48 protein-coding genes and 2 pseudogenes (1 of these 50 running past the window's edge) are annotated in these 57,671 nt (G+C 39.9%); 39 read left to right on the forward strand and 11 right to left on the reverse strand.

From position 1 onward, the window contains the following. Together AWJ19_RS34900 and AWJ19_RS24140 are read left to right on the forward strand one after the other, a co-directional pair. Window positions 1-210, forward strand: a pseudogene (locus AWJ19_RS34900) (transposase); the annotation flags it as partial. A 1,376-nt stretch (window positions 211-1,586) separates the two neighbouring features. Continuing rightward, window positions 1,587-2,507, forward strand: a complete 921-nt coding sequence (locus AWJ19_RS24140) for a hypothetical protein (protein ID WP_068727728.1) — start codon at window positions 1,587-1,589, stop codon at window positions 2,505-2,507. A gap of 128 nt (window positions 2,508-2,635) precedes the next feature. Here the strand turns inward: AWJ19_RS24140 and AWJ19_RS24145 are convergent, their stop codons facing one another. After that, complete coding sequence (locus AWJ19_RS24145; protein ID WP_068727730.1) at window positions 2,636-3,988, reverse strand: stalk domain-containing protein; 1,353 nt, start codon at window positions 3,986-3,988, stop codon at window positions 2,636-2,638. A 794-nt stretch (window positions 3,989-4,782) separates the two neighbouring features. Here AWJ19_RS24145 and AWJ19_RS24150 point away from each other — a divergent pair. From AWJ19_RS24150 to AWJ19_RS24295, 26 genes are all read left to right on the forward strand, one after another. After that, window positions 4,783-5,340, forward strand: coding sequence for a hypothetical protein (locus AWJ19_RS24150; RefSeq protein ID WP_068727732.1), 558 nt, complete (start codon window positions 4,783-4,785; stop codon window positions 5,338-5,340). A 1,215-nt stretch (window positions 5,341-6,555) separates the two neighbouring features. Beyond that, entirely contained in the window at window positions 6,556-7,467 is a 912-nt protein-coding gene (locus AWJ19_RS24160; RefSeq protein ID WP_068727736.1) for a tyrosine-type recombinase/integrase, read from the forward strand. A gap of 237 nt (window positions 7,468-7,704) precedes the next feature. Continuing rightward, complete coding sequence (locus AWJ19_RS24165) at window positions 7,705-8,604, forward strand: hypothetical protein (RefSeq protein ID WP_068727738.1); 900 nt, start codon at window positions 7,705-7,707, stop codon at window positions 8,602-8,604. Window positions 8,605-10,443: 1,839 nt separating this feature from the next. Next, window positions 10,444-10,728, forward strand: coding sequence for an MGMT family protein (locus AWJ19_RS24180; protein WP_068727744.1), 285 nt, complete (start codon window positions 10,444-10,446; stop codon window positions 10,726-10,728). 54 nt (window positions 10,729-10,782) lie between these two features. Continuing rightward, window positions 10,783-11,517 (forward strand): metallophosphoesterase, encoded by a 735-nt coding sequence (locus tag AWJ19_RS24185; RefSeq protein WP_068727747.1) that lies wholly within the window; start codon window positions 10,783-10,785, stop codon window positions 11,515-11,517. 711 nt (window positions 11,518-12,228) lie between these two features. Then, window positions 12,229-13,218 carry a hypothetical protein gene (locus AWJ19_RS24195; RefSeq protein WP_068727751.1) on the forward strand — a complete coding sequence of 330 codons (990 nt, stop codon included), beginning with the start codon at window positions 12,229-12,231 and terminating at the stop codon, window positions 13,216-13,218. Between the two features lie 146 nt (window positions 13,219-13,364). Continuing rightward, the gene (locus tag AWJ19_RS24200) at window positions 13,365-13,835 is read left to right on the forward strand and encodes a hypothetical protein (protein ID WP_068727753.1); all 471 of its coding nucleotides are present in this window, start codon (window positions 13,365-13,367) and stop codon (window positions 13,833-13,835) included. 40 nt (window positions 13,836-13,875) lie between these two features. After that, entirely contained in the window at window positions 13,876-14,142 is a 267-nt protein-coding gene (locus AWJ19_RS24205) for a hypothetical protein (RefSeq protein WP_068727755.1), read from the forward strand. Between the two features lie 60 nt (window positions 14,143-14,202). Further along, window positions 14,203-14,424 (forward strand): hypothetical protein, encoded by a 222-nt coding sequence (locus AWJ19_RS24210; protein ID WP_068727757.1) that lies wholly within the window; start codon window positions 14,203-14,205, stop codon window positions 14,422-14,424. 354 nt (window positions 14,425-14,778) lie between these two features. Beyond that, on the forward strand, window positions 14,779-15,696 hold the full coding sequence (locus AWJ19_RS24215; RefSeq protein WP_068727759.1) for a hypothetical protein: 918 nt from the start codon (window positions 14,779-14,781) through the stop codon (window positions 15,694-15,696). Between the two features lie 203 nt (window positions 15,697-15,899). Then, window positions 15,900-16,841, forward strand: a complete 942-nt coding sequence (locus AWJ19_RS24220; protein ID WP_068727761.1) for a hypothetical protein — start codon at window positions 15,900-15,902, stop codon at window positions 16,839-16,841. Window positions 16,842-16,856: 15 nt separating this feature from the next. Then, window positions 16,857-17,213 (forward strand): hypothetical protein, encoded by a 357-nt coding sequence (locus AWJ19_RS24225; protein WP_068727763.1) that lies wholly within the window; start codon window positions 16,857-16,859, stop codon window positions 17,211-17,213. A 1,205-nt stretch (window positions 17,214-18,418) separates the two neighbouring features. Further along, the gene (locus tag AWJ19_RS24235) at window positions 18,419-21,124 is read left to right on the forward strand and encodes a helicase-related protein (protein WP_068727767.1); all 2,706 of its coding nucleotides are present in this window, start codon (window positions 18,419-18,421) and stop codon (window positions 21,122-21,124) included. A 217-nt stretch (window positions 21,125-21,341) separates the two neighbouring features. Then, complete coding sequence (locus tag AWJ19_RS24240; RefSeq protein ID WP_068727769.1) at window positions 21,342-21,893, forward strand: hypothetical protein; 552 nt, start codon at window positions 21,342-21,344, stop codon at window positions 21,891-21,893. Window positions 21,894-22,065: 172 nt separating this feature from the next. Continuing rightward, window positions 22,066-22,950: an ATP-binding protein gene (locus AWJ19_RS24245; RefSeq protein WP_068727771.1), complete on the forward strand. Its 885-nt coding sequence runs from the start codon at window positions 22,066-22,068 to the stop codon at window positions 22,948-22,950. Window positions 22,951-23,060: 110 nt separating this feature from the next. Further along, entirely contained in the window at window positions 23,061-23,618 is a 558-nt protein-coding gene (locus tag AWJ19_RS24250; RefSeq protein WP_068727773.1) for a hypothetical protein, read from the forward strand. Between the two features lie 122 nt (window positions 23,619-23,740). After that, on the forward strand, window positions 23,741-24,154 hold the full coding sequence (locus tag AWJ19_RS24255) for a hypothetical protein (protein WP_068727775.1): 414 nt from the start codon (window positions 23,741-23,743) through the stop codon (window positions 24,152-24,154). Window positions 24,155-24,566: 412 nt separating this feature from the next. Further along, window positions 24,567-24,731 carry a hypothetical protein gene (locus AWJ19_RS35985; protein ID WP_198536630.1) on the forward strand — a complete coding sequence of 55 codons (165 nt, stop codon included), beginning with the start codon at window positions 24,567-24,569 and terminating at the stop codon, window positions 24,729-24,731. A gap of 282 nt (window positions 24,732-25,013) precedes the next feature. Continuing rightward, on the forward strand, window positions 25,014-26,738 hold the full coding sequence (locus AWJ19_RS24260) for a stalk domain-containing protein (protein ID WP_068727777.1): 1,725 nt from the start codon (window positions 25,014-25,016) through the stop codon (window positions 26,736-26,738). 441 nt (window positions 26,739-27,179) lie between these two features. Next, window positions 27,180-28,496, forward strand: a complete 1,317-nt coding sequence (locus tag AWJ19_RS24265) for a hypothetical protein (protein ID WP_198536631.1) — start codon at window positions 27,180-27,182, stop codon at window positions 28,494-28,496. 68 nt (window positions 28,497-28,564) lie between these two features. After that, window positions 28,565-28,849 (forward strand): hypothetical protein, encoded by a 285-nt coding sequence (locus AWJ19_RS24270; RefSeq protein WP_068727779.1) that lies wholly within the window; start codon window positions 28,565-28,567, stop codon window positions 28,847-28,849. Window positions 28,850-29,361: 512 nt separating this feature from the next. After that, window positions 29,362-30,150, forward strand: coding sequence for a virulence-related protein (locus tag AWJ19_RS24275; RefSeq protein WP_068727782.1), 789 nt, complete (start codon window positions 29,362-29,364; stop codon window positions 30,148-30,150). Between the two features lie 351 nt (window positions 30,151-30,501). Further along, window positions 30,502-30,831: a hypothetical protein gene (locus tag AWJ19_RS24280; RefSeq protein WP_068727784.1), complete on the forward strand. Its 330-nt coding sequence runs from the start codon at window positions 30,502-30,504 to the stop codon at window positions 30,829-30,831. Window positions 30,832-30,855: 24 nt separating this feature from the next. Further along, a complete protein-coding gene (locus tag AWJ19_RS24285; RefSeq protein WP_068727786.1) occupies window positions 30,856-31,434 on the forward strand; it encodes a hypothetical protein in 579 nt (192 codons plus the stop codon). A 45-nt stretch (window positions 31,435-31,479) separates the two neighbouring features. Then, window positions 31,480-32,085 carry a hypothetical protein gene (locus AWJ19_RS24290; protein WP_068727787.1) on the forward strand — a complete coding sequence of 202 codons (606 nt, stop codon included), beginning with the start codon at window positions 31,480-31,482 and terminating at the stop codon, window positions 32,083-32,085. 65 nt (window positions 32,086-32,150) lie between these two features. Further along, on the forward strand, window positions 32,151-32,876 hold the full coding sequence (locus AWJ19_RS24295) for a hypothetical protein (RefSeq protein ID WP_128083682.1): 726 nt from the start codon (window positions 32,151-32,153) through the stop codon (window positions 32,874-32,876). Window positions 32,877-32,917: 41 nt separating this feature from the next. Here the strand turns inward: AWJ19_RS24295 and AWJ19_RS24300 are convergent, their stop codons facing one another. Together AWJ19_RS24300 and AWJ19_RS24305 are read right to left on the reverse strand one after the other, a co-directional pair. Next, window positions 32,918-33,610, reverse strand: coding sequence for a helix-turn-helix transcriptional regulator (locus AWJ19_RS24300; protein WP_068727791.1), 693 nt, complete (start codon window positions 33,608-33,610; stop codon window positions 32,918-32,920). A gap of 163 nt (window positions 33,611-33,773) precedes the next feature. Next, a complete protein-coding gene (locus AWJ19_RS24305; protein ID WP_068727794.1) occupies window positions 33,774-33,977 on the reverse strand; it encodes a helix-turn-helix transcriptional regulator in 204 nt (67 codons plus the stop codon). A 177-nt stretch (window positions 33,978-34,154) separates the two neighbouring features. On the opposite strand from AWJ19_RS24305, the gene AWJ19_RS24310 reads away from it, so the two are divergent. The 7 genes from AWJ19_RS24310 to AWJ19_RS24340 all read left to right on the forward strand — a co-directional run bounded on the left by AWJ19_RS24310 (window position 34,155) and on the right by AWJ19_RS24340 (window position 44,834). Beyond that, window positions 34,155-35,171: a WG repeat-containing protein gene (locus tag AWJ19_RS24310; RefSeq protein ID WP_128083683.1), complete on the forward strand. Its 1,017-nt coding sequence runs from the start codon at window positions 34,155-34,157 to the stop codon at window positions 35,169-35,171. Window positions 35,172-35,194: 23 nt separating this feature from the next. Then, window positions 35,195-37,087: a WG repeat-containing protein gene (locus tag AWJ19_RS24315; RefSeq protein WP_068727798.1), complete on the forward strand. Its 1,893-nt coding sequence runs from the start codon at window positions 35,195-35,197 to the stop codon at window positions 37,085-37,087. A 239-nt stretch (window positions 37,088-37,326) separates the two neighbouring features. Next, window positions 37,327-40,080: a type I restriction endonuclease subunit R gene (locus AWJ19_RS24320; protein ID WP_068727800.1), complete on the forward strand. Its 2,754-nt coding sequence runs from the start codon at window positions 37,327-37,329 to the stop codon at window positions 40,078-40,080. Between the two features lie 110 nt (window positions 40,081-40,190). Then, window positions 40,191-40,799: a hypothetical protein gene (locus AWJ19_RS24325; protein ID WP_068727802.1), complete on the forward strand. Its 609-nt coding sequence runs from the start codon at window positions 40,191-40,193 to the stop codon at window positions 40,797-40,799. Beyond that, a complete protein-coding gene (locus AWJ19_RS24330) occupies window positions 40,796-42,352 on the forward strand; it encodes a type I restriction-modification system subunit M (RefSeq protein WP_068727804.1) in 1,557 nt (518 codons plus the stop codon). The genes AWJ19_RS24325 and AWJ19_RS24330 overlap by 4 nt, the downstream gene beginning before the upstream one ends. A gap of 81 nt (window positions 42,353-42,433) precedes the next feature. After that, window positions 42,434-43,594, forward strand: coding sequence for a restriction endonuclease subunit S (locus AWJ19_RS24335; protein WP_241781868.1), 1,161 nt, complete (start codon window positions 42,434-42,436; stop codon window positions 43,592-43,594). 502 nt (window positions 43,595-44,096) lie between these two features. Then, on the forward strand, window positions 44,097-44,834 hold the full coding sequence (locus AWJ19_RS24340; protein ID WP_068727809.1) for a hypothetical protein: 738 nt from the start codon (window positions 44,097-44,099) through the stop codon (window positions 44,832-44,834). A gap of 22 nt (window positions 44,835-44,856) precedes the next feature. Here the strand turns inward: AWJ19_RS24340 and AWJ19_RS24345 are convergent, their stop codons facing one another. Further along, window positions 44,857-46,059 carry a hypothetical protein gene (locus AWJ19_RS24345; RefSeq protein ID WP_068727811.1) on the reverse strand — a complete coding sequence of 401 codons (1,203 nt, stop codon included), beginning with the start codon at window positions 46,057-46,059 and terminating at the stop codon, window positions 44,857-44,859. Window positions 46,060-46,408: 349 nt separating this feature from the next. Between AWJ19_RS24345 and AWJ19_RS24350 the strand changes: the two genes are divergently transcribed. From AWJ19_RS24350 to AWJ19_RS24360, 3 genes are read left to right on the forward strand one after another with little or no spacing between them, the layout of a single operon-like run. After that, window positions 46,409-46,711: a hypothetical protein gene (locus AWJ19_RS24350; RefSeq protein ID WP_128083684.1), complete on the forward strand. Its 303-nt coding sequence runs from the start codon at window positions 46,409-46,411 to the stop codon at window positions 46,709-46,711. Further along, a complete protein-coding gene (locus AWJ19_RS24355) occupies window positions 46,708-47,292 on the forward strand; it encodes a recombinase family protein (protein WP_068727815.1) in 585 nt (194 codons plus the stop codon). The genes AWJ19_RS24350 and AWJ19_RS24355 overlap by 4 nt, the downstream gene beginning before the upstream one ends. Before the next feature lie 9 nt (window positions 47,293-47,301). Then, complete coding sequence (locus AWJ19_RS24360; protein ID WP_277815837.1) at window positions 47,302-48,234, forward strand: recombinase family protein; 933 nt, start codon at window positions 47,302-47,304, stop codon at window positions 48,232-48,234. A gap of 254 nt (window positions 48,235-48,488) precedes the next feature. On the opposite strand, the gene AWJ19_RS24365 is transcribed toward AWJ19_RS24360, so the two are convergent. The 7 genes and pseudogenes from AWJ19_RS24365 to AWJ19_RS24390 all read right to left on the reverse strand — a co-directional run bounded on the left by AWJ19_RS24365 (window position 48,489) and on the right by AWJ19_RS24390 (window position 56,652). Continuing rightward, window positions 48,489-49,559, reverse strand: coding sequence for an acyltransferase family protein (locus AWJ19_RS24365; RefSeq protein ID WP_068727819.1), 1,071 nt, complete (start codon window positions 49,557-49,559; stop codon window positions 48,489-48,491). 97 nt (window positions 49,560-49,656) lie between these two features. Next, entirely contained in the window at window positions 49,657-50,208 is a 552-nt protein-coding gene (locus tag AWJ19_RS24370; protein WP_128083685.1) for a GNAT family N-acetyltransferase, read from the reverse strand. After that, window positions 50,201-50,653 (reverse strand): helix-turn-helix domain-containing protein, encoded by a 453-nt coding sequence (locus AWJ19_RS24375; protein ID WP_068727823.1) that lies wholly within the window; start codon window positions 50,651-50,653, stop codon window positions 50,201-50,203. The genes AWJ19_RS24370 and AWJ19_RS24375 overlap by 8 nt, the downstream gene beginning before the upstream one ends. 389 nt (window positions 50,654-51,042) lie before the next feature. Further along, on the reverse strand, window positions 51,043-52,101 hold the full coding sequence (locus tag AWJ19_RS24380) for a hypothetical protein (RefSeq protein WP_068727825.1): 1,059 nt from the start codon (window positions 52,099-52,101) through the stop codon (window positions 51,043-51,045). After that, a complete protein-coding gene (locus tag AWJ19_RS24385) occupies window positions 52,102-53,511 on the reverse strand; it encodes an HSP90 family protein (RefSeq protein WP_241781867.1) in 1,410 nt (469 codons plus the stop codon). A gap of 83 nt (window positions 53,512-53,594) precedes the next feature. Next, window positions 53,595-53,939 (reverse strand): annotated as a pseudogene (locus AWJ19_RS36855) (ATP-binding protein); the annotation flags it as partial. A 529-nt stretch (window positions 53,940-54,468) separates the two neighbouring features. Next, the gene (locus AWJ19_RS24390) at window positions 54,469-56,652 is read right to left on the reverse strand and encodes an S-layer homology domain-containing protein (protein WP_068727827.1); all 2,184 of its coding nucleotides are present in this window, start codon (window positions 56,650-56,652) and stop codon (window positions 54,469-54,471) included. 787 nt (window positions 56,653-57,439) lie between these two features. Between AWJ19_RS24390 and AWJ19_RS24395 the strand changes: the two genes are divergently transcribed. Continuing rightward, on the forward strand, window positions 57,440-57,671 hold the 5' end (the start) of the coding sequence (locus AWJ19_RS24395; RefSeq protein ID WP_068727828.1) for a hypothetical protein. The gene runs 1,058 nt beyond the window's last position; the window shows 232 of its 1,290 coding nt (coding positions 1-232); its start codon is at window positions 57,440-57,442; its stop codon lies beyond the right edge, outside the window.

A 57,671-nucleotide genomic window follows, 5' to 3' on the forward strand; every position in this document is an offset into this window, starting at 1 on the left:
ATGTGGATTGGGGAGAATGAGTCCTCCAAGTTCTGGCTGAGTGTGCTGAATGAACTGAAGAATCGCGGGGTTCAGGACATTCTCATTATCTGCGTGGATAACCTGTCCGGATTCTCTCAAGCGATTGCCGCCTGCTATCCTCAAACGGAAATCCAGAAGTGTATTATTCACCAAATCCGCAGCTCCACACGGTACGTGTCTTACAAGGATACACCGACAGCAACACCAGCACCGATAGCAATATCGACACCAACACCAATGGTAACTTCAGAGCATGTGATCCTAACTCCTGAACCGACACAGGCCTCGATTATAATTCCAATTCCCTTTACACCAGAACCAACACCTAACCCGACAACGAGTATTAAGCCGACCTTTAGACCTGTAATTCCAACATCTCAGCCGCTAGACATACCAATAAAGGTATCTATTACTGCCATACCTCAGTCAACACTAATTCCGACATCTTCATGGGCTCCTGTGGTAACACCAGTAATTTCTCCAGAGGAGGCAACAGAGTCTCCGATACCCAAATTAAAAACGTTAACAGAAAAACTTGACGTTAAGCCCTACGATGCTGAAGTTAATGGAACAGTATTCGGTTATGTAATGGATAGACAGGGAAAGCCTTTAGTTGGAGTTCAGGTCGAATTACATTCAATTCCAAGGATCACCTATACTGATGCAGACGGAAAATACAGTTTTGAAAACGCAGAATTGGGTAAGCATAACTTAGTTCTTTTCAATCCATTGACCGGAGATGAAACTAATATTGAAGTTATAGTTTATGGGGAACAGCCTGATAAAGCTAATACTAAGAAAGAATCAATACAAGACAAGCACGAAGTATCTAAGGCAGTTGAAATAAATGAAAAGGTCAAAGAACAGAGGGTTGATTTCATCATTGAAACACTAAAAAAGAAAGAGGATCAAACAGTTCCGAGTCCAACTCCAATACCTCCATCTCATCCTAAACATGAGGAGCCTAGGATAGTAGCACCGAAGAAAAATATACCTACTACGCCGGTTATAGTATTGGTCCCATTCGTTATTTTGTTGGGGTATCTAAGACGAAAAAACGTTGTAGTTTATAATGAAGAAGGTTTGAGGATAAAAAAGATTCGGATAAAGCCTAAGAATGAAACTTTTATTGTTTTGACGGGTCTTGAAGCACACGAGTTTAAGATCTTATTCAAGAATCCAGGGAAGTTCAGAGCGGTTGACTTAATCATCATATTTGGTGAAATATATTCTCCGGCAGTAAGACTTATCGATGATGCAAATCACATTATTTTTAATCCAGAAGAGTAAAGAATAAGGCAAAAGCACTTCGCTAATCGTGAGGTGCTTTTTATTTCGGTTTATGGGATGTCTAGATTTACTGCATTTTAATAAAAATTTGAGAGCTATGCTTTTAGGGGCGGTAGTTTCTTCTATTCAAAAGAACAAGTGTTAGGAATTTGTACCTTATGAAGATGCAGACTAGCCTTCGTTGATGAAATAAGTTAGTACTATTAACTTTTCAATTTCAGGAGTGCATTTTAGACCTGTTTTATATTATGTAAGGAGAGGAAGGCGATGCTTGAATGAGTGCAATGATTAATAAAATGAACGATCAAAAGAGAAGTGAACCTAGTTCAAAAGATTCTCTGAATGATGACATTTCCTTTACTCTATTTGACATTAGTGAGGCTGATCTAGGCTTGGGAGTAGCAATATCACCTGATAATTATGAAGTGCTACAACCGGATGAGCCGACCTCCCCTTGCATCCAATTGCCCGTACCAGAAGATGAAGCGAAAATTGATCAACATAACTTCTCAAATGAGGGAGAAGAGACGGGACTTCCCATTAATCCACTCAATTCATCAGAACCACAAGAATCAACTGGATTAAGGATATATACTGCTGATGATAATGAGACACCAGCTAATACAATCAACTTCGAGCAAATATTAGAGCAGAGTAAAAGTCGCTTTGAAGAGTTCAAATCCGGTCTGGAAAATTTCAGAATCCTCGATACATATATGGACCCATCGAAAAAAATTCCCGATCAATCTAATAGAGGTTCTCTCACTATAGAGGCTGATGTGTCAGATGGTGCATTATTAATTAACGATTTTGAACAATTAGAGGAAATGTACAGAGAACAAACTACTCCTGTCAAGGAGCTAGTCGTTGAAGTTGACAAGACAACGGCTACAGACAGGGCTGGTAAAGCAATTAGCTGGATAGCAGAAACATTCGTTGTATCTCCAACACGATGGATAAGTAGACAATTTCACAATGGTATTAAGGAGCTCTTTAGTTTCTTAGGAGGGGTAATCAAAGTCGTGCTCGTTGCTACGTTCTTGACAACAGTACTTTCTGTTTTCTATGTGCATCGTGTTGATCCTAGTCTGGAAGTAAGTGAGATACCGTTACAAACCTACACTGTTATAAAACAAGTCGTAATTAATTTGTACAGTGATTTAATTAATACTCGGAAAAATATTATGAAAAGGTAATAGCCCATTACAATAGAAGGAACTCGATTAATTTATTTAATAAATATTTTCATGGGTATTTTAATGACTATGTCGAACCTAATAAGTGAAAAAGAGCCGAACGCCTTAACGTTCGACCCTGAATTTAATTACTGCTGATCAATGGATGCAATAAAGTTCTTAGCATCCCAACCAACCTTCGCACCTAGAGCTTCTGATGCGAATCTGAGAGGAACATATGTCGAACCCGCAGGAGTGACATAAGGGGCTTTGCTTAAGTTGATCGCTATTGTCTTTCCGTTAACCTCTACAAGCGCTTTTGTAAGACCAACCCAAAGCTGGATTTTCGTAGTTCCCTTGGTTATTACGATCTCACTGCCCTTTAAATCTTTGGTTGGTACTGGACTCCACTTGATGGTTGCTCCCATGGCTTCGAATACCCCTCTCAGAGGGATGAAGGTGCTGTTTGAGAGAACCTGAGCTTTAGGTGATAACTCTACGTACTTACCATCGATACGAACCCCTACATCCTTGACACTGAACTTCCGAGGGGCTTGGTCGTTGACCACAGGTGGCTTGGGTGCGACTGCACCAGTTGTGGTGAATGACCATGTCTTGTCGCCAGCTGTTATAGTGTAGGTCTCACCTTTAACTAGCGGACTCTTGGGAATGATCATCCAGTATTGATAACCGTACTCTCGTGTTTGAGCAGTATACGGAGACATCTTCACAATTACAGGTAACGAAACACCCTTACTGTTTTTTAAAGTAGCTGAGAGAGTTGATGGTGAGCTTGCTACCTTGTAGGAAATGATATAACCTGAGGTGCTTAAACCAGTCCCCTCCAGAGGATTCGGGTTTTCAAAACCGTCAAAAGTTAAAGGTACATCTTTCTGGCCATTGTAAGGATATACTGATGTTAGAGTAGTAGACCCCTCAATAGCGTAATTATGTACGACTATGCTCCCTGCTTGACCAAAACCTATTTGAGTCAGGTTAGGGTCTAAGAGTGCGTCCCTGTGATAAGGTGCATCTATTAAGGAGTCAACACCCTCTTCAAGAGTGTTTGCCGAAAAAGTAATACCTTCATCGACATAAGTGTACTTGAAACTATCGCCACCTCCTGCATTTGCTATTCGTGTAATGAAGCTCTCACCAGTGAAGCCCTTTTTTGAGGACACCTCTGAATGCCCATCCGATGACCCATTTACACCAAGGTAACTGGCATGGTTTGAAGCTGCTTTTGTTAAGAAAGGGTTTAAAGTTACAGTGGGAAGACCAGCCTTTGTTCGAATGTCATTCAAGTAGTTCAGAGCATTAACATTTGCCTGATTATACTCATAACCCCCTACATTGACCGCTACTTGCGTGAATGCAGTTGGAGATGTAGCGACCGCTTGAGCAAGCGTTGTCTTACCCCCTACGATTACCGTTAACGCCATAATCACAGCCGATGCCTTGACTGCGAAACGTCTACTCTTTAACACTCTATTATTCCGCATGATACCCCTCCGTCTTTTGTTTTGATGCCCAGAATAATCGCCTATGTATACCCGAATAATTCCGATAAACTAATCACTTGCTATATAAAGAGCCGTATCAATTCTACCTATATTAGTAATTAGATTCAATATATTAAATGGTTGACCAGAAACCAAACATTATGGTTAAAGGAAACAGGTCGTATTTTGAGAATATTTACATACGTTTGCTTTAGCGATGTGCAAGAAAAAAAAGATAGTCGTGGAAGTACTTAGTTTTTACTGGAAATGAACCTGCCAATCATTGAATACGACGAGTTATGTGCAGTTGGCTCAACGACATAATGAGGGAGTCACAATATTACCAAAATGAAAGATGAAAAATCACTTTTGATTTCTGATGTATTAAAGGTTTTGTATGGTAAAGATGTGCCTCTAACCGTTAAATAACTATTTTTTGCTCAAGAATACCGAGAAGGTCGGCTTTAGAAGAGTATTAAGGTAATCTTCAACGGAGCCCCTCAAAGAAGTATCCTCCATAATGAAGAAGCTAGTTGATAATGTTGTTCGATGTTTTCAACCAGTTCATAAATGGTTGTAACATGGAGTTAACAGATTTTTAGCCCGAGGAGTACATCCCGAAACTTGATCTGTCTTTCCCGCTATGTAGACTTCAAATACCTTATCCCTAAAGCGACATAAGTAATTTCATGTACCTCAGCATTTGTCAATCCAGACGGAGATGTAAGGGTAATTAGGGAGATTGAATTAGAGATGATTTATAGTATATGAAATATAAATTGGAGGGATATAGAATGAATATTGATTGGTTTAAACCTGCGGTGGGCACTCAAGTAGATACTTCGTTCAGGGTTATTGAGATTAGTAGCGCCATGTCTGAACAGCACAAAGAAATTGGTTATCATAACATTCCTTATTCGGATGAATTCATGTGTTCTTTTCTTGGGTGGCCCGGTACTTGGATTGTTAAGAAAGTAGATGTTAGAAATGCACCATACGGCATCATTTCCCAGAAGTACTTTTCATATATTTATGATCTAGAGAAAGTGATGACCAAGCTTAATTTACCGGATTTTTTAGAGGATTCACTTTATTTTTTAGAGGATACAGAGTTGGAATTAGAAACCTTCGGAGTTACTGTTCTTGAAGTAAATCACAGGCTAAGGAAGAACGAAATAATTGCCCTAACAACACTTTGTGAAAATTATTGGAGTGGATTCGCAGATGGTGTATTTATATATTCTTCAACGGAACCGACACAATGGGCTCGTTTTGAAATGATAGATTTTATCGATGATGAATTTATTTTCGATGAGCGCTGGAGTACATGTTTTACGAAAAAGGATTGTTAGCTTAATAAGTTCCTAAAGCCAGATCAGGTGTAAGTGCACCTGATCTTTTTTTTTTGAAGGTTCTATATTACAAAAAAGCACACTTAAATGAAAACTTAGAAAATGCAGAGAAGTGTAATGCTGGTAATGCTGTCGTTGTCGACATTAGAGATATATTAATGAAAGAATTCAGCTCGGCTCTGACAATAATGAAGATATTTTTTCGTAGCTATGTGATTCGATTCACCTTTATGAGTTGGAACTAAAGATGGTTTATATTAAGCGAATCTAATATTGGAGGGGAAATCGATGAGTACTAAATGGCGTAAGTTGAATTCAAAAGGTATATCAAATGAGTGGCTTCAAATTATTGAGAGTTATGATTTCAGAAAGTTTGATGAAGAGGATTTGTCTCATTACTTTACGAAACCATACTCGCATGAACTTATCTGTTCGTTTTTTTTTTAGACTTGGGTATGGTGACTCTTTTCTAGTGCATACGCATGAGCGAGCAGATGATGATGATGAAGATTTTGTTTATTTAGAAACTCAAATCTATCCTATCAGAGATCACTGGAGTTGGGGTGCAACTATTTATGAGCAAATCAATCTTGAGTTACTAACTAACAGTAGGAAGGGATCTTGTCAAACTGTGATAACCTCATATGGAGATTATTCAAAAGATCAAATTCAAGAGGTCGCTGAAATTTACTTAGTGAAATATAATCTGACTTCTGTGCTTTTCTATAATAATTACGACCAGTAGGGCTATATTTCTGTATACCCTAGTGGTGATTTGGAAGTGTCGTGGAGCCTTAATTGGAATGTCGAAGTCACAGTGGAAGCAGTTTAAGATTCGTTTAAAGGAACAGCAGTTAACTCTTAATTTGAGTTTCCTGTTGTTCAAGTTTTAATGATTACTATTGAGTCGATTAAAATTATTATTTGAATGCCGACTATATAGAAGGAACGCATCCCGGCAGTCGATTCCCTGCAAACTATTAACAGCTTCGTAAAGAACACAAGCCCCCAATGTCTATCTGAGAGCCCCTTTACAAAGTATTCCCTGTCTGCTTTTCCTAGCAAAACCCTCAATTAAAAAACTCGTCATACAATATGCATTATACGTAGAAATTACTTGAACTCACCTCCATTCCAAGCTATCATACGACAACTAATCGTCGTATAACGGTACTGGAAATTCGGTATCTAATTTAGGGATGGAGGGGTTCTGCTGTGAATATTGCTTCTGCAATCGATCTGTTTCTGCAGCACTTAGTCAATGAAGAGAAATCGGATAAAACAGTTAAGGCCTATGGGATGTGTATGAATCATTTTAAGGCTTGGCTCGACTCGTCTTGGGACGAAATATCCGATTTAGAGGATGTTACTCAGACAGTAGTCAGGGACTTTAAGTCTTATTTAGAATCTAAAGTCGTGGCCAAGACCAAACACCATTTGGCTCCAACAACGGTAAACCATTACCTGATCGCCCTACGGTCATTCCTTCTGTTTGTTCGGGGTCAGGGTGTGGTTTTTAAGTCCGATCCGGTCGCCGCGATTAAGCTCAAGGCTATTGCCAACCAAAATGAGATCAGGTGGCTTACAAATGAGGAGATCGCTAAAATCTCCCATGTTATCGAACTACTGAAGCATGCCGGAGGAACGAGGAAGACACTCTACAAAGCCATCTTTGCTATCTTGGTAAACTGCGGCTTGCGAGTAGCTGAGGTATCTGATCTTAAGGTTTCGGATGTCTTGCTCGATTCGGGGTTGCTTATTGTTCGAAGCGGCAAGGGCAAGAAATATCGTCACGTCCCATTAGGGGTGAAGACCCGAGCCATCATCCAGGCTTGGCTCAGACACCATGATGGCAGCTCGCCGTATTTGTTCTATTCGCAGCGTGACCCTAAGATGACGACCCGAGCCATCCAACATATGATGGGACGTTTATCGCGGCTTTCCAAAATCCCATTCACGGTACATCAGCTTCGTCATACATTTGCAAAGCGAGTTGCCAATGAAAGTGGTCAAATCGAAGTTGTAGCTACAGTTCTCGGTCATGCCAATATTCAAACGACTCGTTGCTACATCGAACCGTCCATTCAAGAAATCCGTAAAGTGGTGGAGGGGGTTGAAATTGAATGATCCCTAATTATCGTTCTATGATGAGATGTTCTATATGATGGACTTCATAGATAGTTGTTCGGTTCTTGGGTTGTAATCAGCTTTCCATCAGGGGATGTCATTTTAGACAAAATTCTTATTTTCTACCGAATTGGCGTGTGAAAAATTGTTGTTTGCACATGTCTTTTCAATAGAGATAAAAAGGTGTATAGTAGCCTTCAAAGTCAGTTGGTTTAAGCGAAGGGGAGAGGAACAACTATGTATCTGACTTCTGAAGAAAGACAAAATATTATTCTCAAACTTACTCAACCCCAAAAAAATGCGTTGCAGGTATTCTCCAAAATATCTCAAAAGTCTTACTTTGCGAATGTGCTTGCTTCTCACAAAGGGACTGAGCGCTATGTTTTTGAAGGTTTTATAGATCATGGTGTTGTCAGCAATGGGGTAACGTGTCTTTGTGGAAAGTCACTTAGGTATGAGTTTATCCTCAATGACGTTCGTGAAAATCGTTCGATCAGCCTTGGGAGGACACACTTCCAAAGAGAATTGGATATCCCCGATCACATTGCAAGACTTGTTACCAAGGGGCTTCATATTATTAATATTGAGCTGGATGAGATCCTGTATAGATTTGAGAATAATGAGATTGAATTGCCTGAGTCTATTCTTAAACATATTCATCGGATAGAGCTGCCAATGGAGATCCAGTGTTTACGTAATGCTCAATTGCCACTACTTGGACGACATAAGGAATACCTATTTGATCACACAAAGAAATATAGGCAACCAAAGAAACCGCTACCACAGAATGCTGAGAAGAAGTCTGGAAATCGAACACATAAGGATTCCTATAAAGAGTTTGTGGTGAAATATGGACAAGCCATAGAGGAGTACTTTCAGAAGAAAGAGACACCTAGTGATTATCTGTGCCGGAAAGAACGTAGGTTACGCAGTATTACATACCATTCTGTATATGCAATTGTTGATTATTTGATTGATAATAAGAACTTGGAAAAGAGCACAATCTTCGTAGATCATCCAGCTATCGGTGCGGTGAAGGGCTATCTCAGTAGGAACCCAGATAAGTATAAAGTACGTCCTTCTAGCGAAGGTTGCCATGAAGAAGAGTATAAGTATGTAGCTGTGCCAGGTCAATAAACGGATGAATTCAATACACTGAATTATTGTTTTTATAAGCTACACTGTAAAGTGCAAGTGCCGAGAAATCGGCACTTTTTCTTTTGTCACTGAAGTCTTAATGGTTTGATTGAGCTTAATCTGACTTTTTTTATCGCCTTAATTAAACCTAAAACCTTTCATATAACTTAACTTGTATTTGTGAGTAATCGGAGGAGAAAACATATTAAAAGTACGAATTAGTTAAGTTGATCGTGGTTATTGGAAAGGAGTGGAGACTATTGGATAGGTTAGCGGTAATTGATCTGCAACACGAGTATATGGTGATATTTAGAGAAGATGGAACAGATCAAGTTGATTCGGAATTATCAATCTTACTAAGTTTTAAGGCAAACGGTTATTTCGAGCAGCTATCTGAACTGACCCGCCTATGCGGATCAGTTTGTTGCTGAGATCGAAGGCGGATTTCAAGAGGTTCGTTTATTATTGCTTGCAGCAGAAAACAACAATTAACTTCGAGGATATTTTCAATGATTTGGTCTACATTCTGAACCATTACACCGTGCTCGACCGGTATAACCCGTATCAGCGGCTCTTTCCAGTCCAAAACTTAATAAGATGCAGTAATGATAAGGCACAGTGCCCGAGAGTTCCATAGGAGATCCGAAGTTCAGAAGGTATCCACTCCGGGCTATGCCGTCTCCATTAAATACATTAGGGGCTTTCTTAGAGAGAATCGTTCGGTTAACCTAATCTAATTTTTCTTCGAAAACCCGTGGATTTTAGTCTCCGGGCTATTTTATTTTCTCATTCAGTTCTGAGATATAAACCCTTTTAACAGTTATGGGCTGAGAACAAACATTCTATACAAGGAGATATCTGAACAGATTAATAAAGAGAAAGGAACAAGCATTCTAATCTGAAATGAGGGACACTCCCCCTCTATCTGCACCGGTAGTATCACATGTATCAGAAGCTGAACCAATCTCCTGACCCTAGAAATGAGCAGTGAATATAAACTTGATTTTATATAACACTCTTAACAATATAATCACTTTAACCGACAAACTTCCGAAATATTGATTATCTTGATATTTCGGTTATACTATATTTATTCGGTAAAAGTGATGAAACAGCTCAGGTGTAAGCGAGTTACGAATTAACTTAGAAAGCGAAGCGGTCCTTAATATCCTTAACCGTGCTCTAAAGTTTACAGCAGTTATCTAGCAAATGGAGCACTATCAGATTTTGTTCGCTACAACTCCCTTTTCAGGGGGAAGTGCTGAGAAGATTGAGGTTACGACGAATGCTGAGCTTACAGATCAAGCTTTACTGACCTTGCTAATCCGCTGTGTGTTTAGAAATACAAGAGAGGATCGAGATTTATTGCAATCGGTGAAAGATGTAACCAAGAGACAGTATCAGGAATGGAATTAATGTAGCCGATAAGATTCTGATATTGAAAGGGGTAACTTACATGCTCTTGCGACACGTTTGTGAAGTTTGTGGTAAGGAAGAGATTCTAACACCTAAACAAGCTTATAATCAAGGATGGGACTACCCACCTGGAATGGGTCAATTCAAGATTGTATCCCCTAGAACCTGTGGGGACTGTGGAATTAACGGCACTTTGTGGTGGGCATTAAACATGGAAGGACAACAACCAGCTAACCTAAACAAAAAACAGCTTCGGACTCTTGAGCGTATCTTGCAGGAGCCCGAGAGTATTAAAGTATTGCAATGACCCAACGGAAAGGGTTTGTGAATGCCTTAACTCCTGGTCTGGTAAGGCCTAATGAGATTTGATGGGTTGGACTTGGCATTAGACAATGTAACTAAAGCAATGGAGGAGTTAGCTAAATGGAACTAACAGTTGAGAAGAAGCTAAAGATCGATGAAATCGTTGTAAGTATAAAATGGGGAGAAATAACTCAATTCGGGGACATCGCTGAAATGGTTTGGGGTAAACGCTATTGTGGTAGTGTAGTTGGTAAGTATCTTTTTAGTCAGCGTGGCAGGGAAGACTATCCTTGGTGGCGAGTAGTTAATCGTGATAATCATCCGGTAGCAAGTATTGAAGCGCTATCGCGTCTGGAAAACGAGGGACATAAGATGAGGAACGGCAGAATTGTTAAGGAAAAGTAGGGTAAGAGAGACGCTTTAATAAGGGAATTGGTGTTGTTGATAGGAGGGGCTAATTTGGCGAGGACAATAGTTATTTCTGACATTCATGGCTACTACCACACGTTTGTAAACCTGCTTTCGCAGGTCGGTTATGAACCAGGAGTGGATCGGATAATTTTGCTTGGGGATTACGTAGATGGAGGCAAATTCTCACTTCAAGTTATTGATTACGTCCGTCAATTGGTCGACTCGAACGCAGCTAAAGCACTCGGCGGTAATCACGACGATATGTTTCTTGCTTGGTTAGATGAGAATGATTACAGATTGATGCCTTATACTTCTGACCGTAATGGGGGAAAGCAAACGATTCGCTCGTTCTGTCCTTGGTATACGGATGAGAGGGATGACGAGAAAGCTAGAGCTTTCATTAAGGAACACTATATGCTGCAAATCAATTTTCTCCGCAGCTTATCTGACTATTACGAAGATAGTCATCACATCTATGTACATGCAGGTGTCAATCCACAGCTAAGCGATTGGACAATGACCTCTCATAAAGACTTCCGATGGACTAGAGGGAAATTTCATAGCCATGATGGCCTTATTCCTGCTCAGAAGAAGATCATATTCGGTCATGAGGTATGTGCCCGACTGCATGGTAACGATAACTTCTCACCTTGGTTTGGCAAGCAGATGATTGGCATTGATGGTGGAGTAAAGTTCGGGTATCAACTGAATGCGTTGATGATTGATGAAGCGGTGCGGTATAGCGAGTATAGCTTGAAATTCGATCAGCAGGATCTTGCTTGATTTATCTTCGTTAAGTTGAAGGAGTACTCGATGATCTACAAATTGATTGATTCGTTATAATATACATAATGAAGGTGATGACAAAATCATCACCTTTTCTCATGCCGCAGGATATTCACCTCCCACTCGCCGGGGATCTGGGTCATAGCAATACTCAAAATGAGCGTCTACGTCAATGTTTGAGACGCTACTATGATCAAATCCTCATCGTTTTTGGAAATCATGACCTGTATCTCGGTGAATTCTTGTGAGCGTTGACATTATGAAAGTGATTTTTGTTTCTCTATGGTGCAACTTTGGACTTTACCGTTTATTACCTTTATGATTACTAGCAGGTTTCGATGAACGACTTTAACCTGATCTATCCTTTACCCGTGAAGGCTTAATGGACTATTTCGTAGCGGAACTCACTAAGCTGGAGCGGATCTTCAACCAAAGCCAGGTTATCATTACCCATGTAGGACCAGATGTATCAAGTACGCTCCAACAGTATAAGAACAGCCCTGTCTCAACCTTCTTCTACTTTGACGGTTCTGACCTACTCACCAGAGCTAATAACAAGGTCTGGTGTTATGGACACACTCATACTCTTTCCGATTATCACCACGATGATGGTTGCCGGCTCATCAACAATGCGCTCGGGTATCCAATTGAGAGTACAAGAGCCAGGATTAAAACAATCCAGTTTTAGCAAGGAAGGAGCTTACTAATATGAATAGCTTCAAATCGAGCAAACAGTATTTCACTTTACTAGACAAGCTACTTACCAAGTATGATGCTAAAAGAATGGAGAGTTTAGAAAGCCCGGCCCTCATACAATATCTCGCCAAAAAGGTAAGTTGGTTCCTAAGTCGTTTGCTCAGACTTCAAGATAATGACCTTTGGTCTTATTATGAGGGGTTCGATTTTGTGGAGGTTTTATATCTTTGCGGTAACCTATATGACTTAAATGAGCGACCGATAAATTGGAATCCGAAGGATGTAGCTCGTTTTAAGGAGTTACTCTTGAAGGTAAGAGAGTATTCAGCAGTCCGTAGCAGTCTTGTTCAGAAGAATGTCATCGACAGTATCATAACCTACCAAGATCACATTGGTGTCATTGCTGCGGCACATGGGGTAAAGCAGTTGAAGCTTTACGGCTCTGTTCTTTCCAGGACCGAGAAGCCCGATAGCAATATCGACTTTCTAGCGATTTTCGATCCGAACATTCCTTATCAGTGGGACGCCACCTTTGAGATGCAGGGAAAATTAGAAGCTATGTTAAATCGGAGGATTAGTATTTTAGATTCTCGGAGAGTCCCAGAAGTTTTCCGTCCTCAGATAGACACTGATCCCATCGACATCATGCAGTTGGAAGCCTGTCCGAGATACAGCATCACCCCGAAATCGAGTAAATTGTATTTCATCATGTTAAACAAGCTTTTCAAAGAATATGATTACGACATCGATTCTTCTGGATATGCCAACACGAGCTACGCATGCCTTGCCGACCGCATCAGTTGGTGGTTCAGCCGATTGCTCCGTTTTGAAGATAACGATTTACAGTCCCATGAGGGGTTCGACTTTACAGAAGTTTTGTACATCTGCAATAAACTTTATTATGAAGTTTTTGATCAATCACCGGAAGATATAATTCGTTTTAAGGAGTTGCTCCCCGCGATCAAGGGATATGTTGCGGCAAGGTTCTTGCAGTATAAGTAATGCATCGAAAGAAGTTTTCACTTTAAGGTATGAACCTATTCCTTTAACGTAACTTTAATCCTCAAAGAGATACAAGCTTGAATTATCTCTTTAATGGATATATAATTCCCTTCGTCGTTAAAAGAGACGAAATAGGAGGGTTGCTTATGTATAGATACAGTTTAACCTTATGGATTTCAGACGAGTCCCTTCGCAAGTCTGTCGATCTGACCAGAGATGACTATCTCAAAGCCATTGAGATTGACGGACCAGAGTACTACAATTCGGTATCCAAGCGTAGCAAGAATCCTAAAGCCATAACAGAATGTAAAGTCGATAATAGCTCAGGTGTAAGCGAGATACGAATTACTTTGGAGAGTGCAGTCGTTCTTAATACCCCCAATCGAGCTTTAAAGGTTTACAGCAGTTACCTAGCCAATGGAGCTTTATCGGATCTAGTTCGATACAAATCCCTTTTTCGAGGAAGTTCTACGAAAGTTGAGTCTTCCTTCAATGATGAGCTTTCAAATGAAGCTTTACTGACCTTGTTGATCCGCTGTGTGTTTAGAAATACAAAGGAAGATCGAGATTTGTTGCAATCTGTGAAAGACGTAGTAAAAAATCAGTACCAGGATTGAAGTGGAGGTAACTGCTTTCAATCATGAGAGGGGTATAAAAATGCTCTTGCTTCATATTTGCGAGGTTTGTGGCAAAGAAGAAATTTTAACGCCGGAACAAGGTCATGATCAAGGATGGGACTACCCACCTAAAATGGGAGGGTTTAAGGTCGTTTCTCCAAGAACCTGCGGAAATTGTTCAATTAATGGGACATTGTGGTGGGCATTTAGCGTTGAGGGCAAACAACCAGACGACCTAGATGAAAGACAGCTCCAAACGCTTAATCGTATCTTGCAGGAGCCAGAGAGTATTATGGTAACTGATTGATCTTAAAAGTATTGAAGATCGGTCATTTCGTTGAACTTATGTATCGGAGGTCTATGGGGTATGGAACGATCTTTTAATCCCTTTATTTACGGAAACGAGCGAAATGTCTATGGTGCTATGCTGACTCTGCCTAACAGCGGAGGAACGGTCGAAGAAATCACCAAAGTTTATTCTGGTTTCAAGACAGATAAAGTATCCCTAGCCCTTGAGGGTTTGGTAGCTAAAGGTATTGTAGTTAGCCAGGAATCGGTTTATATGGTTGCTGAGTCCCCCAATCGGTAGACAGAGTAGGTGAATCAATGGAGATGGCGTTCACTGAGCGTCATCTTTTTGTTTGATCCCATAAAAGGGGATCATTTAGATTATTCTCCAAGAGATTTTCGGAAATCTCGCAGTTTACGTATACTTGGACAAGCAATGATTATCGTTAAAGGGTTTAGAGGTAAATAAGTTAAGGTATGTTGACGTGCCATCTAATCACACTCATCGAGGGTGTGATTTTTCATTTGTATGTAATAGTTTGCTCAGGGGGTAACTCGGCTTTTGCAGCCTTAACTCACCCATCTTGTCCCGGCTGTATTCTAATCGAACCTGTTGTAAAATAGGTTATATGGGCTTAACTGAAGGGGAGATCGAATGTATATAAGAAATGAACGAGGATATATCGAGATCTATAGGACAACTATCATCCCGGCTCTGGAATTGGCGGTCTTTATTCGAGATACGAATGGAAAAATATTGACTGAGCATACACAGCCGATAACTTCCAAGCACGGTGAGAATCTGTTCAGTATTATGCAGGAGGAGCTTGGATTCTTCCAATTAAATGAGCAGGGAATATTCGAGCTTAAATATTTTGTTGACCCTGATCCGGAGAAGACAGCGTCTAGGTTACTTGGGAATATTGCTGAGGCTATCGTTGTCAAAAATTGCAATCGAGACAAAAAGGTTAATCGAAAATGGGCAGCCGTAGCTAGGAAAGGTAAGAATAAAACGAAAACACTTGATAAGTATCAGGCGGTAGGAACAGGACTACTCTCAACGATGAAGCAATTCCCTTCTAAGTACAATAAGACAAACCCGCAACGTGATATTATTTGGATCGATAAGAATGATAAAAAGAAGGAACTATTACAGGTTACTTCCGAAAAGACTGGGGGAGTAAGCGCCGGATTACAGTTAAAGGTTAGTAGCGCGGGTAAGAAATATATCTTAGAGGATTTGAAATCCGAAAGGTATGAGGTTCCGTTGGTATACTTTGGTTTAAAGAATGATTTCGATGAAGTTGCAAATGAAGTGTACAAGGGAAATAAAAATATCGAGATTGGCGTGGATTTTGTTAATAGTAAGGCAATTGACCGAGATTCGTATGACGAGCTATTGGAATATAAACCTTTGATCAAGGGTTTGCTGAAAGGAAGAATTAAACCCGCTGATCTATTTTCGGAAAGGGTTTTTGAGCTAATGCTCGAAGATGATATAGCGAGAGTAGCGTTAATTAAAACAGCCCTTGAAACTAAGAATAGTAAGCTTGTCACTGCAGTAAACGCTTGAGTAGGAGTTTGAATCACATAGTGTTTGGATGAAATCACACTTCCCTGAGGTGTGTTTCTTTTGCTTCCCTAAGGGGTATCCCGGCTTTTAATGCTCTCCTGCCAGATCTACCCACTCATCCCACTTGTCCAAGCATAGCGTAGCTAGTAAAATGGAAGATGTATACAGCATTTGTCGAATCGGAGTAGAAGGGGGTCAGGATTTTGGCTACTAACAAGAAAAATGGTAATCGCTTTGAGACAGATTATACCGAAGATGTAGTAGGTTTTGCACTTGATTCTTTTCTTTCAATTGCAAGTTTTCCTAGATTCAGCGTGACAATAGAGCCGTTTTCTAGAGGACAGGAACGCTGGCTTGGAGCTGATGCAAGAATCGTCAATGAAATAACTGGTTTCAAACCGTTTTATATGCAGTTCAAGAAGCCATCGGCATATCCTGATTATAGTACTTCAAACATTGTTAAGCATCGTAATTCTTTATCCCTTGAAACCAGTTCTAACACTTTATTTTTTGGATTACGTGAAAAAGGAAAGGATCATGCCGACTACCAGCATAATATCCTCTACAGATGGCGTAATCGCCTAAAGAAGTATGCCAACAGTGATGCTGTGTATGTCTGCCCGTTATTCCTAGAGCGTTCAGCATACCGGTTCCATCTTCACCTTTCGGCACTTAGAAGGTGGTCGGGGTTCGGAAGATATCCTTGGGGCAGTCGTGGAGTAACAATTGAAGATTATGGAACGCAATTTCGCTTTGCAGATGTTCCTTTCCTTGCAGAACATATTTGTATTCCACCTCATACTCTAGTATTAGATGCTAAGCATAGTTATAGCTTCACAGAAAAGGGAAAAGAGTTATGCTTTCATTCACCGACTTCTTTACCCGATGGGGTAACTCAGCTAGGATCTTGGTTTGATTCATTAGCAAGTGATATTGATTCAGACGATTACATGTTTAGTGTCCAACAGTCCAAGGACAGGTTGAAGCAGTTAATCGTTGGTGACGGGAAGGAAGAAGATGTAATCCCACATCCCGAGGGGCTATTTGGAATTGAGGATGGTATGGCAGCTTGGTCGGAATGGGGTAAATATTTAAGAGAGACTTATTCTATTCATCAGTACTTTTTCATAGTCTGGAATAAGTAGATTGGGGTGACAGTAATGGCAACGATCACGCTGTATCAAATCATCGATGGAAATGTAATGATTGATTTCAACCGATTCTGTGATAATGCAGCCAACTGTCAAGAACAAGAGATCGAGAAGGATTTTGACAATCGGAGCTATCAGGTAAATGATACGGAAGTTGCTCTTAATGAAATCAGATCCTTTATCAGAAGTTCGATAGAGCAACTCAAAAATGGAAACAAGGTTGTTTTAACAGGAGCAAATGGTAGACAGCAAAAGGTGTTTGATGATCTGGAAAGCTTCAAAGACTGGGTAAATGCTTTCTTCAGTTTATCCAGATACCAGTTCATCATGGCAAGAGTGGTCGACAAAGAGTTTAGCACTAAATAGGAATGAGTTGCAGTCGCGGAGATGGTGTCCAAGAGGCATCATCTTTTTATCCGCCCTCAATCGGGTATCGATGGAGATGTTAAATTTTTTTGCACTTACAGAAGAGCGGATAACTGTATTTTGTTCGGATCATTGTTTATGGACTGATTATTTGAAATAAACGACAGATATTTGAACAGTAAGTAGAGTTGAAATCCACTTACGGATCTGATGTCATCAGCTACCGTTATTGGCGGTTCCGATTTAACCGTCAATTAATGTGGCTGATGACAGAATGTATCGTTCATGCTACGCCTAAGTGAACTTTCACTTGGTTTTTTTTAAATTGGTTAAAGGAAATTCCTCTGCTCGTCTAAGTGGGGGTTCAATTTAAGCAGTTAGTGAACGAGAACGAATATAAGTACAAGGAGATGACTTGGATAGAAACATTTCAGTCTCAAGAAGCAAAAAGTAATGAATAACGACTCGAACAGAGGTGGCACACGCAGCACCTCTGTTTTTCTGTAGTGTTGTAATTCTGAAGGTGCTGATTTTTTCAGCACCTTTCTTCATGCCGCAAGATAATTGCCCTTCACTGGTATCAGTTCAAGCCTGATTTTATCACCATCGAATCAACTTGTGAACCTCGCTCAAGCTACGGTATCATTGTACAAGCCTCTAAGCGAGGTGAAGGTAGAATGTCGCAAGACTACTGGTCTGAGTCGCTCAAGAAATTAATCGACCAGCGATTTAACGAGATGGCGAGAGTTGCTTCATTGGTAGAAGAGGTACGCTTATTACGTGAGAAAAAACTGAAATCGAAGCAAAGTTGAAAGCATGATCTCGGGTCGGAAGCTTTTCAAAGTATATTAGAATGGGAAGATGTCCTTAATCACCGTAACACGCTCGAAAGGGAATGGCTGTATTTAGCAGGGGCGAAAGATGGGGTTCGCCTTTACAAAGACCTCATTAATTTTATGGAAAGCGGCGAGATTCAGCCGCGACAGTAACCGATGGTGGATCAAGTACATGATAAGCACCAAGCCTTTTGAACAGGGATCTTGGTGCTTTTGTTTATTTAGGGCAGGAAATAAGGGGTCGGATGTAGAATTATCTAGAAAATTAGGGTATCGAAGGTATTTTGCAGTTCCCATGCATTTCCTTGAGAAGCAATGGGGCGATTTGCTCATTTTGATCCTTACAACCTAGAGCTTGGAGGAATCGTTGTGACTTTAGCTATCGATAAAAAATGGATTAACCGGCTCGATCCGGATGAAGTTATCTTATATCCACTTCAATTTGCAAACACGGAAAGATTGAACAATCATGGTAATGATGCAGTTTATTTATTTGATGAAGTCGGTAGCGGTAAGACAATAAGTAGCGGTATCATGGCACTTGATTTTCTGGAGCATAACCCAGGTGAAGATGTCTTAGTCATTACGACAAATGCTTTAGCTCGGAGCAGTGATATTAAACCTAGAGGTCAGTTTCTTAATGACTGGTTTGATAAGCTGCCCTTCGAGGAGTTGGGGTATGGAAATAGGGTTCAGATCGTAAATAATCACCATTCCAAATTCAAGGGTCCTAGGAAATATGGACTTGTAATTATTGATGAAGCGCACCTGTTCTTGGGCGAATGGACTTTGCGTTATCAAAATTTGACCAATAACATTACTGCTAAGAAAGTAGTATTTCTTACTGCCACTCCGATTAAGCAGGGTAAATGGGATTTGGAAGTCTATCCTCGAATAGCAACAGCCTTACTTAAGAAGAAAGTCGACACGAGTTGGATCGATCAACTTCAGACAATTGATAAGCAGCCGGAAGAGTTGATCTGCAGTAAGTTCGATGTGAAGTTTCCAGTAACTCGGTATTTCAAAGATACGATTAAGTCCCTTGAGACTGAGGGGTATGTTAAAACAAATGTTAAGCGTTATGAGTCCTTGATTTGGGAGTACAACTCGCGTAGCAATAAGAACGAAGTACTGGTAAAGAATTTGAAAGCCTTATATGACAAGGCTGATAAAAACCACTTTGTAGTGTTCACCAGATACGTATTAAAAGAAGCCGATCTTATAGGGGATCATCTTGAAGAAGCGGGATTCGTGAAGTCGAACATTGCGCTCCCAAACAAGCCGACTTACTATGTGGTAACTGGACGCAATCCGCGTGAACTAACGGACTTCTCGAGATCAGATAACCTTCCCACTGTTCTCATTTTGACGTATCAAATAGCGGAGCAAGGTATTAATTTACCAGGGTATAACCATATTGTAAATTATCACGTTTCTGCTTACCCATCAGCACTTGAGCAGCGTTACGGACGGATTGACCGCTTAAACAGTAAGAGCGATGCGATCTACAACTGCTTCCTTGTAGGTGCTAAAAACTATTACGATACAAGCACGCTCAACTTTTTTTATGCTATCAATACAAGCCTTGGCTCTTTGTTGAGTTATTTGCCATCGAGAAACACGATCTTGTCGATTGATATTTTAAAGCGGTATACGACAATGAAAAGTGATTCGGAGAGGTATCTCACTCGACTTTCTGATACTCTTGAGACTCATGGGGTAAGCGAACTTTATGATCATCTTGCCGCATGGGAAGCTCTTTCAAGTGAAGCATCTGAATCCGAATCCGTTGTAGAAGTGAATGCAGGAACGGAGGCGCTCAGTGAAGAATCGCTCAATATCGCTCCTGCAATAGCGGATGAGAATCTGAGTGAGTTATTCGATTTCTGCAAGGATAGATTATCTCTCGATCAAGATCTCAAATTTAAGAGGGTAGAAGCTGAAAAGGCTATGCTTGACGATATTCAAAAGCGATTAGAAGAGTTTAAAGCAGACTTTTCTCAGAATAGTGATGATAGGGAACAGGTAATTGAGTGGTTGCTACGAACAGAAGGTATTTGGGATCACATCTTTTATATTAATGAGCGGAAAGTGGATTGGTCGGATCTTGATGTTGGGCGTGTTGATGCTGTAGAGGGATGCGCTAAATTCATTTCGGGTAACAGTAATTATGCAGCGTATCTTGAGATGTTCAACGAGCAAATTCGACTACCAAAAGAATTCCAAAAGTATCGTGCTGTCATAAACAGGGGGTTTGAGGACGCCTTTGAAGCAAACAGATTCGATATCTTGTTCCCAGCGATTGTAGATAGTACGTATTCCGAGAAATTTGAAGGATCGCTTAAAGCATTGGTTGAAGCTAAGATTGAAGCCAGCTCTAAAGACAAACGAGAAGCCAACCCTGAAGTTATGCTTGAAGGTGACAACAAGATAAGTGCATTGGTAGTAGAAAATATTGACCAGTTGATTCCTACCCTACCTCTGTTCAAAATGATGGATTATTATAAGCAAGAGTTGAAAAAGTTAGCTCGAATTGAAAATGGAGCTTTGCGGGATAAGTTTCATGGGGAAGTGCATGTCTTCGCAACGGCAATGGGGCGGTTAGTATATAGGAATTTAAGTGTATCAGATGAATTCTACAATAAGTATTTCGGGCATGTTCGAGGTAAAGATTATATTTACTTCAGAGAAGAGTACAAGTCCTTCTTCGAGGTTGCCTTTACCAAAGAAATTGTTGAGGATGGGGTAACGAAGAGAATTAGTTCAGCCAGTAACTGGTTGAAGCTGGCATACCATATGTCGCGTAAAGAATCTGTTTTTTGCGAGATGGATTATTTCGGTGGCGTTAAGAGGCTGACGAGATTAACTGATTCTGATGATGGTTCCATTACTCCACCGTGGGGAAGTCGTTCACTCTTCACGTACTTCATTGAGCGGAATAGCAGCAGCGGCTTCCGTACATGGGCTCAGAAGTACTTTGTAGATGATATAGTTAAGCCTGACTATGTATGGTCTAACGATTATTGGACTAAGGGCGTTCTAAGAGAAGTAAAAGGTCTGAACTATGGTAATTAGGTCGGAAAAATAATGAAGTAGATAAATCTGTTGATAGCTTCACCAATTGAGGGTTGTGTGATTCGTGCTATAAGAGCAAGAGTTAAAACCCTGATTGATGAATATTTACATATCCATGAATCTAATTAGTTGGCTGTGATTGCACGAACACCCTATTATCGAAAGTTTGGATTCAATGTCAAGGGAACATAGAAAAATAGGTAGGAGTTGATTTATTATGCGCCTTTTTGATTTAGTCAGTCGACATTATCAACAGACTACACCTGTGTTTTTTTACGATCCTATTCTTACTCAATTAGAAGATGATGGAGCTTACATTACTCGAATGGCACCACCTACAAATGAAAATAAGAATGGCGGTATATATTTACCAGATGTCACAACTGATGAATATTACAGTAGCTGTATAAGTAATGTGAGAATTCTACCTGGTGTGCAGCAGAAGGAGCAGTTATTAAAGCAGCACAGACTACTACCAGTAGAGGAGTCCATAAACGCTAATCTATTATCCCTTTATATGATTCTTCATGAGGAAGGGCATTGGGTTCATTTAAACTCTGATTACATATTGAACGGGCTAACAGGAGAAGAGTATTTGAAGGATTCTGCTCTAGCTCTGGAAGCCTTGGGTATTAAAGAGTTAAGAGAAAAAGCAAAACGAAACCCTAATTATTATGCTGAACTACAAGAGACTTATAGAAAGAGTAACTTTGAGAAGTATGCCGATGATTATTCTATTAAAAGGTTAAAGGAAATTAAGAATCTTTGAACCAAAGTGTAAGATTTAAAAAGCTGCCGCGGAAACAGGCAGCTTTTTTGAATTGAATTTAGAAAAGAAAATTGCTCAAGTAGGACAGAAGATATAATCACTTTGACCTAAATCAAAGGTGTGGAGTAAAATGGAAAAGTAGTACAGAATTAGGGATGAGGGGAATCAGATATTGCTCCAATCTACTTTGAGAATGGAATCCATTTACGACATACATGAATGGTTGAATCGATGTGCCGAAATTAAGAAAGAGCTTGATGCTGCTGATAATCTCTATGTTGAGTTGGGTAAGCTGAAATGGGTATCACCCGCTGGGATAACGGTACTCTTATCGACCTTGAACTATATGGATAAATATTATTACTTAAAGACAGGATCACCATCGTATGAAATGACGGATCGTTTCGATATCCTGGGGTATCTAGAGCGAATGAATTTCCTGAAGTTATGCCCAACAGACGTAAAGGATTCCTTTGACGAAACCAACAATATGGAGGCATATTATCACCGTAATCGACATAAGAAGGACGACGAACTGGATGAACTTCGTGTATCGAAGTCTGATGATGATATCGTTGATCTTGATAGATCAGTCAAAAAGATCATGAGGGCAAAGGGACTTCATAGAAACAGAGTAACTGACATAGCCGGTATCGTCACGGAATTGGGTCAGAATGCTGTAGAACATGCCGAAACAGACAGCTACTCCTGCGTTCAGTATTATAAGAAGTCACCTACACGCCCTGAGCGTGTCGAGATTGCTATATGCGATACTGGCCCAGGGATCGTCAAATCGTTGAGAAAGCATATTAGTTATAAGGACAATCACGATATCGTAAAACAGGCTATATTCACCCGAGCAACTAGTAAACCAGAGCAGGATCGGGGTAAGGGTCTGATGGATGTAAAGCAAACGACTTTTGATTGGTCGTCTGATGCAGAGTTCTACGTTAGAACCCATGATAGCGTTTATAGAATTCACAAAAATAAGTTTGAGCTACTTGATGTAGGAAGTTATTTTTACGGGACTTATTACTACATCGTTATAAATGTGTAATCAAAAGCCTTGACATATTGTAAAAGATCATCTAAATTTAAGAAGAGGCGGATTTCAAATGTTAAATTGAAATCGAGGCCATCAAACTACATAGAAAATGGTGGATCATTATGTTTAAGATTAACTTACTAACTGATGGTGAAGAGAAGGTAAGCTTAATTGGTAGACGAATAATGATTCCGCTGAACCAGTTGGTAATGCAGCAGATCATTGATGCCCCACATGGTACATTATTCGTTTATGATATGGAGCAAGTGGAAGGTATGAATGGTTCAGGAATCGATGAGGTTATCGTCAAACCGTTAAAATGGCTTCGACAAGAGTTTAAGACGCAGGACAAGTATCTGTATCTTATTAACTTGAGTGAAGAGGAAGATCACCTGTATAACCTCCGGAAAACCCTGCGTGACGAAGATGTAGTAGTAGTTGCTCAGAGTGGGGTATCGCTTGAAATTATCGGCGATCTTGGTGATGCTTCAAAAGAACTTCTGGAACTTACTTATAAGCATAAGCAAATCACCGCAAGATTTGCTTCGGACACACTGGGGAAAAAACTTAATCTTGTAAGCACTCAACTTAACAAGCTTCATGAACAAAGGTTACTGAAGCGTCAAGAAGAGCAGCTTGAAGAAGGCGGAAGACAGTTCGTATATAGTAGTTTATTTTGAGGAGAGCGATCTCCTTTTAATAGCAAGAGACTTCAAATGTAGGATTGAAATCGAGATTTCAGTCCTTATTAATAAAATCGATTTCAATTTTTCATTTGAAATCGTGAGGGGAGGTGAAAAATATGGGGTTGGCACCAAGGTTGATTTACAGATTTGCTATTCCGTTGGTGGCGTTTTTACTAATTGTAGTAATGATAATCCTTCCTTTGGGAAGGTCGGCTTTTAATTCATTACTGGGTGATAAGGTGACCGTGGAGTACAAAGCAAAAGTAGTTTCCATTGATGGGGGTAAAGCAACTATCCAGTGGAATGAGGACAAGATGGTTGTTGTCACGCAAGGAAATACATATGTGCCGCAAAGTCAGGAAATCGATTTGAATAAGTACAGCAATGTAAAAATCGGGGATACATTCACTGTCGCAGTTACTGAGCCAGGCTTGCTGAAAAAAGGTGGGTTAGAGCAGCAGCGTACTGTCGAGGTGAAAAAGCACAACATTAATTTTATCAAATCAACGTGGCGTAAATTATTTGGATAAGGGGTCGGAAAGATGTTAGATAGAAAAGTAGCCCGCAAATTCCCTTGTAGGGAACCCACGGGCGTAGCACTAAGCCAAATCCTAGTGCCTGTCGAAAAACTTGAGCAGGTTAAGAATTGACCATTGGGGTCGGTTACTCATAAGAATAAAACTAAAAAGGGACTGATGAAATTATGCTTATCTGTCGAAAATCTATTCGCCGTAAAAACGGCACTATAGTAACAGCGGCACAATTGGGTTTAAAGGCAATTTGCTTTGAAGTAACTGACGAGCAGCACCAAGCTTATCTCGATAAAAAGAAAAATGAGAAGGCTAACTAATAACTAATCAGGTTAGAAGCAAAGTTTTGATTGATGTGGCTCTGCAAAGTGGGAGCCACTGTTATTATACTAAAATTATGGAGGTCGTTATAATGGCCAAGAACACAGGAGACGGATATCGAAAGGGTGCAGTTACTGATCGCTCCCAATTCCAAACACCAAATGGGAACTGGGCAAAACGTGACGCAGAAACTGGTCGTATCATGGACCAAAAGACGTCCGGTGGTACATTTAAAGGTGTTCGTAAAGAAAAATAATTATAGCAAATGAAGTGAAGTCCCAAGCTGCCAAGAAAATCGGCAGCTTTTTCTTAGATTTAAAGCGGATACCTTCTCCTCCATCCTGCAAGTCTGAAAACCCTTCCATAAAGACGATGTGACGTATAGTCGACAGACGTTTACCGCTCGACAAGGTAAGATATGCTTAAGGAATGCTCGGTGTATGAAGTAATATTACCTAAGGTAGTTCCATCAAATTACACCGGCTCATCTTAAGCAGCCTAGTTTATCGAGTATAAAACTAAGAGGAGTAGAGTGACTATGAAAGTAAAGTCGAAAGTATGGAAGCGGTCATTGATGTTGTGCACCACGCTCTTTGCAGGGGTAATATTTTTCGGAACTGGAAACTCCGCATTTGCCGAGAAGGTAGTGACGATTGAGCTTGATGGTAAAGTATTGAAGCTGTCCCAACCTGCGTTGATAAAGGACGGGAGCACTTTGGTGCCATTACGGGGTATTTTTGAGGCACTTGGCACTGAAATTGAGTGGGACGCAAAGCTTCAGCAAGTAATTGCACATAAAGGTGCGAAGTTGATTGAGCTAACAATCAATAAGCCAACGGCCTCAATTAACGGCGAAACCGTAACCTTAACGGCTAATGCGGTAATCATCAATGGTAACACAATGGTTCCACTTCGCTTTGTTGCAGAAGCGTTGGGAGCTGATGTTTCCTTTAATTCAAACCTGAATAAGGTCAGTATAATAAGCGTTAAGACCGAGTCTGCTTTTGAGCAAAAACTTAATGAAATTTATACTAGTATTATTGATCCTTCTATGACAGATTTACAAAAGGTTTATACCTTGAATAAATATATCGTTAATCATGTAACTTATGATTTTGACAACTTCATGAATGACACGATTCCTAAAGAAAGTTACACTCCTGAAGGTGCTCTTTTAAAGGGCGTAGCAGTTTGTCAGGGGTATGCTGAGGCTATGAAGCTCCTTCTTGATAAAGCCGGCATTGAGAACACAATTATTATTGGCGAAGCGAATGGTGCAAAGGGCTGGGAAGGACATGCTTGGAATCTGGTTAAGCTAGATGGCGAGTATTATCACGTTGACACCACTTGGAATGATCGCGACTTGATTCGTTCAAGTGATAAATCTCCTGCGCCGTTTGGTGATGTAAGGCTGGATTATTTCTTGGCATCGGATAAGAAGATGCTTGTAGACCATCGGTTCCAAACGGAAAAATATCCTAAGTCTGGGGTGAAGTTTGAGCTTTTTTCGAATACAACCCCAACGGCTGAAACAAAAGATAGAATTATTGTCAGTCGACCGAATAACGACTTCACATTTTCTCTCTTTATCATTGATAAAGATGGCAGAGATATCAGCGGATCACTTCCGCAAGAAAAGGTAACTGGGTTTTTGAATGAGCTTAATGTTGACAACCATTTGTTCTATACTATTGATCAACAAACTGGTGAGCATACGATGGACTTGTACCGAGTAACATTGGATGGTAAGGATAAAACACTTGTTGCCAAAAACATGAATGGTAACCCTAAGATTATTGGGAATGATGTTTTTTACTACTCCACTGTGTATGACCCTGAACGCAAGCTCCCAAGCAAAACTTCAATACATCGAGTATCGTTAAATACTGGGGACGATAAGGTAATACTGGATGATGCACTAATGCTTTCTATTACAAACAACTATATTTATTATCATGATTATAAAGGCGGGCAGACTGATATTCACCGTGTAACGCTGGATGGAGCTTCTGATACAGTCATCGCTCCAAATATCAATTTTGGGAATTATCTGTTCACTGATGATTATCTATTTTATGTAGAAGCACTTGATTACTCTGTAGGTCTTGAGAATCGTAAAAGCCGAGTTCATGCTGTGCAGCTTGAAAATCAACAAGATATATTTCTGTTCGAGGAAAAGTCGGTAACTTTCGTAGGATATAAAGATGGAGTTCTAACATACAGAGTTGGTACACAAACCAAGACGGTAAAAGTAGGCTCTTAACAAAGCAGAGATGGGGTCGAGAGGCTTCGTCTCTTTTTTATGGTTTAGGAAAGAGAAGAGATGTCTTATATTGAACATCCTAATGAAGACATATCAGTACCAAAGAGTTTGTGAGGAGACTTTTATAAAGACTGAGCATCCTAAAAATATAAGTGCTAAATAAACGAGTGAAGGGTGAGGTAGCGGCGGAAATCTGCTGTAGAGGAACGCTCATATAAAGGAGGAATCTGTCATCAGTTGGAGAATTATACCATTGAATGATGTTACCAGTCCTAGGAGGAAGTCTATAATGCAACTTAAAGTGTATTTCTCAGACTTTTTTATGGTTGACCCGTCAATAATCGAAGAATATGGGGCTTTTGACGTTTCTCTAATTAATGACTTACCCTTGTTTATTGATCCCTTTCTGTTGTTTAACAGCACTAAAAAGGAATACCAGATTTGCATAATGGGATACTGAAGTATTTAAGATTTTTAAGGGAGAAGTCTCAAGGAAATTACATTTCAGAAGGGCTATTAAAGGCATGGTATATGTTTCCGGAAATAAAACAGAACTGGTTTGGTTTCTGCAAAAATGGCAATGGAGGCAGCGGCTTAGGAAGGGATTTTGCTATAGCCCTGCATGAAAATTTAGGTGATCTTTTCTCTGATTTCGGTCATGAGAAAATTACGCAGAGCAGCCATCTCGAGAAACTGTGCATTATTAAGGACAAAGTTGGTAGAGATAATATAAGTGATTTCACAACAAGACTAATTCATGAATTTCTTCTCAACTATACCCAGACTTTTGCAGTTAAGTACCTAAAAACAGAGTTTACAAAAAATGTGCCAGTTCAGAATGTGAGATTCAATTATTTAACCGAGTCTTGGGAAATGGGTAATTTCACATTGCCTTTTATAAATGGTGATTATGTTTTGTTAACTCCTATTGATATCTTAACTAAAGATGATACATGGATTAACAAAACAGATATTGTAAAAGACTTCTCATCTATTCCTATTTGTATTGATAATGACCAACTCCGCGCCCAGATAAACAATTACTTCTACGCTGCATTGCCAAAGAAAGCATCTGCAAAAGATCGAAGCTATGTAGTTAGTAAAGTGGTCGCTGAATTTCCTGAGTTTATTGACTATTATATTAAGTATAAAGAAGAGAATGGTGATAAAGCAGAGGCTAGTAGTTTTGAGAAGGTAAAAGAATCTGCTTTATTATATGTTGAGCAATTTAAAATATTTATTCAGTTACTAAAAAAAGAAACCGAGTTCTATACCACATCGGTTGACACGTTTGAGGAATCCATGTCGAGAGTACTATTCATGAAGCATGTAATAGAGAATAATGATGGTTATAGAATTTTTTATTCGAATGGTATAGCTATTAAAAAAGAAGAGGATTTGCAACTTCTTTATCGATTGACTTGGTTTGCTTCGGTATCGGATGTGAATAGAGAAGTTAATAACGGAAGAGGGCCGGTTGATTATAAGGTCTCACGAGGTAATAAGGATAAGACTTTAATTGAGTTTAAATTGGCCAGTAATACTCAATTAAAGAAGAACTTGCAGAATCAAGTAGTGATATACGAAAATGCTAACGACACGAAAAAATCTATAAAGGTTATAATGTATTTTTCTGAAAGTGAGTATACAAAGGTCAACAAAATATTGGATGAACTCAACCTACATGACTCCCAAAACATCGTTCTTATTGATGCAAGAAATGATAATAAGCCCTCGGCTTCAAAGGCGGGAGCTTAGTACTGGTGAGAAAGCCAGCTTTTCTTTAATGGTGTGCTAGTTTTGATTCATTTTAAAAACTGGCTTCAATGGATTCTTATGATACACCATTTGAGCAGGTGAGGCTTAACCATCTGGATCTTGCAATTAATGTCTATCAGGGAGATAGTATTCTGGAGCGGATGACATCTACTCTTACCACAGGAAAAAGAATTACGGACGCGACTTACCGCACCCACATATTTAGAGCCGATAGCATCATGTTCTCCGATCTGTTGGAGATCGCTTTTATCTTTTTTAAATCAGAGACAATGTTAAAGGAATGGGTTGAATACCAATTTGAGTTTCGTACCATTGAGACATTAGATAGCTAAGATAATACGGTAAATGAGGTAAATCATATCAGAGCATCCCAGTGTTCAATGAACAGCTAGAACTTTTATATGGAGCCTACGAGAAAGATGTAATAGAGAAACCGAAAGCCTGAATACTCGAAGAAAGGATCACAAATACGTATCTTCGTAATTTATCTATCTTCATAAAATGGTGTCGTAATTATTTTGAACCTGGTATAAAGAAAGATAGTAAATAGGAACCTGTTACACTTAAATAGCTAGTATTTGAGAGGAGGTGCCATTAAAATTGGCACCTCTTTCCTTGTAGATAATCCTGTAATTGTATTTTGTAAGTACATAATAGAAATGTTGGTAGTCTATCTGATAACAGTCGATGCCCTGTTTAGAAGATCATAATTTCAGACATTTTGCTATCGCTCAGAATCTACTTGCAATCTAATGCTCGTCATAGTAACGTACAACAAACTCGATGAGATAGGTAATTATCACCTGTTTTATAGAGAAATTCTATGACTAAATTGGAGGTTATTATGGACAGAAAAGACATCATCAAAGCCTTAAGTGACCATTTCGGGGTGAAACCTGAATATCAGGGTGCTCCAAGTTTTGCGTACCGAATTGAGGCAACCGCGGGGATCTACACGATTGACCAGACTGGAAATATAACAACTTCAGAAGGTGTTGAAGTAGATCTTGAGGTGTTACTTAATCAAACAACTTTAGAGTATATAGAACAGGTAGAACTGCCTGAGTTTCTTGAGGAAGTACAGGAGGACAATTCCACGGCAGGCTTAATCAACCACGAAGTAGTAGTACCGATGGAAGGTCATACGGGTAACTCCCTTAGAAATCTGCTCAATTTAATTTACAGTAAACAGAGACTTATAAGAAAGTCACTCAATATCACAGAGCTCATCATTGAGGATGGTTTTGCTGCAGCCATTAATGAATCGAAGGTTGATACTTTAGAAAACTTCAGAATCGCAATAGATAAAATTGGAGCAGTAAAATGTCCGGGCATTGTTTTTGATTTTGAGAGCAATACGATAATGTTCAAGTTACTCAACGATGAACAAAATCCAGTGAAGATCCAGGCCTTTACACAATTAGTCGAGGTGTTGAACCAGACGGCTAAGAAATTGAAGTACACTTCATCAAAGCCTAAAGAGATCGATAACGATAAGTTTGCATTCAGGTTGTTTTTGATCCGTCTCGGCATGATAGGGCCAGAGTATAAAACGACTCGCAAGGTTCTACTGGATAGGCTTGAAGGAAACTCTGCATTCAAGAATAGTAAGACAGAGAAAACTGCTATTTAAATAATAATAGTAGCAGGGGCATCGTGGTGGGATCTATAGTGAAAATAACAAATGAAGTAGAAATACTCTAACTGTCGAATTTTGTATCAGGAACTTCGTCTGTCAGGGTATTTTTATTTTTGAAACATGGTCTGCTCAAGATTCTCCTGCAACCAGTGCTTGATCGTATATGATTAGTGATGGTGTTTAGCTGTTGAATTGTTAAGTACAGGCTACGCTCCTTTGTGCTAGGATAAAGGAAAGTCCTAGAAATGGGGTGTAATATTGTTAATTACAGATATACAGTTGGTAGTTGATACGATTAAGAGAAAGTATAATTGCTCGTTGTTTAATATTACGAGGAAGAAAATAATGTTTCACGGACAAAATAATGGTGAACGGTTAGTCTTGTGTTCTCCCCAGTCAAAGCTCCATGCAAATGGACATGGTTGGTTTGATTTGACTAAAAAGCAAGTCGAATTATTAGATGATGCTGACATAGCGATCCTTGCAGTGCGGTTGGAAGGAGGTAAGGTTTATTATGTTGATTTCAAGGAATTACGCAAACTTTTATCCGCAGTTAAAACACTCAAATACTCTTCTGACGAAAAATGGAGGTTATACATTTGGGACAAATATATAACCGTAAGAGGCAATGATTCGAAGTTCCCTGTTGAGCCTGAGTTATATCCAACAAATTGAGCAACTATTAAGGGGCCGACTTACATGCATTTAGACCTAATGAAAATTTTCGACGGCTACGTCCGTAATTACCATACGTTTAACCTGACAATTCATCATGGTAAACACTCCTTTACCATGACAGAAATTGAATATTTTTCGAGACTTGGCTCCATGTTGGGGTATCATTCTTTTACGGAAGACACCTGTAACGGCCAAAATCGCCCCATGGATTTGACCTGGTGGGACAATGATGATGGTGAGTATTGGCAAGACTTCATATTGCATCTTGAACGAGAGAATCTGTTCAAGAAAGACGAGGAAACTTTGGAGAAGATTCTCACTAGCCGAGAGTATGTTCCAAACAATGCTATTGGAATCATGAATGTTCTAAACCGTAACCGAATCAATGAACTTGTTAGCATAGCCATAGCAACTTGTGAAATCCCCAATGTTCTTCTAGTATTTAAGACTAATTCAACTGGAAGGCAGCAACAGTATTTTGACGAAGTATATGCTTATTTGCTCAACAAGTCTAAAGTTGTTGAGCAGAAAAAAGCATTAGTCTCCGATATCGCTGGAACACTATACATGCAACTTGAACTTGGGATTAAGAAAGAGTAGTTGATATTCAGAAGGGCTTAACGTTCACTAACTTTGGAGGTAAATATGGAGCTACCATACAATCGGGAATTAGAATTGAAAGCTAAGTTCAATGATTTTATCACCAAGAAAATTACCGGCTCGAATGAGGATTATTATTCAAAACTTTCAGTTGGCGATTTTGAGGAGATCAAGATGACTCTGAAAGACATTCACAATATCATTACATATAAGACAACAATTCGTTTTATTGAATGGCTGAGTGGTCGTTTCCCCTATGTGAAAGATAACTATTCTATCTACATGGATCAGGTTTTAGGAACTAAGCCAAGTGATAATGGATACGATCTTGTAGTAACGGGAGAAGTCAGCATAATCGCAGAGATAAAGTGTAACAAGCCAATAAATAATGGCTACAAATTTGGTTCAGCGCAGAAAACAGGAATCGTTAAGGATCTTAGGGGTCTTCTGGAAGGTAAGTCTAAAGCCAAGTCCATATCTCCAAATACAGCCTTCAAGTTTCTGGTTATTTATGATTTTGGCGAGTATACCATGCGAGCATCGCAAAACTTAATCAAGAACCTTCCGGATGATCTTAAAGGAAAGATTGTTTTTTATGAAGAAGGCATGTTGTTATCCCAGGATTATGTTTATTTAGTTTACCTGAAGTAGAGGATACTAAATATTAATATCCAAATTAATTATCAACAATGATAAACATGATTGGAGAGCTGGCTGTGCATATTGAAGGTAGAAGCATACCACAAATAGTTATTACTGATGTTCGAATTGGTGATGAACTTGAAATATTAAAAGAATACTATTTTAGTTCCGAAGATATGTATTCTGACTTTTTTAATGAACATAATGAAATGCTCAAGGAGAATTTGAACAAACTTGAGCTATCTGCTAGTTATGATTTTGAAGATAAAGTTAAGTTGATAAGAACTCTAGCTTTGAGGACACATAGAAATTCATTTTATGTTAGTTGTCTATCAAAATATGAAATGTTATTAAAAGAAATATGCTTGATTCTTATCAAAGAAAGAGAATTAAATGTGAAAATTAAGAATAGGGAATTTTCATTAAAAAGGGGTTTTCAGCTAATTAAGACCCATATTGATGCCAACATATTACAGGGTATTGAAGAGTATTCTATTCTAGAGAATTTTGTGGAGTTAAGAAATTGTATAGTTCATCGGGATGCAAGATTGGATCACGATGAAATGAAATTGTACTTAAGCGACAATATAAATGATGACTTCCTCTTATTTATAAAAAATTATGAGCATGTTTCGTTAATATTGAATAGAATTGAAATACATCCTAAATGTATAAGAGAATTGATAAATACTCTTTCGAGCTTTTTTCAAGTACTGTGTGAGAAAATAAGAATACAACTTCATGATCCATATCACTATAAGATGCTTGAGATAATTAAACAATTTAAGTCTGCAAATTGATTAACTTAAGTTAAGCCGCCATATATATGATGGCGGTTTTACTATATTGTAGCTCTTATCAAGTCATTGCCATTGATATCAAATAGTCCATAAGCCATCCCGATCATATCTCTATCCTTACCGAACAAATGGATTGACTTATCACGAATACCGCTGGTTGCAGTAACAGAATTCATCTGCTGGACCATAAATTCTGAATTGCAGAGTACAACTACTTGTTTGCTGTAATTGATTAGCCCTTGCTGAAATAGAACTGCTTTTTCTGCGACTTCTGGGGAGTATACAGCTGGATCACCATCAGCGGCTTTCATTTCACGATGATCAACCAAGATGTTCAGTTTCTCTTTACCATAAGCATTACAGATTCCTAATAAGGTTTTGGACATGTACTCTACATTTTCTCCTGTCATTAACCCACTAACCTGAAAGGCGAGAACTCGATTTTCTTGGTCTAACTTGTAATTAAATCGTTCTTTAAATGGTGTTGCAAAATCTTTCTGCTGATATGCAAGGGTATCGGGAAAGCGCTCACTTGAAAACATATATGCTACGGACACTCGAAGTGCTGCAGCAATTTTCTCTATGTTGACGATACTTATATTGCGATCTCCCCGCTCTATCCCACTTATGTATGTTCTGTCCAGCCCTGCGTTGTGTGCGAGCATTTCTTGAGACATCCCACTTCGCGCCCGAAGTTCCCTAACCCTCTGCCCAAAAAGAAAACGAATATCCATAATTCAACAACTCCCCTGTCCTGAAGATAATTATATCTGCAGAATGTGGTTTATGCTGTGGAGAATTGTAGAATTTTCCTTGAGTGTGACGTATAGTCGACAGACTCTTCTTGACAGTCCCATTATATTGTAAGAGAACTCACCTTGTAATATGAAAGAGAAGTTAGACAGAAGGTCTTCTATCTTTCCACTCATCTATTGCACGGGGGTCAACCTCAAGTATTTCACAAATATGAAGTGCGATATTGACTGTAGGCATAGTAACCCCATATTCAATGTTTTGATAATGTTTCAAAGATATGTTAACAGCACGACTAACTTTTTCTTGACTAAGCTCTTTTTCTTCTCGTATCTCCTTTAATTTCACTGAGAGAAACAACTCCTTTCCTTGTCTCTCTTAATGCTAGCTAATACGCCAATTTAAAATAACAAATTATAATTGGCGAATTATAATACGTGTAATATAATACATGTGTTAGTTTGGTTTAATGCAAGGTGAGGAGATTTACTCTTCGCATACAACATCTAATCGGGGGTATTGGAATTGAAAAGAGGAACTGTTTTTGTATTATTAAGTTTTTCACTTTTGGCAACTTTAATGTTTGGTGTAACACCTCAAGCTTCTGCAGGAATAGGATCAGGCTCAACGTACACTCCTGACGCTAAATATTTACCATACACAGAGGTAGGTCCAATGAGTGAAGGCTTAGCTTCATACTTTGAACTAGGATCTGAAATCGATACTTATGGATTTATCAATTCGAGCGGGACAGTGGTTATTAAAGCTAAGTATCAGGCAGTAGGAGATTTCAAGGAAGGATTTGCAGCAGTTATGCTGGACAATAAATGTGGCTTTATTAACAAAACAGGAGTTGTGAAAATACCGCTTAAATATGAGAAAGCTGGGAATTTCGGAGAGGGGCTAGTCTCGGTCATGATATCTGGAAAATTCGGATACATCGACACCAGCGGTAAGTTATCCATTAAAGCTCAATATGATCAAGCGGGAACATTTCATGATGGTTTGGCACCGGTGCAGAAAAATGGTAAGTGGGGCTATATCAATAAAACTGGAAAAGTGATTATTCCATTAAGCTATGAAAGTGTCTATAGTTTTAACGACACTTATGCAGCGGTTAAACAAAGTGGAAAATGGGGGTTTATTGATAAAAAGGGCAAGAGCGTTATTAAACCGCAATATTCAGAGGTGCGTCCTTTTAGTGAAGGCTTAGCAGCTGTTAAGACTAATAACCTTTGGGGGTTCATAGACACTAAAGGCACGATTAAAATTAAGCCTCAATATATTGATGTCCATTCAAACTTCTCTGAAGGCTTGGCAGTTGTCTCGAAGAAAGCTGAAACTGCATCTTCATACGCAGGTTATATAGATAAAACAGGCAAGGAAGTTCTTGGGTTTGAAATTGATGAAGATGGTTACGAGAATGATGGATACATGGGTACAGCATTCAGCAATGGACTTGCAGTCATTTCAGATGGTGGACAAGGAGCATTCTATATTGTGAAGAATCCCTTGAAGTCACAAAATAATTCTAAAAAATAGAAACATTGATTGGAGACTTTAGAATGAAAAAGACATTATTGATAATAATGGTGCTGTGCTTTTTCTTCCTTGAGAAATCGACATATGCAGCGAATGAAAAACAAGTATTACGTATTAATGCTGGAACTGATGGATATGTAACAATAACAAATGTGATTTCTGATAAAGAAGTGACATGGACAGACAAAATTGATAAGGAAATAACTGCGACAGCTCCTACCGTTATAACCTTTAAAGCAAAGAACTCATTAACAACACACATTACTTATTATCAAGATGAGAAAAACAGAGAACAAATAGAGGTGACTAATAATACGGTGACCTTATCCAAGCCAGGAGAATATGATATCCTTACGTCCTTCTCAAAAGGTGATCAATCTGTTCAAGAGGTGCATTTTCTTCTTTATGTAAACGAAGAAAAGGGCAATGATGAAAAAGAATTGAATAATGTGAATGAAGGATCAGACTCTCCAGTTTCGAAAAACTATAAAAATATAAATTTCGCCATTGAGCCAATTTACTTCGGCTCAGGATCATATGGTGAAGATTATAGACAAGGTAGAGTTTATACGTTCAGTGAAGGCCTGGCTTGGGTGACGGTTGACAAATTAGGAACTGCAGTAGTTATTAACCAGAATGGAGATCAAGTTATTGGACCTAAATATAAAATGCCCACTGATTTATATGATTACGCTTATCAATTCAGCGAAGGCCTCTCTCGTGTCTTGAGTAACGGTCAGTGGATCTACATAGACTCTAAGGGGAAAGAAATAATAACTACAAATTATGATCTTGTATATAATTTTCAAGATGGATTTGCTGCGGTGAAAAAAGATGGTAAATGGGGATTTATAGATAAAACCGGACAAGAAGTAATAAAATTGCAGTATGATGAACTTGATAATGGCCATTATTTGTTTGATGATGGTACTGGTGGATTTTATGAAGAGAGAGCGGCTGTAGCAAAGGGGGGGAAATGGGGAGTAATAGATAAGGCCGGAAAAGTAATTTTACCATTTAAATATTCTAACATAAATAATTATAAAGACGGGATAACGATAGCGTACTATAATAACGTCGAAGGAGCTTACTTTGATAGAGACGGTAAGCAGTTAACAAAATTAACGCGTCTTATCGGATGGCCATTTAATGAAGGCTTGGCTGCTTACGATGACAGCAGCTTCAAAGACAAAACAGGTAAAACTGTAATCAACATGTCTAATATGGCTAACTACTCTCCCAGTGGTGTATTTTTTGAGGGTATGGTTGTGATAAGTGGAGTAATGAATGGAGTAATTGGCGAGGGATTTATGAACAAGCAAGGGAAGGTTGTCATCAAGCCTGTATATGAGGAAGCTCTGGACTTTAGTGAAGGATTAGCAATGGTGAGAATGAAGGACAAAATACTATATATCAATAAAAATGGAAAAACAATTTTGAGTTTTAATGCAAGTGATGTTAAAAGCGCAGGTAGTTTTAAGGATGGGTTGGCTGAGTTAGAGGTAGTAGTGGAAGGGGATGGAGAGTCGCATTTAATGAAGGGTTTTATTTCTAATCCTTTGATTATTAAAGTGACAGTCGATGGTGTTAAACTTGCATTGGTTCAACCACCGGTTATCATTAATGGTAGTGCACAGGTCCCGTTAAATGCCATATTCAGCAGTCTTAAGGTGAATGTTTTATTTGACAAAAATACACAGACTATAACAGCCACGAGAGGCTCAACTGTCATCAAGATGACGATAGGGAAAGATATTGCCTATGTTAATGGAAAAGCAGTGAAACTGGCAACTAAGGTTCAAACTATTAACAACACGACGATGGTACCGCTTCGATTTGTTAGTGAGGCTCTTGGTGCAAATGTTCAATTGGATACCATAACTAATACTATATCAATACTATCAGGAAATAAATAGAATTTTAAAGCGTAGTTGGACTTTATAAGTCGGATAGTATGTGTGAGCTGTGTTTGAAATTCTCTATGATACCTCAATAATTCATAAGGTGGTAAGGTTGTTAAGATCCTGTCTCAATTGAGCAGGGTCTTTTTGTTTAGGATGGATAAGTCATAGATACTTGGAAGGATAAAGGAGGTGGCTTGTAGAATAATGTAAATTGCTGTTTGTGAGTTAGATCATCTGAGGAGGTTTTGTAATTGTCATATCAATCAGAAGCACAGCTTGAAAAAAACTTAATTGAGCAACTTGTCCGTCAGGGTTACCAGCCAGTTACTATAAATGATTATGACTCGATTATCAAAAATTTCAGGGAACAGCTGAATAAATTTAATGAAAAGAAGCTGAATGGCCAACTACTAACCGATGCTGAGTTTAATCGTTTCTTGACCCAAATTGATGGGAAGAGTATTTTTGACTCAGCCAAAATTCTTCGGGATAAACAGGTGCTCCAACGTGACGATGGAACCGAGGTATACTTGGAAATAATGAACACACGTGAGTGGTGCAAAAATAATTTTCAGGTAACCAGTCAGACTACTGTTGAAGGGAAATACAAAAATCGCTATGATGTGACACTGTTTATTAATGGGTTACCTGTTATTCAAATTGAGTTAAAGCGCCGAGGTTTAGATTTTAAAGAGGCATTTAATCAGATACAGCGTTATAGAAAGCACTCTTTTAAAGGGCTATACCGATACCTACAAATGTTTGTCGTCAGTAATGGAGTCGATACGAAATACTTTGCCAACTCAGATGGCGACATTCTATTTTCACACATGTTCTTTTGGTCAGATGCTGAAAACAAACGCATCACAAACCTTAGTGACTTCGCATCGACTTTTTTAGAAAAGTGTCACATGTCGAAAATGATTGCAAGATACATGGTGCTGAATGAGACCGAGAAGCAACTGATGGTAATGCGGCCGTATCAGGTATTTGCAGTTGAAGCATTAGTTAAGCGCGCTCTAGAAACCAAAAATAACGGATACGTTTGGCACACGACAGGTAGCGGAAAGACCCTGACTTCGTTTAAGTCGAGCCAGATCTTAGCAAACGAACCACATATCAAAAAAGTGTTTTTTCTTGTTGACCGTAAGGATTTGGACAGTCAAACATTGGCTGAGTTTAACAAATTTGAACCTGACTCGGTAGATATGACAGATGATACGAGTAAGTTAGTTGCACAAATTTCAGACTTAACCAAGCCTTTGATCGTCACTACTATTCAAAAAATGGCGAACGCCATAAAAAATGTGCGTTATGAACAGATCATGAAACCATATCAACAAGAACGGGTCATCTTTATTATTGACGAGTGTCACCGCAGCCAATTTGGCAAGATGAAGAGACTTGTAGATAACCATTTTAAGCAAGCACAGTATTTCGGCTTTACTGGAACACCACTCTTCGAGGTGAACAAGAGTCAAGATGGTCGGGTAACGGCTGACATATTTGAAAAGTGTCTACATACATACCTAATAAAAGATGCTATCCATGATGGTAACGTGTTGGGATTTTCAGTTGACTACATAAAAACAGTCAACGTTAAGATTGATGAGAACGATAAATCGCGAGTGAAGGGTATTTTGACTGATGAGGTGTGGATGGATGATGAACGTGTTCGATTGATTGCCGAAAATATCGTGACTCATCATGACCGGAAGTCCCGCAGTAGAGGTTACACCGGCTTGTTTACTGTAGACAGCATTCCAATGCTAATTAAGTATTACAACACCTTCAAATCAATGTCTCATAATTTGAAGATAGCTGGAATATTCACTTACGGGCAGAATGAGGAATATGAAGGTGACGGACAGGATGAACACTCGAGAGACAGTCTTGAGTGTATCATCAAGGATTATAATGGAATATTTGGAACAAACTTTTCAACCGATAAATACCAGGGCTATTTCGCTGATGTTTCGAAGCGAGTGAAAACGGCTCAGATCGATATACTGCTTGTAGTCAATATTTTCTTAACGGGGTTTGATAGTAAGACCTTGAACATTCTCTACATGGATCGCTTCTTGAAATATCATAATTTGGTTCAGGCGTTTTCGAGAACTAACCGTACCGAAAAGGCAACCAAGCCTTACGGTAACGTCGTTTGTTTCCGCAATTTGAAAGAAGATACAGATGAAGCAATTCGATTGTTCTCGAAGACAGACAATGTTGACGATGTTTTGATGAAAAGTTATGAGGAGTACTTGCAGCTTTTCAAATCTGCTCTTGCAAAGGTGAAAGCCCTAGCGTCGACACCTGCTTCGGTAGACAATCTGGAGCGAGAGGAGGAGAAGCAGGAGTTTGTTGTCAGCTTTCGGGACCTTACAAAATATTTAACCCGACTCGAGACATTCACCGAGTTTGAGTTTGATCCTGCTTGCTTAGGTATCGAAGAACAAACTTATCAGGATTATAAAAGTAAGTACCTTCGCATCTACGAGGAAGTAAAGCGTGGTGGGGGTAAAGAGTCGATCTTGGCGAACGTCGACTTTTTGATCGAGTTAATGCATACAGATCGGATTAATGTAGGCTACATTATGAATTTAATCAAGAACATTGACTTCGATAATGAAGAGCAACGTAACAAGTCCGTTAAAGACATCGAGGATGAGATTAATCGGGCAGACAGTGAGGAACTCCGACTCAAGGCAAAACTGCTCAAAGCATTCTTGCACAAAGTCGTACCTACACTTACAAATGCCGATTCAGTCGATGATTCCTACAACGCGTTTGAACAGGAAGAGCGCATGAAGGAAATTGAAACATTTGCTGGAGATGTCGGATTGCAGTCAGCAGATATACAGAGCTTTGTTCAGGAATATGAGTACGGAGGATTTGTAAACCAACAGGAGATAAGTGACACGGTCAAGCTGCCGTTCCTTCAGAAGAGATCGGTGATTCAACGAATCATTGAGTTCATCACAGAGCACACAAAACGATACTCATAATGCTATTTTGAAAAATAGCAGAAGAGGACTTGCCTTTTCTGCTATTTTTTATTATTATGGAGGCATCGAACAACTGCTATTTCTTCAAATAGCAGTCAGGGGGGGTTGGGTTGAATTTAGAACAATGTGCGTCAGTCACGCAGGGTGCATTCCTTTCGCGTGTCCAGACAGTCCCTGTTACGGAAGAAGAGAAAAGTACACTTTACAAGTACCCATTGTATTCGATGAAGGAAATGAACGAGTGGCTGAGTCCAGATCCTAATGTCATATTGGAAGGTTCCCAGGAAGTTTATGTTGCATGTGACCGTATAGGAACATTACCGGTTGCGAAGGAAGGTTGGGTCTTAATCAGTCTTACTGGTCAGCGTGCGGTGGCACTGCAACAGGAACATGTCGGTAAACTGATTCCTTCAAACTTTGCAATAATCGAGCCAGCTGAGGGAGTGTATCCAGACTACCTTGAATGGTTCATCAACGAGGATCCGGATTGCCGTAAGCAATTAAAAGTAGCAACTCAAGGTTCGAGTGTAGCGGCATTATCAATTCAAATGCTTAGAACATTGGACGTTATTTTGCCGCCTATGTCAGACCAGATAAAGGTTGGTAGTGTCCATAGGTTGTTACATCGGAAGAATCGCTTGCTTCAGGAGAGGCTTTTTCTTGAGCAGCAGTACGCAAGGCAATTCTTATTAAGGTATATCAAGGAGGAGCATAAATGAAGATAATAGAATTACAGTATCAGCAACAAACTGATTTGCATAAAAAACTTTGGGACATGGCGAATGATCTACGTGGACAAATGGAAGCGTATGAGTTTAAAAACTACATACTGGGATTGATCTTCTATCGATATTTATCTGAAAAGATTGAAACCCGGGTGAATAAGTTGCTTGAGGAAGATAAGATCACTTATATGGAAGCTTGGAGGAACATAGATTACCAGAATGCCTTGAAGCAGGAACTTATCCAGCAGATTGGTTATGTGATTGATCCTGACTATCTATTCTCAAACATGATTGAGGAGATCGCTAAGGGAGAGCAAGGAAAGTTTGATATAGAAATGCTCCAAAAAGCAGTCAATGCTGTAACTGAATCAACACTTGGTGCGGAAAGCCAGGATGACTTCCAGAATCTATTTGACGACATGGATCTCTCATCATCAAAATTAGGGCGTGATGTGAAATCTCGTTCTAGACTAATTGCTAAGGTCATGGTGAATATAAGCGAAATTCCTTTTCAGTTTGACGATGTTGAAATTGATGTCCTTGGTGATGCATACGAATATCTGATTGGTCAGTTTGCAGCTACAGCGGGCAAGAAAGCTGGTGAATTTTACACACCTCCCCAAGTTTCAAAAATCTTGGCGAAGATAGTAACAGCAGGTAAAAAAGATTTGAGAAATGTTTATGACCCAACTTGTGGTTCTGGTTCTTTGCTGTTGAGAGTTGCAAAAGAAGCAAATGTGAGGAAGTTTTACGGACAAGAGAAGACTTCAACAACTTACAACTTAGCTCGAATGAACATGCTCTTACACGATGTATCTTATCAAAACTTTGATATACAAAACGCGGATAGTCTAGAAGAACCGAGGCATCTTGATATGAGGTTTGAAGCAGTAGTTGCGAATCCTCCGTACTCCGCAAAATGGAGTGCAGAAGACAAGTTTCTAAACGATGAAAGATATAGCGCATACGGCAAACTAGCTCCTTCATCTAAAGCGGATTTCGCTTTTATACAACATATGATTCATCATCTTGATGATAATGGCTGTATGGCAGTGGTTCTACCGCACGGAGTATTATTCCGCAGCGCTGGCGAAGGTATTATACGGAAATATTTGATCCAAGAAAAAAACTACTTGGATGCAGTAATTGGATTACCAGCAAACATTTTTTACGGCACGTCAATTCCGACGTGTATACTCGTTTTCAAAAAATGCCGAGAAGCTAATGATAACATCTTATTTATTGATGCATCAAACGAATTTGAGAAGGGCAAGAATCAAAACCGTTTGCGGGATGAAGATGTCGACAAAATAATTGCTACTTATATTAAACGCCAAACCATTGATAAATACTCGTATACAGCAAGCCTTGATGAGATTGATTCAAACGATAATAATTTGAACATTCCACGCTATGTTGAAAATTTCAATGAAGAAGAGGCAGTTGATATTCAATTGATTCAGAGTCGTTTAATGGAGATAGATAAGGAAATTCTTAGTGTAGATAGGGAACTTGAAAAGTACTTAAGGGAATTGGGGGTAAAATAAGTGAACAACTCCACAATGCCCAAACTGAGGTTCAAAATAGATCCATCGAAACCAATTAAATTGGTGAATTTCGTGGAAATTATGGAAGCAGGAACTGATGGGATAAAGAGAGGACCTTTTGGAGGAGCATTAAAAAAGGAAATTTTCGTTGAAGAAGGTTTTGCGGTTTATGAACAACAACATGCGATTTATAAAAAATTTGATGATGTTAGATATTTTATTCCAAGTGACAAGTACCAAGAGTTAATTTCTTTTCGTTTGCAACCAGGGGATATAATTATGAGTTGTTCTGGGACGATAGGGAAAATTGCACTTTTCCCTTCGAACGCAAAAGAAGGTGTTATTAACCAAGCCTTAATTAGATTTAGAGCTAAAGTTGGCGAAGTAGATAATGTATATCTTCGATACTTACTCGAATCTGACTATATGCAAAAAAATATGACCGGTAAAAACCCTGGCTCAGCGATTAAGAATTTGATTTCTGTTTCTGAACTAAAACAAATTAAAGTGCCTTTATTTCCACAAGATGAACAAAGTAAAATAGCCTCCTTCTTCTCTCTCATTGATCAGAAAATCGAGAGTCAGCAGGAAAAGCTTAGGCAAGTAGAATTATTAAAAAAAGGAATTATGAAAAGAATCCTTAATCGCGAAATTGAATTTAAAGATGAGAATGGACATAACTATCCAGACTGGAATATGAAAAGCTTTGGGGAGATTAGCAAAAAGGTAGGTCCAAAAAACTCTAAAGGTGGAGAGTATCCTGTATACTCAATCAGCAATAAATTTGGGTTTATTCCGCAAAGCGAGCAATTTGAAGAGAGTAGATTAGAAGACTTGGACAAGAGTTCTTACAAAATCGTAACCAAAGGACAATTTGCCTATAATCCAGCTCGTATCAATGTAGGATCAATAGGATTAATGCGACTAGATGAACCTGTCATTGTTAGTTCCCTTTATGTTTGCTTTGAATTATCAGAAGAGATGAATAATGAATTTGTTAATCAATACTTTAAGTCGGACTTTTTCCAAAGAGAAGTTTTAAGGAATTTAGAAGGCAGTGTGAGGGAATACTTGTTCTATGAGAACTTCTCTAATGTTAATATTTATGTACCCTCATTTAAAGAGCAGCAAAAGATTGCCGACTGCTTAATACTATTTGATAAAAAGATAGAAATTGAGATGAGAAAGTTAGAATTGTTAAGGCAATTTAAGATTGGATTAATGCAGCAAATATTCGGTTAGTGAGATGAGACTCGTATGGATAATTCCATACGGGTCTCATCCATTTCTGGCAGCAATAAATGCAATTTTTTTTAGTATTGACCTTCCTATAACCCTCATAGGGCATCAAATTTTGTAAGGATACGTTAAGGTCAACAACCAACATATGAAGGTTTTATTATTCTAATCCGGTGTTGTGTACCGATTGCCGCATTAAGATGTTAGCTCCGCATGCTCAGGTCCCCGAAAGCCGAAGGGGTAACAGATGGCGCCGTGGTGTAATATCGGCGTCCTTTTCTTTGGAGAAAGCTGTTGTTGCTAGTGGATTAGGTTTTATAAAGAGACCGACATTTTTCGAACTTATATAAACCAAAGGAACAATTTAATATAGCACCTATTCTATGCAGCATGACTGGTTATCGGTCTGCTGAATGGGATGGGTGCTTTTTCGGTAAAATTTAAGTTATCGATTACCGATAATTATTGAGATGAGGTTGGTGAAATTAATCAGCGGGGTGGCAGAATGGCTAGAGAGCAGAAACAGTATGGAAAATCGGACACTAAGATAAGGGTCGAGAAATTAGGCAAGCAAATTAAAGCAGCTATGAGCCCTGAGGAACTTGAGTATCTCGGTAGCAAGTGGAACACTCTACACTTCAAAGAGCTTTATGGGCTAAACTCTATCCAGACGACCAGAAATGAAGGTGGCACTGATATGAAGCCAGTTGCTATCCTCTTGGAAACTGATATCGATATCGATGATGTTCCAGTTATCGATGTTACCATAGACAAAGATACTGGTATAAACCTTGAAACAGATATTGGATCGAGGCAGGTAAAGGCGGGGGAAGAGTTTTGCCTTTCTTATTATGAGTTTATGTTTCTAGTGATTCGTGATGAGTATGCGGCTTTTGTGAATTATGGGGGTTATAAAGCGGTGTGTCTCTCCGTCAAGACAGCTGTCAAATTTGACGAGCAAGATGGTAAGTCATATGAGTTCTTGGAAATAGATGAGGATTTGAATTATAGATTACTTGAGGTGGAGGATAGCCCAGGCAGGGTTAGGCTCCCGATACCAACGATCACTTTCGTTCAAGGTAAGGATGAGAATGGTAATGGCTTTAATTTTGGTGCTATTCGCGATCACCTAGAGGCTATTGATGAGAAGACCAACGACGGTAAATGGAAGATAAAAGAGAAGTACGCAAAAGAAAAAGATATTAGTCGTTTTCAGGCGCTAATTGACAAACACACAAACTGAATCAATCTGAAAAGAGCCGACTCTACTCGGCTCTTTTGAAATACTTATAGTATATTGGTATTTTTCCTAGAGAGGTGAAGTACTCTTTAAGGAACTTGTCTCTATTGTATTTTACACCTCGATCTTCAAAGACAGCAAAAATGGTATCTGGAGTATCAAGTTTTTCTTCAACAAGCTGATTATCCTTATCTTTAAACCATTGGACAGTTATATCTGCTTCCATAGGTGGTTTGAAGATAAAGGTGTCCTCTAGGTATGTGCACGTTCCAACTCCGATATCGGTCAAAGAAAGGCGCCTCTCATTGGTTACAGTGCGGTCGTAGTCATCAGGGGTAAGCCATTCCTCAAGACCTTCAATCTTATCAACAAGTCGGTCTATCCTTGTTCTTTGCGTTAGTTTAGTCTCGACGTTACAGTAGTACCTCAAAAAGAGGGTATTCTCGTTAAAACTCTTAATCACTGCGGGATAGCAGGAATCTAAGCTTCCAATGGTGTCTCCCTTGTAAGGATTAATATTTCTCGAGTACAGTAGGACAACATCTCCTACCTCTAATCCATTCGTCAATAGATAATTATTCTTCTCTTTCGGAGAGTACTCCCTGTTCATTAACCCTTTGCTCCGATAATCCTTCACAATGGTTTCCCAAGGTAGTTGGACTACACCTTGGGTTTTGTATTTGATCTTGAGTATGGTTTCAGGCAAGATACCGCCTTTCTGTAATTCGATAAGGTCTGTATATTCGCCATCTTTCTGTTCGTATTCTTCATGGTCGATGATCAACTTACGATTAGGTTCTTGATCAATGAAGTTCTTCACCAACACAAAAGCCATTAGGCTTACATAGGCAGCAGAACGGGTTTTGCCACGAAACTCTCTGTTGGCTTTTACATCGGAGTTGTAATTGAAGTAAACATTCCGATCTTTAAATTTTATATCTGCTCTCGCAACACTTTGGGTCTTAAGTAAGAAGTCACCATGATTAAACTTAGCTAATTTGATATCACCATATGGTAAGTCATTTACAAACTTAGATTTGACTACAAAGCTAAAATGACTTGTCTTTTTAAATTCGTCGGCAACGTTAACACCCGCAACTGATAAGTCTTCCTGCAGAAGCAATTTCGTATACTTCCCTAATTCACAAGCTAATAGTAGTTCCGACCCGGTCTTGAATTCGGTAAGGTTGACTCCTTTCGGTAGCAGTTCTCTTATATGTATGGACATGACGTATTCCCCTTATAGAATGAGCTTGTTGTAGGCAGCTCATTGCAGTATCAATATGACTCCATTATAACAAAACTTTCTCAGTTTTTGCTCTTATGGGGTTCTCAGCTAGAGGTATCGATAAAACTGACACCTCTTTTTCGTGTTGTTATCATTAATTCATAACATTACGACTGTAATCGGGTTTTACAAACTTATTTTAAGACATGAACATCATTGGATGATATGAAATGTTGTTTGGGGGAGTTGGAGTTTATCGTTGTGGTGTTGAGATTTAAGTAGTCAAGAGGTTCCCGCCCTCAAGGCATGGAGGTCAAACTCCAAATTCTCAGATGCGGGGTTGACTTTCATGTCTAATGTAATCGATAGACTTATCAAAAGTGACGCTGATATAGAAAGGGATATAATCGAGGGTTTTACTTCAGATCTATTGAAGGAAGCCCAGGAATTGTTGAACAAAGATGAAAAAAAAGAGTTCACTAAAACGGGAAATAAAGCAATACAGAGAACAAAAGCCCCTATTCCGATAGGTATTATTTTCTGTGATGAGTCCATTATAGCAACAGTTGAGAGACAGTTAGATGGAGAAGAAACGCTCCAAGGGATTCTCAGTACTTGGCTTAAAAGCCAGTTCAAAGGAGGTAGAGAATGAGCTATAATGTGAAAGTCAACAATGGTTTAGGTGTTCCCTACATTGGGGGAATTACGGTGAAAGTAGCCACATATGTACGTGTATCAACGGTCTTTGAGGAACAGGATTCCTCAGTCATTAATCAGGAGGAGGGACTGCTCGATTATATTCGTAAAAAGGACAGTTGGGTCTTATATGAATCATATAGCGAAAGGCAGTCGAGCTTCAAAAAGAGAGAGAAGTTTAAACGCATGATCGATGATGCGTTGGCAAAGAAGTTTGATATCATTCTGGTAAAATCTTTAAGTAGATTTGGGCGGAGTGCAGGTGAACTAAACACCATTGTTCCCAAGCTTGTCGAAAAGGGAATTCGTTTTATTGCCCTTTCAGAATCAATTGATACCGAACATCACGATTGGCAAAGTAAGATTGCCATGTATTCAATGGTGTACCACATGTCAAGCCAAACGACCTCTGACTGGATTCGATTGGCCGAGAGGGCTAGAGCGAAGCGTGGGGAGTTTACAGGTTCATTCACACCATATGGTTATCAGAAGGTAGCTAAAAAATTAGTCATCGCCGATGACCAACACTCCCGATAAAGTTCAAAAATTTTTGATTGGTATCAGGAAGGTATCATGGGTATGCAGGCAATTGCAAATCGCTTAAACGAAGAAGGAATTCCCACGCCTGCGCAAACTCAAATTCGTAAAAATGGAAGTCAGTACTGGTGCCAACGATCGATAAAGTACATTTTGACTAATCCAGTTTATGTTGGTGATCTAGTGGCACAAAAGGAGCAAGCAGCTGCGCTAGGAAGTACGAAGCGTAAGAAAAAGAACCAGGAAGAACAAGTCATTATGAAAAACAACCACCCATCGATTATTTCTAATGAACAGTTTCGGGTTGTGCAGGATTTAATCCACCGGAGAGGTAAAACAAAATCTTGTGGTATGCCGAACCTCTTTACACAAGTTCTTTATTGTGCGGATTGCGGTGGTGGAATGCAATGTGTCAAACGCTCATACGGTAAAACACATTACATGTGCGGCAACTATAAAAAAAGAGGGAAAAACTTCTGTTCTCGCCACTCTGTTTACGAACTAGGTCTTGTAGATCTCATCTTAGGTGATCTAAAGAAGCTGATGGGCGATCATGTGAGTAATGACGTTTTAATCAGAGAGATACGGAAGGAAGCTGAGGGTGAAAAGAAGATTGCCGTAAAAGAAATTGCATCTTTGAAGAAAGTGATAGAAAAACTCGAAGGGCGCAAACAAACGGCAGAAGACAAATGGCTCGATGGTGATATCACAAAAGAAGAGTATCATCAAATGCTCGGACGGATCAGTGATCAGTTATTCGACTCAAATCAGAAGCTAGCTGATCTACGTAAAGGACAAGAGGTTAACAAGCCAGATTTACCGGATATCGCAAAGCTCACTTCGTTTGAAAAGTTAGATCGTGAGTTGTTGCTAATGTTGGTTAAGCGAATCGAGGTGAGGAAAGACGGTAATATTAAGATCCAATATAATTTTAAAGTATAGTGCAATATTCTTACCGGGAAGGCGATGCTTATTATCGTCCCCCATTTTTTATACCATTAATGTGTTGACGCTGTGCATTCAACACATGTAGAGAGCGTTGTGTTGATGGAAAGACAATAAAACATATGGATCATAAACTATTTAAAGCCACTGAGCGCGTATATAGCATTCAGTGGCTTTACTATGTGGAAATGTCAAGCACCATTATGGGAAAAAGATAATATTACGTTTGGTGCCAATGGCGTTTCCCTATATTACCCTTTCCTTTTTTTAAATTTCCTCCACATGTTACTAAGTATATAGGAGGCAAATAAAATAGAAATAAGAAGCATGACTTCTGTTATATGGGATAGGGAAATGGAGAATAGTGTAGATAAAAACCCGATTATTGTCCATTGGATGATATAGACTGAATTAATATTTTTACTTAAGCCAGACATAAAAGTAATAAATAGCCCCTCTGTTTTGTTAAATAGTAAATGTAAAAGACCGATCCATCCAATCATCAGGATAAGGTTGAAAACCATACCTATGAATGTCATAAAAAAGAAGGAATTTTCATCACCAAACATTCCTTTTTTTGCGATATAGCTATAAGTAATATAGGTTACGGAAATTACGAGTGCGACAGGTGTAACTATAAGAAAAAAACCTTGCTTATCTTTTAAATACCGATACAAGTGAGCAAAGTAATACCCTGCGACAACAAAAATGATCCAGTTCACAAATGGGAATGTCACATGACCATTTGTTGGTATGAACAGACCCACAATATCAGCAATGACATAGTTGGCAGATCTGTAAAACACAAAATTTCCTATTAGTGAACATATTAGGGCGATGAATATAACGGCTTTAGCCGAAATGTTAAATTGCTTGACGATTCCAATAAAAACGAATGCCAAAGCTGCGAATTGGAGAATATCCATCATAAGAAAATTATGTAGTGCAGTTATATGGAAGGCGTCACCATAAGTGAGTGTTCGAATGATTTCAGGGATGATCCACCTGCTGACATTCAGAGCAAATCCAATGATAAAAAGATGTAAACCTCTTTTGAATAAATTGGAGGGATGGTTATTCCTGGAATAGGTTATGCCCATCCCCATAGTAAACATAAATACAGGAGCAGCAAAAGGAGAACCTAAAATACTGACAGCGAAATCTTCAAAAGCACCATACGTTGGAACATTAAACACACCAAGGATATGCTGCCATATCATAAATATAACTGCTAGCCCTTTTGCGATGTCTAATTCCTTCTGCCGCCCACTGTTTACGGCTTCCTTCCCAAAAAAACTTTTTAAATGATTGACTATGGACATATAAACCTCCTATTATACGAAACATAATGCATAGAACCCCAAGTGGATGGCATGGTGCCTGCCAAAGATTGTCCCTTACTTTCTCTTTTGTGAAAAGCTAATCTGCTTTATGAGTCTTGTTTTTCATAATCTTAATAAAATTGAAAAATCCGTCATCAAAACCGTCACTATCATCAGAGAGGTCTTCTTGCTGTCCATGGGGATCTGGATGGTGTTCACAGAAAAACTCATTGATTTGAAAGCCGCATTTATTCACATAAAAGTGAATGTTTCGCTTCTCAAAATAAGGTGTGCCCGTTTGCCAGATTTCGGTTTCGGGATATTTCTCTTCGATGGCTCTCCACACCTCAAAACCGATACCTTTGCTGTGATGTTCCGGATCGATAAAGAAGAAATCCAAATGATTATGGTTTGATAAGTGATTAATGGACACAATGATGCCGCCGACACGCTGACCACTTTTGTAGACGTTATAGGTTTCTGCCTCTTTGTTGTAATAATTTCTTTCAATGTCTTGATCAGATGGAATAGGCTCGTCGGAAGCTTTTTCATTCATTGCTATTATCGCTAGAGAAAAAGCGGTCTGGAGTCTCTTCTTAAATTCATCTAATGCTAATTCAATTACGGGTTCAAATGTGATTTCATTCATGTTTACTTTCTCCATTTATGTTTTTTAGTGAATTTTCAAGTGATAACACAAATTGAGAAATCGCATCCGTCACGATATCTGCACATGGCTCTAAAGTGTGTTTAAAAGCATTGGCCTCTTTTTGGAAAAAATCGGAGAAGATTGCTGTAAGATAGGCATTTCCAGATTCTGTTATGAACAATTCCTTTTCTTTGTGGCCGGTAGGGACGAGATCAATATAGCCTAACTTTACAAATTTTTTGGTGACGGAGTTGATTGTCGTGCGAGGTACCTGCCAGTCGTCACAGATTTGGCGTTGTGTATGTGGTTTCCCGTCTGAAAGGGCATATAATAGCACAAACTCATTCTCATGAACCCCAATTTGTTTAGCAATAGAGTAATATAAACCATCAAGTTTATTGATTGCGATCATAAAATCCAATATTTTCATGCGTTCAGAATGCATAGTTGTTCTCCTTGTAAGTACGATATCGGATTAATGATAATACGATATCGTATTATTTTCAATGGGTTGAGATTGATTAAGTTTAAAAATCATTTGTTTTGTTTTTACCATGCGTAACGAATCGGATATAATGGGACAGTGATCTAAAGGGTGAATACAGTCACAGCTTAGTTTAAGCTACCGTCAGCACTCATCCTATGTGGAGGCTGTTTGTTCATTAATTTATAGGTTTTTTTTAATATAACAAATAGACCGCATGCCTTTGCCGGCAGGGCGGTCTATTATTTTTATTGGACAGCAGCGCTACGATAAGCGCATCAAAGGTTAGTATAAGGCATCATTAACACTGTTCCTATATTAAGATTGTGAACACAGAACAAGAACACATACTACAATCGTTGCAGGAGTGCAGTGTAGTAATCGTTACCGTTTCGCTTATCCAGTTTTTCCGCTGTGGCGAGAGCGTCTTGCTGGAAGTGCTTCGCAAGCAGCGTTACCTCTCCGGACTGGTGCTCACACGGATGTCCTGCCGGAAGCTTAACCTGAAACTGGATGGATTCTCCCGCCAGCTGGCGGAACAGCTTGGCCGAATAGGCGTTGAATATCATCCGGTCGACCGGGTTCTCATGATCGAGAGAGGAGGCGATATACTCTTCGAAGACCTCCAGCGCCCTGATTGGATCAGTCAAGGTCAGGTAACCGATGTGCTCTCCCTGATGATACAGAAAATCGCGGTTACCCTTTACCAATCTGTAGCCTTTCTTCTGAAGCTTATCCGCTTCCTGCTGACGGCCCAGCCGCAGGAGGGGGAACAGCACCTTCGTGATGGTCACATGAGGCACCTCACCGCAGCTCATTTTACCTTTGAGAATCGGCTCGGCCGCCTTCACGGTTCCTTCGTCGTCTCCCCGCTTCGCCAGAAACTCGACAAGGCGGTTTTGCTCACAGGCCGGACAATCGCTCATCTCATCCAGATCCATGGCTTGTACAATATCCCACTCAGCCTGTGAATTGTCCAGCTCTCCAAACTCCGCGAAGATATGCGCCCGGTAGTAGTGATAGGAACGGCTGCTATAGCCTTCGGCCGCAAAACGTATCTTCATGTCCTCCAGCAGATTCTCGATCTGAACACGGCTAATCTCCGGAAAAGAGGTGATGCGATCCAGAACCCACTTGTAGGACCACAGCAGGGTGAAGCTATCGAACCGGTCCGGATTTTTGTCATACTGTCCCAATTGCCAGGAAAAGGCGACCAGCGCCTTCATCGGATAGCCGTGGAAGCTGCCCGTCTCTACGATTTCACTGCGTGCTTCAAAGCCCTGATCAATATCTCCTGCAGCATCTGCCACCCGTACCGCCTGCTCGAGCAGTTCCAGCTTAGCTTTTCCGCCTGGCATGTCATAGGCTTCTTCCATCAGCTCTTCAAAACTCATCCCGGTAAGGTTCATCTATTCGTCTCCTCCTGTCGTATGACTGGCCGTCATACCCCAATCAATAAATTGAATGATGCCTTTGTTCAAAAGCGCTGTCTCTTGGCGGTTCATCGGATAATGTCCCATCATCAGCGCATTACAGTACAGCATCTCGATAATGGAAGGCAGCATTGCCTTGTGTGCCGGATGAAAGGCCCGCTCAATGACGGGATTGTTCAAGTTAAAATAAAGCGTTGCGTATGCTGCATCTTTTAACGTAGCGCCCAGGCTGCCCAGAACGGAGGACAGAGCATCGGTGCTTACTTCTTTGGTCGCCTCCATAACACGCCACTGAGCGGACTCCTGGGACAGCGTATAGAGAACAGGAATCTCCTCCGGCTTGAAACGGCGAAGCTGCACCTGGCAGCGGAATTTCTGCAGCACGCTATCCGCTAATCTTACGGATTCATAGTAGTCAAGCCGCTCTTGGGGGGTAATATCGGTAAAGGATAACGACACGTCCTCTGGCAACAGCCGTTCCGTCTGCACATCCGGGTCAATTAGGGGCAGCAGGGAGAGCAGCTCGGCATCATAAATATATCCGCCATTCACCACCAGCATGGATTGGGCCGAAGCCACATGGGTAATCTGACGGTATTCGTCCAGAGTAGCAGTAAAGTAAAGGGGGGGCTGCTGCTTCAGCTCTCCAAGCGGCTTCGTGCCAAAGGTGCTCTCAAACGGGAGCCACTCGTGAATAATGGAGTAGAAGGACGAATCTTCCACAGCGAGGGCCTTCATGGATAAGGCATGCAGCGAGATGATGGATTGCAGGCGGTCCGGATCATACTCCGCCATCCTCATCAATTCCTGACGAATGGTGCCCCCCAGTTCTTCCCGCACCTGCTCCAGCTGGACGTTCTCATAGAAATGCTCCCGTGAAGCTGTCGGCTGCAGCTCATCGGTCCAGATCATACATTTGACGAAGAACGCCCAGTCCGGCAGGACATTGTCGGCGGCTTCGGAGACCAGCATGTGCTTCAAATATACCCGGTGATTGCGTTTGGCGCCCAGGTTCACTGCCTGCGGCAGGATGAAGGCGATGCCTCCCGTCCGGCCGGAGGAGGTATGCAGAGGAATGAAATCGCGGAACGTCTCCCCAAGCACCTGCTTACCGAAGGCCAGCACCTCGCTGCGATGCTTCCGGGCCAGCTGCGGATCTTTGACCCAAGGCGGGGAGGGCGGATTAATCAAGCGAGTGGTTTGACTGGACACCAGTTGGATGGGATAAGGCAGCAGGGCTCCATAATGGAACAGCCATTCTTGCAGATTGCCTTCCTTGAAGTACGGCTCGGAGCCTTCTTTGCAGCGCAAAAAACCTTGGTTCCCGGAGCATGTATCCCTTCGAGCTTGCGGATTGTATAGGTTCCGTCCGGCTTGCCGCGCCATTCCAGTGCAGGTCCGCCCTTGGCGGATTGTGTAACCATGACGATATCGTCACTCACCATAAAGCAAGACAAGAGCCCGATGCCAAACCGCCCGATAAAAGAGGTGTTGGTCTGGAGAAAGTCCTCGCCCCGCTTGGAGGATTGTCCGATCATTGCCAGGAACTCATGAATTTCCGACTCGTCTAACCCGATCCCGTTATCTTCTACTAATAAGGTCGCCCCGGTTGAAGTCTCGCTTACCTCGACATGAATTCTGCCCTCGTATCCACCCTGGGAATAAGCCTGCCGTGCAGTAATCGCGTCTACGCCATTTTGCAGCAGCTCCCTCAAGAATACCTTCGGGCTGCTATACAAATGGTTAGACAAAATGTTGATCATACCGCTTAAGTTGACCTGAAAACGATATGTATCCTGGGTTTGATTATTCATTTTTCTTCTCCTATTCAGTAATAATCGCACGTATCATCCACAGGAGGACAACCGTATTGTCCTTTATGCCAACAACAGACCGTTATGTATGCGGATGCCGCTCTATCTATTACCCCCGAGCTGCTTTATAAGAAACAAATATTGCCATTGTACTTCCATATATATACAAAAACCATAATTGCCGCTTTGTCCTTACAGAATTTTATCTAAAAGGTGATTTGTGAAAATCAAAGTTGATGATGAAGAACGATAAGTGCTAATCGATGATTATTTTCATATCGGTGGGTCGGTGTTAGATGAAGGGGAATATGCTCGGATTCATAAGTTATCGCTCTTATCTAAAAATTTTAACGTGCTTTTATACGGATAATTAATATGCCCCTGCAACTAATGGTTGCAGGGGCATTACTTTCGGGGTAGGTAGAAATCTACTTAGAAAGGATATGCTGTCTCCGAATTTCAATCGCTGAGCGGTTTAATCCGGAAATTTTGGAGACAGCAGCAATTGGAGGAACTGTCTGTTCGTGGCCTAATTTTCGAAGAACTGGCTTTTATCTGTTCCAGTAATGGTTATTGTTATCTCTGCAGAGTTAGCGACAAGTTGGAATTGGGTATCATTAACTTTTTTTGCTGTGACGGATACTGATGTTAGTTGATAATTTAGATCACTAACTAAGTCGTCCATATCGAGATACTCCCATTCTAACAAAATAGTTGCTGTGTTGGTGCCGTCACTGACGTTAAACGTACGGTTTTTGGAGCGATCTTCGTCAGTGCCGGTGTAATGGTTATTATCAAAGAAAAATGACCAGTCATTCCCGCCTAATGTAATAGAAGCATCTGATCCCGTTTTAAAGGTGGTTATAAAGAAAGTGTCTCCGAACCCCATTCCAGCTACTGTCCGGTTCCCTAAATTGATTCCATGTGCATTATAGTAGTCCTGGATAAAACTATCTACCGCTGAGCCCAATACCTGTCCTGAGCTAAATCCATTTAACGGAATATTCCAGGTCAGGTCGACGGGAATTGTAACTGTTCCATCACTTATAGTGAAATGTTTCGGATTACTTTGGAAATCCGTTGAGGTTATCTTTTTGCTTTCTTTCCTTGCTTGTGTAGCATACTCGGATGAGAAGTCAAAATTGGTTATGCCTTTACTTGTAATACTCTCAGGTTCAATATTCTCCGCTTGAACATTGATTGTAAATTCTTTGGTGTCAGAAACAGTTCCAGAGGTAATTGTCGCTATGAGCACTACGTCAGTATTAGCTGGTAATCCTGCTCGGGTAATACTCCCCGTCGAAATATTTACAATTGAGGATTGCACTGAATCTTTTAATATCCAAGTAACAGCGGCGCCATCTTGAACACTTGGCAATGTAACTTTATCATCGGTTCCATTGTACGTTACATTTAAATTCTGTTTAGCCATTGCTACTAATTCCAGCTCAGCAATAGCTGCCTCAGCATCCGTCAATTTAGAAATATCTCCTACCAGCGTCTTCTGGGCAGGTGTTAAGTGATTAAAATCCATACGTGCTTTAACGACAGCAGTTTTGTTGGCAAGAGTGACTTCTGCTTTTGCAGGCAAGGCAGCGATTTGGTCTTTCACCTTAGTTGCTGCAGCCAGGTCAAGAGCAGCCTGAGCTTCCAGCTCAGCAATAGCCGCCTCCGCATCTGTCAATCTAGTAATATCTCCTACTAGAATTTTTTGGACAGGTGTCAAGGCATCAAAATCGGTACGTGTATTAACGACAGCCGTTTTGTAGGCTAGAGTGACTTCTGCTTTTGCAGGCAAGGCTGCGATTTGGTCTTTCACCTTAGTTGCTGCTTCTAGATCTACTGTATTTTGTGGTGTCGGGGTCGGAGTAGGTGCCGGCGTTGTTGTTGGTGTAGATATAGGTGTCGGCGTTGGTGTTGGTATAGGTGTAGATGTAGGTATTGGTGTAGGTATTGGTGTCGCTACCGGTGTCGGTGCTGTCGTTGTTGTTGGTGTAGATATAGGTGTCGGTGTCGGCGTTGTTGTTGGTGTTGGTGTAGTTGTCGGCGTTGGTGTCGGTGTCACAGACTTTTGTTCATCAATCTTAGTCTTTTCGGTTAAAAACTTAGAAGCGACAATAGCTACATCCTGACGGCTAGCATTATTAACCGGGTTGAAGGTGCCATCGGGATTTCCCTTCATAAGTCCCAATTCAACGGCAGCACCAACTGCATCTTTAGCCCAGCTGGCAATTGAATTAGCATCTGAAAATATTAAACTCTGTCCTTTTCCGGTACTGTTAACGCCTAGTGCATTCACAAAGATTACAGCCATTTGTTCACGGGTGAGGCTTTGATTGGCACCAAATGTTCCATTACCCATACCTTTAAAAAGGCCTGCTTTAACAGCGGCTTCTACGGCAGAAAAGGCATAACTGTTTACCGGGACGTCTGTGAAAGTAGATGATTGTGGAGGGTTGCTAAGGTCCAAATTGAGAGCCTTCGCCAGTATAATAGCAAAGTCCTGTCGTTTAATATTACTTGTCGGATTGAATTTGCCGTCGCCAGTACCGTTAATAATTCCTTTTTCGACTAACTCAATAATGGCATCTTTGGCATAGCTGTTTGAGATATCGGTCAAAGACTCCGCTGCAGATGTATGTGGTACCAGGGCACCAAGCAATGCTGCTGTAGATAGGAGCGATATCGACTTCACTTTAAATTTTTTCTTCATAAATGTCTCCTTAAATTGTAATTATTAAAATTTTAAATAAATAACGTGATTGATCCCTGTCACATTCGCTTCTTTGACTACCCCTAGCTTGGAACATTCAATTATGTATTCGTGTTGAATCGCTCTCTCTTGATAGAGAGGGTATTTTTTGTCTTCATAAGGGAGCTGGAGTTGGATGCCATAGGCCACTCGGTAGTGGATCACAGTTAAATGAATGTCTCTATTATCAATATCGGACAGTACACATCTTCATTGAATAGGTTCGCAAGAAAGCCGAAATGTTACGATCAATCGGCTTTTCTTATGAACCGTACAAGATGAATATGCTAATAAGTTAGCTTGAGCATCGCTAACCGTGTGCTTTTACATATGCAGGGTCAAGGCATTATGCTTTCAGGTTCAGTCAAAATTCTTTTAAGTGTCTGCTGACGGCGTTCACTTAATTGGCCGGGAGACTTCTTATTCTTCCGAAAAGATCAACCTATGCCTGCAATTAAATGCAGCAAAGACGTCCCTAAGGTTTTCTGTTGCTTTGTAAACATCAGGGTATACAACGATTGCCCAGTCCACAAGTGTTGTTTCTACTTTTTTTCATAGGTGTTCCTCCATAATTCTATATTTTTCAGGATTGGTCCCGTCATTTCCGAGGTGCTGAACGCGGGGGATTCTTCCATCATGAACGGCTTCATACAACGGACTTCTCATGAATGCAATATTAAATGTAGAATGGCAGCAATAAGGTGTATAACTTACAATATAAGTATGGCAAGTCTGTAGGGGGGATAGAGTGAAGCTTTTGAATTTTTCGGAGCCGGTTGAATTCGAGGATATAATTCCTGGTAGTCATAATAGATGGGGGAATGATGCCCTTCTATTTAGGATAAATAAAGGGATGGCGAAATTGTCCACTAAGTATGGAACGGATAAATGTGGTGAGACATACGGATTTTTGTTGCTAGATAATAAACCACTGATAAATAACTACGGAGAAGAGCTGTACTGTCCTACATGCGCTAAGA

The organism is Paenibacillus sp. DMB5, from assembly GCF_001517085.1.
In the GTDB taxonomy this organism is placed as follows: domain Bacteria; phylum Bacillota; class Bacilli; order Paenibacillales; family Paenibacillaceae; genus Paenibacillus_AQ.

What these genes read in the sequence shown, in the direction of transcription:
- AWJ19_RS24350 (WP_128083684.1), top strand. Translation starts at nt 46,409, where the DNA reads ATGTCTAATGTAATCGATAGACTTATCAAAAGTGACGCTGATATAGAA.
- AWJ19_RS24215 (WP_068727759.1), top strand. Translation starts at nt 14,779, where the DNA reads ATGTATATAAGAAATGAACGAGGATATATCGAGATCTATAGGACAACT.
- AWJ19_RS24260 (WP_068727777.1), top strand. Translation starts at nt 25,014, where the DNA reads ATGAAAGTAAAGTCGAAAGTATGGAAGCGGTCATTGATGTTGTGCACC.
- AWJ19_RS24365 (WP_068727819.1), bottom strand. Translation starts at nt 49,559, where the DNA reads ATGTCCATAGTCAATCATTTAAAAAGTTTTTTTGGGAAGGAAGCCGTA.
- AWJ19_RS24270 (WP_068727779.1), top strand. Translation starts at nt 28,565, where the DNA reads ATGGATTCTTATGATACACCATTTGAGCAGGTGAGGCTTAACCATCTG.
- AWJ19_RS24275 (WP_068727782.1), top strand. Translation starts at nt 29,362, where the DNA reads ATGGACAGAAAAGACATCATCAAAGCCTTAAGTGACCATTTCGGGGTG.
- AWJ19_RS24145 (WP_068727730.1), bottom strand. Translation starts at nt 3,988, where the DNA reads ATGCGGAATAATAGAGTGTTAAAGAGTAGACGTTTCGCAGTCAAGGCA.
- AWJ19_RS24250 (WP_068727773.1), top strand. Translation starts at nt 23,061, where the DNA reads ATGTTTAAGATTAACTTACTAACTGATGGTGAAGAGAAGGTAAGCTTA.
- AWJ19_RS24150 (WP_068727732.1), top strand. Translation starts at nt 4,783, where the DNA reads ATGAATATTGATTGGTTTAAACCTGCGGTGGGCACTCAAGTAGATACT.
- AWJ19_RS24165 (WP_068727738.1), top strand. Translation starts at nt 7,705, where the DNA reads ATGTATCTGACTTCTGAAGAAAGACAAAATATTATTCTCAAACTTACT.
- AWJ19_RS24140 (WP_068727728.1), top strand. Translation starts at nt 1,587, where the DNA reads ATGAGTGCAATGATTAATAAAATGAACGATCAAAAGAGAAGTGAACCT.
- AWJ19_RS24205 (WP_068727755.1), top strand. Translation starts at nt 13,876, where the DNA reads ATGCTCTTGCTTCATATTTGCGAGGTTTGTGGCAAAGAAGAAATTTTA.
- AWJ19_RS24290 (WP_068727787.1), top strand. Translation starts at nt 31,480, where the DNA reads ATGGAGCTACCATACAATCGGGAATTAGAATTGAAAGCTAAGTTCAAT.
- AWJ19_RS24375 (WP_068727823.1), bottom strand. Translation starts at nt 50,653, where the DNA reads ATGCATTCTGAACGCATGAAAATATTGGATTTTATGATCGCAATCAAT.
- AWJ19_RS24355 (WP_068727815.1), top strand. Translation starts at nt 46,708, where the DNA reads ATGAGCTATAATGTGAAAGTCAACAATGGTTTAGGTGTTCCCTACATT.
- AWJ19_RS24180 (WP_068727744.1), top strand. Translation starts at nt 10,444, where the DNA reads ATGGAACTAACAGTTGAGAAGAAGCTAAAGATCGATGAAATCGTTGTA.
- AWJ19_RS24390 (WP_068727827.1), bottom strand. Translation starts at nt 56,652, where the DNA reads ATGAAGAAAAAATTTAAAGTGAAGTCGATATCGCTCCTATCTACAGCA.
- AWJ19_RS24285 (WP_068727786.1), top strand. Translation starts at nt 30,856, where the DNA reads ATGCATTTAGACCTAATGAAAATTTTCGACGGCTACGTCCGTAATTAC.
- AWJ19_RS24210 (WP_068727757.1), top strand. Translation starts at nt 14,203, where the DNA reads ATGGAACGATCTTTTAATCCCTTTATTTACGGAAACGAGCGAAATGTC.
- AWJ19_RS24370 (WP_128083685.1), bottom strand. Translation starts at nt 50,208, where the DNA reads ATGAATGAAATCACATTTGAACCCGTAATTGAATTAGCATTAGATGAA.
- AWJ19_RS24195 (WP_068727751.1), top strand. Translation starts at nt 12,229, where the DNA reads ATGAATAGCTTCAAATCGAGCAAACAGTATTTCACTTTACTAGACAAG.
- AWJ19_RS24240 (WP_068727769.1), top strand. Translation starts at nt 21,342, where the DNA reads ATGCGCCTTTTTGATTTAGTCAGTCGACATTATCAACAGACTACACCT.
- AWJ19_RS24385 (WP_241781867.1), bottom strand. Translation starts at nt 53,511, where the DNA reads ATGGCGCGGCAAGCCGGACGGAACCTATACAATCCGCAAGCTCGAAGG.
- AWJ19_RS24315 (WP_068727798.1), top strand. Translation starts at nt 35,195, where the DNA reads ATGAAAAAGACATTATTGATAATAATGGTGCTGTGCTTTTTCTTCCTT.
- AWJ19_RS24345 (WP_068727811.1), bottom strand. Translation starts at nt 46,059, where the DNA reads ATGTCCATACATATAAGAGAACTGCTACCGAAAGGAGTCAACCTTACC.
- AWJ19_RS24225 (WP_068727763.1), top strand. Translation starts at nt 16,857, where the DNA reads ATGGCAACGATCACGCTGTATCAAATCATCGATGGAAATGTAATGATT.
- AWJ19_RS35985 (WP_198536630.1), top strand. Translation starts at nt 24,567, where the DNA reads ATGGCCAAGAACACAGGAGACGGATATCGAAAGGGTGCAGTTACTGAT.
- AWJ19_RS24340 (WP_068727809.1), top strand. Translation starts at nt 44,097, where the DNA reads ATGGCTAGAGAGCAGAAACAGTATGGAAAATCGGACACTAAGATAAGG.
- AWJ19_RS24335 (WP_241781868.1), top strand. Translation starts at nt 42,434, where the DNA reads ATGGAAGCAGGAACTGATGGGATAAAGAGAGGACCTTTTGGAGGAGCA.
- AWJ19_RS24280 (WP_068727784.1), top strand. Translation starts at nt 30,502, where the DNA reads ATGTTTCACGGACAAAATAATGGTGAACGGTTAGTCTTGTGTTCTCCC.
- AWJ19_RS24255 (WP_068727775.1), top strand. Translation starts at nt 23,741, where the DNA reads ATGGGGTTGGCACCAAGGTTGATTTACAGATTTGCTATTCCGTTGGTG.
- AWJ19_RS24380 (WP_068727825.1), bottom strand. Translation starts at nt 52,101, where the DNA reads ATGAACCTTACCGGGATGAGTTTTGAAGAGCTGATGGAAGAAGCCTAT.
- AWJ19_RS24300 (WP_068727791.1), bottom strand. Translation starts at nt 33,610, where the DNA reads ATGGATATTCGTTTTCTTTTTGGGCAGAGGGTTAGGGAACTTCGGGCG.
- AWJ19_RS24200 (WP_068727753.1), top strand. Translation starts at nt 13,365, where the DNA reads ATGTATAGATACAGTTTAACCTTATGGATTTCAGACGAGTCCCTTCGC.
- AWJ19_RS24330 (WP_068727804.1), top strand. Translation starts at nt 40,796, where the DNA reads ATGAAGATAATAGAATTACAGTATCAGCAACAAACTGATTTGCATAAA.